General features: G+C 61.2%; 54 protein-coding genes and 1 pseudogene (1 of these 55 cut by a window edge). 38 read left to right on the plus strand and 17 right to left on the minus strand.

What is annotated here, in order from left to right:
* Positions 1-8: 8 nt before the first annotated feature.
* A protein-coding gene (locus BB029_RS28395; protein WP_141696496.1) for an IS3 family transposase occupies positions 9-1,171 on the minus strand; the annotation gives its coding sequence in 2 pieces (ribosomal slippage) (positions 9-919 and positions 919-1,171; 1,164 coding nt in all).
* Between the two features lie 485 nt (positions 1,172-1,656).
* Positions 1,657-3,084, minus strand: a complete 1,428-nt coding sequence (locus tag BB029_RS28410) for a hypothetical protein (protein WP_065941785.1) — start codon at positions 3,082-3,084, stop codon at positions 1,657-1,659.
* A gap of 1,025 nt (positions 3,085-4,109) precedes the next feature.
* Here BB029_RS28410 and BB029_RS33965 point away from each other — a divergent pair.
* The 7 genes from BB029_RS33965 (at position 4,110) to BB029_RS28445 (ending at position 9,204) form a co-directional block, all read left to right on the plus strand.
* Positions 4,110-4,673 (plus strand): hypothetical protein, encoded by a 564-nt coding sequence (locus BB029_RS33965; protein WP_227451610.1) that lies wholly within the window; start codon positions 4,110-4,112, stop codon positions 4,671-4,673.
* 341 nt (positions 4,674-5,014) lie between these two features.
* On the plus strand, positions 5,015-5,911 hold the full coding sequence (locus tag BB029_RS28420; protein WP_065941787.1) for a hypothetical protein: 897 nt from the start codon (positions 5,015-5,017) through the stop codon (positions 5,909-5,911).
* Positions 5,912-5,941: 30 nt separating this feature from the next.
* Positions 5,942-6,226, plus strand: a complete 285-nt coding sequence (locus BB029_RS28425) for a hypothetical protein (protein ID WP_065941788.1) — start codon at positions 5,942-5,944, stop codon at positions 6,224-6,226.
* A 101-nt stretch (positions 6,227-6,327) separates the two neighbouring features.
* Positions 6,328-6,960, plus strand: a complete 633-nt coding sequence (locus BB029_RS28430; RefSeq protein ID WP_065941789.1) for a hypothetical protein — start codon at positions 6,328-6,330, stop codon at positions 6,958-6,960.
* Positions 6,961-7,462: 502 nt separating this feature from the next.
* Complete coding sequence (locus BB029_RS28435) at positions 7,463-8,212, plus strand: hypothetical protein (protein WP_065941790.1); 750 nt, start codon at positions 7,463-7,465, stop codon at positions 8,210-8,212.
* 79 nt (positions 8,213-8,291) lie between these two features.
* A complete protein-coding gene (locus BB029_RS28440) occupies positions 8,292-8,768 on the plus strand; it encodes a GAF domain-containing protein (RefSeq protein ID WP_065941791.1) in 477 nt (158 codons plus the stop codon).
* 166 nt (positions 8,769-8,934) lie between these two features.
* Complete coding sequence (locus tag BB029_RS28445; RefSeq protein ID WP_065941792.1) at positions 8,935-9,204, plus strand: hypothetical protein; 270 nt, start codon at positions 8,935-8,937, stop codon at positions 9,202-9,204.
* 253 nt (positions 9,205-9,457) lie between these two features.
* On the opposite strand, the gene BB029_RS33510 is transcribed toward BB029_RS28445, so the two are convergent.
* From BB029_RS33510 to BB029_RS33435, 3 genes are all read right to left on the minus strand, one after another.
* Complete coding sequence (locus tag BB029_RS33510; protein WP_065941793.1) at positions 9,458-9,964, minus strand: hypothetical protein; 507 nt, start codon at positions 9,962-9,964, stop codon at positions 9,458-9,460.
* Positions 9,965-10,028: 64 nt separating this feature from the next.
* The gene (locus BB029_RS28455) at positions 10,029-10,655 is read right to left on the minus strand and encodes a helix-turn-helix domain-containing protein (protein ID WP_065941794.1); all 627 of its coding nucleotides are present in this window, start codon (positions 10,653-10,655) and stop codon (positions 10,029-10,031) included.
* Positions 10,656-10,659: 4 nt separating this feature from the next.
* Entirely contained in the window at positions 10,660-10,818 is a 159-nt protein-coding gene (locus BB029_RS33435) for a hypothetical protein (RefSeq protein WP_168166847.1), read from the minus strand.
* A 239-nt stretch (positions 10,819-11,057) separates the two neighbouring features.
* Between BB029_RS33435 and BB029_RS28465 the strand changes: the two genes are divergently transcribed.
* From BB029_RS28465 to BB029_RS28475, 3 genes are all read left to right on the plus strand, one after another.
* On the plus strand, positions 11,058-13,175 hold the full coding sequence (locus tag BB029_RS28465) for a TonB-dependent receptor domain-containing protein (protein WP_065941796.1): 2,118 nt from the start codon (positions 11,058-11,060) through the stop codon (positions 13,173-13,175).
* A 121-nt stretch (positions 13,176-13,296) separates the two neighbouring features.
* A complete protein-coding gene (locus tag BB029_RS28470; RefSeq protein WP_065941797.1) occupies positions 13,297-13,839 on the plus strand; it encodes a sigma-70 family RNA polymerase sigma factor in 543 nt (180 codons plus the stop codon).
* Entirely contained in the window at positions 13,836-14,768 is a 933-nt protein-coding gene (locus tag BB029_RS28475) for a FecR family protein (protein WP_065941798.1), read from the plus strand. Before BB029_RS28470 ends, BB029_RS28475 begins: the two co-directional genes overlap by 4 nt.
* On the opposite strand, the gene BB029_RS28480 is transcribed toward BB029_RS28475, so the two are convergent.
* Entirely contained in the window at positions 14,765-16,582 is a 1,818-nt protein-coding gene (locus BB029_RS28480) for a sigma-54-dependent Fis family transcriptional regulator (protein ID WP_065941799.1), read from the minus strand. The genes BB029_RS28475 and BB029_RS28480 overlap by 4 nt on opposite strands.
* Positions 16,583-16,846: 264 nt before the next feature.
* Here BB029_RS28480 and BB029_RS28485 point away from each other — a divergent pair, with 264 nt between their 5' ends.
* From BB029_RS28485 to BB029_RS28565, 17 genes are all read left to right on the plus strand, one after another.
* A complete protein-coding gene (locus BB029_RS28485) occupies positions 16,847-17,941 on the plus strand; it encodes an ABC transporter ATP-binding protein (RefSeq protein ID WP_027607299.1) in 1,095 nt (364 codons plus the stop codon).
* Positions 17,941-19,038 (plus strand): ABC transporter ATP-binding protein, encoded by a 1,098-nt coding sequence (locus tag BB029_RS28490; RefSeq protein ID WP_065941800.1) that lies wholly within the window; start codon positions 17,941-17,943, stop codon positions 19,036-19,038. The genes BB029_RS28485 and BB029_RS28490 overlap by 1 nt, the downstream gene beginning before the upstream one ends.
* Positions 19,035-19,901, plus strand: coding sequence for a carbohydrate ABC transporter permease (locus BB029_RS28495; protein WP_025858174.1), 867 nt, complete (start codon positions 19,035-19,037; stop codon positions 19,899-19,901). The genes BB029_RS28490 and BB029_RS28495 overlap by 4 nt, the downstream gene beginning before the upstream one ends.
* Positions 19,902-19,911: 10 nt before the next feature.
* A complete protein-coding gene (locus BB029_RS28500) occupies positions 19,912-20,712 on the plus strand; it encodes a carbohydrate ABC transporter permease (protein ID WP_003174634.1) in 801 nt (266 codons plus the stop codon).
* 10 nt (positions 20,713-20,722) lie between these two features.
* Positions 20,723-20,995, plus strand: coding sequence for a DUF2160 domain-containing protein (locus BB029_RS28505; RefSeq protein ID WP_027607297.1), 273 nt, complete (start codon positions 20,723-20,725; stop codon positions 20,993-20,995).
* Positions 20,996-21,157: 162 nt separating this feature from the next.
* Positions 21,158-22,900 carry an ABC transporter substrate-binding protein gene (locus BB029_RS28510; protein ID WP_027607296.1) on the plus strand — a complete coding sequence of 581 codons (1,743 nt, stop codon included), beginning with the start codon at positions 21,158-21,160 and terminating at the stop codon, positions 22,898-22,900.
* A 1,504-nt stretch (positions 22,901-24,404) separates the two neighbouring features.
* Positions 24,405-25,316, plus strand: coding sequence for a methyl-accepting chemotaxis protein (locus BB029_RS28515; protein ID WP_370671246.1), 912 nt, complete (start codon positions 24,405-24,407; stop codon positions 25,314-25,316).
* A gap of 9 nt (positions 25,317-25,325) precedes the next feature.
* Positions 25,326-25,694 (plus strand): response regulator, encoded by a 369-nt coding sequence (locus BB029_RS28520; protein WP_065873103.1) that lies wholly within the window; start codon positions 25,326-25,328, stop codon positions 25,692-25,694.
* 22 nt (positions 25,695-25,716) lie between these two features.
* Positions 25,717-26,004, plus strand: coding sequence for a lipid asymmetry maintenance protein MlaB (locus tag BB029_RS28525; protein ID WP_065941802.1), 288 nt, complete (start codon positions 25,717-25,719; stop codon positions 26,002-26,004).
* A 41-nt stretch (positions 26,005-26,045) separates the two neighbouring features.
* Positions 26,046-28,082 (plus strand): chemotaxis protein CheA, encoded by a 2,037-nt coding sequence (locus BB029_RS28530; protein ID WP_065941803.1) that lies wholly within the window; start codon positions 26,046-26,048, stop codon positions 28,080-28,082.
* Positions 28,083-28,111: 29 nt separating this feature from the next.
* Positions 28,112-29,770, plus strand: coding sequence for a methyl-accepting chemotaxis protein (locus BB029_RS28535; protein ID WP_065941804.1), 1,659 nt, complete (start codon positions 28,112-28,114; stop codon positions 29,768-29,770).
* A gap of 36 nt (positions 29,771-29,806) precedes the next feature.
* Positions 29,807-30,346 (plus strand): chemotaxis protein CheW, encoded by a 540-nt coding sequence (locus tag BB029_RS28540; RefSeq protein WP_065941805.1) that lies wholly within the window; start codon positions 29,807-29,809, stop codon positions 30,344-30,346.
* A gap of 9 nt (positions 30,347-30,355) precedes the next feature.
* Positions 30,356-31,165, plus strand: a complete 810-nt coding sequence (locus BB029_RS28545) for a protein-glutamate O-methyltransferase CheR (protein WP_065924564.1) — start codon at positions 30,356-30,358, stop codon at positions 31,163-31,165.
* Positions 31,162-31,692, plus strand: a complete 531-nt coding sequence (gene cheD, locus BB029_RS28550; protein WP_065941806.1) for a chemoreceptor glutamine deamidase CheD — start codon at positions 31,162-31,164, stop codon at positions 31,690-31,692. The genes BB029_RS28545 and cheD overlap by 4 nt, the downstream gene beginning before the upstream one ends.
* On the plus strand, positions 31,655-32,737 hold the full coding sequence (locus BB029_RS28555; protein ID WP_065941807.1) for a chemotaxis response regulator protein-glutamate methylesterase: 1,083 nt from the start codon (positions 31,655-31,657) through the stop codon (positions 32,735-32,737). Before cheD ends, BB029_RS28555 begins: the two co-directional genes overlap by 38 nt.
* A gap of 200 nt (positions 32,738-32,937) precedes the next feature.
* Complete coding sequence (locus BB029_RS28560; protein WP_065941808.1) at positions 32,938-34,311, plus strand: iron-containing redox enzyme family protein; 1,374 nt, start codon at positions 32,938-32,940, stop codon at positions 34,309-34,311.
* Between the two features lie 11 nt (positions 34,312-34,322).
* Positions 34,323-35,267: a class I SAM-dependent methyltransferase gene (locus BB029_RS28565; RefSeq protein WP_065941809.1), complete on the plus strand. Its 945-nt coding sequence runs from the start codon at positions 34,323-34,325 to the stop codon at positions 35,265-35,267.
* A 9-nt stretch (positions 35,268-35,276) separates the two neighbouring features.
* Here BB029_RS28565 and BB029_RS28570 read toward each other — a convergent pair whose 3' ends face one another.
* Positions 35,277-35,708, minus strand: a complete 432-nt coding sequence (locus BB029_RS28570; RefSeq protein WP_065941810.1) for a hypothetical protein — start codon at positions 35,706-35,708, stop codon at positions 35,277-35,279.
* A gap of 165 nt (positions 35,709-35,873) precedes the next feature.
* On the opposite strand from BB029_RS28570, the gene BB029_RS28575 reads away from it, so the two are divergent.
* On the plus strand, positions 35,874-36,887 hold the full coding sequence (locus tag BB029_RS28575; protein WP_065941811.1) for an ABC transporter substrate-binding protein: 1,014 nt from the start codon (positions 35,874-35,876) through the stop codon (positions 36,885-36,887).
* A gap of 39 nt (positions 36,888-36,926) precedes the next feature.
* Here BB029_RS28575 and BB029_RS28580 read toward each other — a convergent pair whose 3' ends face one another.
* Positions 36,927-37,823: a LysR substrate-binding domain-containing protein gene (locus BB029_RS28580; protein ID WP_065941812.1), complete on the minus strand. Its 897-nt coding sequence runs from the start codon at positions 37,821-37,823 to the stop codon at positions 36,927-36,929.
* A 172-nt stretch (positions 37,824-37,995) separates the two neighbouring features.
* Here BB029_RS28580 and BB029_RS28585 point away from each other — a divergent pair, with 172 nt between their 5' ends.
* The 7 genes from BB029_RS28585 (at position 37,996) to BB029_RS28615 (ending at position 44,495) form a co-directional block, all read left to right on the plus strand.
* Positions 37,996-38,943, plus strand: a complete 948-nt coding sequence (locus BB029_RS28585) for a branched-chain amino acid ABC transporter permease (protein WP_065941813.1) — start codon at positions 37,996-37,998, stop codon at positions 38,941-38,943.
* On the plus strand, positions 38,940-40,025 hold the full coding sequence (locus BB029_RS28590) for an ABC transporter ATP-binding protein (protein ID WP_065941814.1): 1,086 nt from the start codon (positions 38,940-38,942) through the stop codon (positions 40,023-40,025). Before BB029_RS28585 ends, BB029_RS28590 begins: the two co-directional genes overlap by 4 nt.
* Entirely contained in the window at positions 40,022-40,795 is a 774-nt protein-coding gene (locus BB029_RS28595) for an ABC transporter ATP-binding protein (protein ID WP_065941815.1), read from the plus strand. The genes BB029_RS28590 and BB029_RS28595 overlap by 4 nt, the downstream gene beginning before the upstream one ends.
* Positions 40,788-41,504, plus strand: coding sequence for an ABC transporter ATP-binding protein (locus BB029_RS28600; protein WP_065941816.1), 717 nt, complete (start codon positions 40,788-40,790; stop codon positions 41,502-41,504). The genes BB029_RS28595 and BB029_RS28600 overlap by 8 nt, the downstream gene beginning before the upstream one ends.
* 80 nt (positions 41,505-41,584) lie before the next feature.
* Entirely contained in the window at positions 41,585-42,724 is a 1,140-nt protein-coding gene (locus BB029_RS28605) for a branched-chain amino acid ABC transporter substrate-binding protein (RefSeq protein ID WP_065941817.1), read from the plus strand.
* Between the two features lie 60 nt (positions 42,725-42,784).
* A complete protein-coding gene (locus BB029_RS28610; protein WP_065941818.1) occupies positions 42,785-43,267 on the plus strand; it encodes an L-2-amino-thiazoline-4-carboxylic acid hydrolase in 483 nt (160 codons plus the stop codon).
* A complete protein-coding gene (locus tag BB029_RS28615; RefSeq protein ID WP_065941819.1) occupies positions 43,260-44,495 on the plus strand; it encodes a Zn-dependent hydrolase in 1,236 nt (411 codons plus the stop codon). The genes BB029_RS28610 and BB029_RS28615 overlap by 8 nt, the downstream gene beginning before the upstream one ends.
* A gap of 103 nt (positions 44,496-44,598) precedes the next feature.
* On the opposite strand, the gene BB029_RS28620 is transcribed toward BB029_RS28615, so the two are convergent.
* Positions 44,599-45,387, minus strand: coding sequence for a helix-turn-helix domain-containing protein (locus tag BB029_RS28620; RefSeq protein WP_065941820.1), 789 nt, complete (start codon positions 45,385-45,387; stop codon positions 44,599-44,601).
* A gap of 85 nt (positions 45,388-45,472) precedes the next feature.
* Between BB029_RS28620 and BB029_RS28625 the strand changes: the two genes are divergently transcribed.
* The 3 genes and pseudogenes from BB029_RS28625 to aqpZ all read left to right on the plus strand — a co-directional run bounded on the left by BB029_RS28625 (position 45,473) and on the right by aqpZ (position 48,567).
* On the plus strand, positions 45,473-46,471 hold the full coding sequence (locus BB029_RS28625; protein ID WP_065941821.1) for a bile acid:sodium symporter family protein: 999 nt from the start codon (positions 45,473-45,475) through the stop codon (positions 46,469-46,471).
* Between the two features lie 88 nt (positions 46,472-46,559).
* Positions 46,560-47,744 carry a sugar transporter gene (locus tag BB029_RS28630; RefSeq protein ID WP_065941822.1) on the plus strand — a complete coding sequence of 395 codons (1,185 nt, stop codon included), beginning with the start codon at positions 46,560-46,562 and terminating at the stop codon, positions 47,742-47,744.
* 128 nt (positions 47,745-47,872) lie between these two features.
* Positions 47,873-48,567 (plus strand): annotated as a pseudogene (aqpZ, locus tag BB029_RS28635) (aquaporin Z).
* Between the two features lie 8 nt (positions 48,568-48,575).
* Here the strand turns inward: aqpZ and BB029_RS28640 are convergent.
* The 8 genes from BB029_RS28640 to BB029_RS28675 form a co-directional block, all read right to left on the minus strand.
* A complete protein-coding gene (locus tag BB029_RS28640) occupies positions 48,576-49,775 on the minus strand; it encodes an NAD(P)/FAD-dependent oxidoreductase (RefSeq protein ID WP_065941823.1) in 1,200 nt (399 codons plus the stop codon).
* Between the two features lie 126 nt (positions 49,776-49,901).
* Positions 49,902-50,897 (minus strand): GlxA family transcriptional regulator, encoded by a 996-nt coding sequence (locus BB029_RS28645; protein ID WP_065941824.1) that lies wholly within the window; start codon positions 50,895-50,897, stop codon positions 49,902-49,904.
* Positions 50,894-51,817 (minus strand): transaldolase, encoded by a 924-nt coding sequence (gene tal, locus BB029_RS28650; RefSeq protein WP_065941825.1) that lies wholly within the window; start codon positions 51,815-51,817, stop codon positions 50,894-50,896. The genes BB029_RS28645 and tal overlap by 4 nt, the downstream gene beginning before the upstream one ends.
* A 22-nt stretch (positions 51,818-51,839) precedes the next feature.
* Positions 51,840-52,793: a sugar-binding transcriptional regulator gene (locus BB029_RS28655; protein WP_027607267.1), complete on the minus strand. Its 954-nt coding sequence runs from the start codon at positions 52,791-52,793 to the stop codon at positions 51,840-51,842.
* A gap of 45 nt (positions 52,794-52,838) precedes the next feature.
* Entirely contained in the window at positions 52,839-53,639 is an 801-nt protein-coding gene (locus BB029_RS28660) for an SDR family oxidoreductase (RefSeq protein ID WP_027607266.1), read from the minus strand.
* Between the two features lie 11 nt (positions 53,640-53,650).
* A complete protein-coding gene (locus BB029_RS28665) occupies positions 53,651-54,415 on the minus strand; it encodes an SDR family oxidoreductase (protein WP_065941826.1) in 765 nt (254 codons plus the stop codon).
* 620 nt (positions 54,416-55,035) lie between these two features.
* On the minus strand, positions 55,036-56,547 hold the full coding sequence (locus BB029_RS28670; RefSeq protein WP_065941827.1) for a sugar ABC transporter ATP-binding protein: 1,512 nt from the start codon (positions 56,545-56,547) through the stop codon (positions 55,036-55,038).
* A 15-nt stretch (positions 56,548-56,562) separates the two neighbouring features.
* Positions 56,563-56,602, minus strand: the 3' end of a protein-coding gene (locus tag BB029_RS28675; RefSeq protein WP_065941828.1) for a sugar ABC transporter substrate-binding protein. It continues 893 nt past the right edge of the window; the window shows 40 of its 933 coding nt (coding positions 894-933); its start codon lies beyond the right edge, outside the window — the gene reads right to left on this strand; its stop codon occupies positions 56,563-56,565.

Here is a 56,602-nt window from a genome sequence, read left to right on the forward strand (position 1 = left end):
TGTAGTGGTCAACTAATCCCGGACACGACGTTAAGTTTTTTCTCGGCCTGAGCCGGTGGCAGCCCACCATTAAATTGGTGCGGTCGAATCCAGTTGTACCGGTGCATCAAAAAATGGCTGATATCCCGCTGAGCTTGTTGGGCCGTCGTGTAGCCCATGGTCGGTATCCACTCGGTTTTCAGGCTCCTGAACACCCGCTCCATCGGCGCGTTATCCCAACAATTTCCTCGCCGGCTCATGCTCTGACGCATGCGATATCGCCAAAGGCGCTGACGAAAACTCCGGCTTCCATATTGCGAGCCCTGGTCGGAGTGGAACAGCAGACCTTGAGGCTTCCCTCGCTGCTCGTAAGCCATGTCCAAGGCCTTGATGACCAAGTCCGCATCCGGCTTTCCCGACAACGCCCAGCCCACAACACGGCGGGCAAAAAGATCTAGGACAACCGCCAGATACTGCCATTTCCCTTGAGCCCAGATGTAAGTGATATCGCCACACCAGACGTGGTCAGGAGTGGGCACATCAAACTCCCGGTTCAAAATATTAGGAATGTCGGGCCGCTCGACCGTCGCCTTTTTGTAAGCGTGCGATCCCGGTTGTTTGCTGACCAACTCCAGCTCGCGCATCAGGCTGCGCACTTTGAATCGCCCGATCTGCTCGCCGTCGTCCTGCATCATGGCCATGATGCTACGGCTACCGGGAGCACTGCGGCCTTGGGTGAACAACTCGTTCACCCGACTGCGCAATCGAAGGCGTTCTACTTCCGGTGTGCGGCGCCTGAGGCGCCGAGCGTAGTAGCACGAGCGGGTCACTTCAAACACCTTGCACAGCCAATCAACCGGCTCGTGGATGCTCAACTGGTCAATCAGCGCGAACGCTCGAGATCTTCCGACATCAAGAGCGCGGTAGCCTTTTTTAAGATCGATTTTTCCCGCTCAAGGCGAGCAATTCGGGCTTCCAGCTCTTGGATTTTCTGCTGCTCCGGGGTCAGCGCTTTGCTCTGCGGGGTGACGCCCGTGCGTTCTTGTTGCACCTGGTCGACCCATCGGCGCAAAGCCGACTCCCCGACACCAAGCGAGCGGCTGGCCTCAATGAAGCTGTAATCCTGCTTGAGAACGAGGTCGGCGGCCTCGCGTTTGAATTCAGGGGAAAAGGTACGGCGTTGTTTGGTCATCTGACACCTCGTTCTGGCGAGCATTCTCGCCTAAATGGGTGTCCGGTTTCATTAGACCACTACATTAAGATCTGCAATGCTGACGAGGGAGACCAAGTCAATAGGGGGGGATTGGTCTGAAAACTGGTCGGGCACTAAATCGCTGCAGTAAACGTTTTTGAATGCGGCAGCAAGTGTGGTTCTTATTTTCCTCTTAACTACAGCCATCGAATTCTGGAGTTCCGACTCCATCGCAGAAACGTCGTACATGGTGCTTGTAGATCCTTGTGCTGGTGAGGGCAGGCTTTGGCCTCTCTGTAGTGGTCGATAGTGTTGGGGCAAAAATGGGGCAAACCGTACGCCAATCTATGCCATCCAATGCCAGTTATGCATTTATGCAATCGTATGCTGGTGGGCGTTAGGGCCAGCCACCACGGGCTTCCCCCCCAATATCCCCTACATACCCCTACACAATTGGGGTGTGCAGTAGTCGAATCAACACGGGCTCAGGTCCAGGTCAGATATCCAGCTGTCAGCTGCTTAAACCTGCTGTCAAGTGGTGCTTTGCCGTTAGCTGGGAGGTTGGTCAGGAGAAAATCGATGCACTCCTGAAGGCGCTGATTGACCACGCCTGCTTTGACTTTTTCCAGAGCTTTGCATGCTTGTTTGCGGCATAGATCTTCACTGAGTTGTACCTGAATATCGAAGGTCGTAAATGCTGCAAGTGCAGTAGGCGCCCATTGGTCACCTAGCAACCCTAGAAGTTGATCGTAATAGGTTGAACCTCTGGGGGAAACCCCGCTGCAATATGCTCGGCCATTACCGATTCGGCACATGAGGAAAACCTTAATAAGCTTGGGGGCGAAATTTGCTAGGATGTCTTGCTGATTGTGTATGTATGACATTATGTCGTCAGCTACTGGAGCTTCGTGGTGGTAGTTGTCCCAAGCATGATGTTTTTCTAATAACGTGTCTATCAGTCCATCAACGATAATTGCTCGCTCGGCATCTGAGCGGAATGCATTACCATTAACGGCTTGGAAGAACTGAACGCCAAGCTCGTATTTATCCTTATGAAGGTTAGTGTTGTAACCTTCGAGTGTTAACCCGAGACGGTATTTAAAATCGTCATTACTTGCTTGCCAGACGGGAACTGAAAGTAAGGAAATGTTCTTTCTTACTTGCGGGTCTGTATCTGCAGCTACATAGATCCCGAACATCGTTCTGAGAATGCTCCCGCAGTGATGGGAGGCGAGTTCATTTATTTTGCTAGTAATGCTGGCAAGGTTAGCGGAGTCAAGGGGCTGCGTATATGTGCGGAGATTTTGAATAAATGCCTGAACCTGCAGTGCGGATTCAGTAGGTCGATCATTCAGCACATCCTTGATGCAGTTTGTGAGCCACGCTAACAGTTCGTAAGCGTTGATTGTGTAGTTCGTGGGGTGCGATATCCCAATGTCGTTACGCATGTCGAGCATGTGCTTTAGTTTTTTTGTTGTTGTCTCGCTGATCAGCTCAAGCTTTCGGCAAGTGTCCAGAAGAGTTGAGTCTTTTATTGAACGAAGGTCATCTTCATTTTGATAGAACTCCCTGTTTTTTCCTCCAATTGCAGCGTCGTAGAAAATATCGAGACCGTAAGCTATTACCTTTTTGTGTAAGTCTAGAACGACTTCATTCCAGATCGCATTGAGGGAGTAGTCAAAAAGCCCAAACCCTGCGCCTACAACAAATTTGGATAGGTACCTTGCGCCTTGTTTGACATCATGAGGGAGTGACTCAATCAAAGCCGGCAAAGCTTGCCCGATAATTGCTCTTTCTTCTTGAGAAGCAATGATGTTTTCGTGCGGTAAGCCAATGCTTTGCAGCACGTCAACTACCATTTGCGCTTGTGGGTCGACTAGCTGCATTTGTGGTTTAGGGATTAGGCTGCTCATAGTGAATCCGTTCCTCTCAACTACACGGTTTCTGAATCTGCGTCTTGATGACAGGGCTAGGGCCTGTGGGGGCAAATGAGCCAACCTGGATGCTATCCTTGTCAAGGTCTAGATGCATTGTGCCAGCATGGTCGTATCCGCGCTATGGGGCAGCGTGGAAGCATGGCGTCGCCATTTGTGGGGTGCGCTGGCCTGCTCGTCAGGCTAGGGCTTCTCATCAGTACGATTAGGACGTATGAGCTATGACCCCTCGAGCGCCGAGCAACAACGCGAAAATTGCTGCCGCCATGAGGTGGTCGGCCGAAAATGCAAGTCGGTTTGTGGTTGAATTCGTTGCCAAGTCTGATCATTCTGGGTACTAGCTTCACATCCACAAGGATATGCCTTGATGTACCCATTGAAGCAACGCTACCTGGGTACCAAGTGGGTAGTCGAAACCGGTCCAATCAACTTTGATACGCAGTGACGCTGATATCCCGGGGGCTCGACGATTTCCTCGTCAAAGCCTGCGCAGTTTCTGGTCGAGCGGCGAGCGTCGGGTGGGGCAGGATCAGTTCCCAAATTAAAATCGCGGCCCTTTTAGAATAAGGCTTGTAGCTTGGCGGCTAACAGGGAGTTATGGAACGCTGTTAGGCCTCAACACATCGGCCCGCTTGATTTTGCATAGAGGTCTTGAAAACCGGCGAACGTTAATAGCGTTCCCAGGGTTCGAATCCCTGGTTTCCCGCCAAGATTCAAACGAAAGCCCCGCGATTGCGGGGCTTTTGTGTTTCTGGGGTTTGGCGATCTTCTGCTTACTGTGTCCTGTAGCAGACTCGTGCAGCTAATACTGATGATGCCGATGCAGCCCGGGACTGGAATCACGGAACTGAAACCACTTCAACGGGCACATTGAATTTGTGGTTTTTCCAGTCAGCTTTTGCTCGTCATCTTTTTGTTTTTTTACTACTATCGTTCATCTGCGCACTCAAGGAAGAGAGGCTGAGCGCCTTGAGGCTGGTAGAAAAATTACACTCGATCATTGAATGAGTTATTACTTTTACCCAGAACCTAACGACTCAGCCATCCGTAATTACCTCTTGGTGGAACCGATGGATAAAATGTGTGGCATCGTTGTAGTGGTAGGGCTTGCCCTCTCTGGATGCGCTACGAAAACTCCAGAAAAACCTGATGTGACTCCACCTCCTGCCGTCGTCCAGGAAGCACCGCCTGAAGTCGCACCTTCGACACCAGAAAAATGGACTGTGCGATATGAGGCTGCACCTGCGAACGCCAGTGCTGACGCCCCGAAAGCAGCTTCTCCGGAGGCGGCTCAGTCAGAATCAGAAACAAACTTGAACCAAAATCGCGCTGAGCAATGCCGTAAAGAACTGGATGTTTTAAAGGTCTACAACAAAGCGTCTTACGATAAATACGAGGCGCAATACCAGGCCATTGCTGCCAAGACTGCCAAATACATGGAAATTAAAGACTCATTGGGTCCCGATTTAAACTACATGGTTATGCCGGCTTATCAATTTCAAATTCGTGAGTTCTGCTTCCGAGTTAAGACCCGTCTGTCGGAGCTTGTGCTTCGCCAAGCCCGATAATATTCCGCGTCCGGGGACGTCTTTTGCCCGCTAGGGAAACGCTGAAAAAGACTTCCATCTCTGGTGAAACAAGAGCTGCATTGTCCGAAAGATGACGAGGGTCCCAGGCGTGGTTTCCCGCCAGGACTTAAACGAAAGCCCCGCCTTAGCGGGGCTTTCGTGTTTCCGGCCCCAATGTCGCGAACGTTGTGAACCCGTTGGCATTAACCCATATGCACAGTGAACGATGTTAATGGGCCATGTTCCAACCTGCCGTGCCAAGCCTGCCCAGTGGGGGCACGGCTCAATCGGCTCCGCGTAAACCGCGGCGCGCGCTACCCCATTACAAGGACGCAAGATTTATGCAGTCATCCCCCTCCCAAGCGCCTTCCGCCACCGGCGAACTGATCGCCAGTTTCCGTCACGGCAAGGGTTTTCTGATTTTCAGTTTGATATTTGGCGTTGTGTTGTTAGGTCTCGCCGGGTTTGTGTTGTATCTGGGCACGATCCTGCCACCGGGCAATGAGGGGCCGGTCAGCCTCCAGACGTCCCGTGGCATGGCCTTCAACTTCAGCAGCCCCCATACCTTGATTTACGCCACCAGCGCTTTGCTGGCGGTTCTCGGGCTGGGTGTATTTGCCGCTTACGCCTGGCACAGGAAACTGCGTGCGCCTCGTTACGACGTGTATGAGCATGGCATCGAGCGCATCATCAACGATCAGCGCGAATACACCGCCTTTGCCGAGATTGATGACCTGTATCTGTTTGGCTCCGGGCAAACCGTGCTGACCGGCATGATCACCAACGTGGCCTACCGTCGTAATGCCACGGAGCCGTTTCATCGAGTGATCGAGAGCCTCAAGGGCTTTCACGATTTCCAGCAGTTGGTCCGTGAGCTGCACGTACGTGCACGTCTGCCGGGGGTGATGGCGACGCTGGAGTCGGGTGGGGCAGTCAGGTTCAATTGCATCAGCTCCGGGCAGGTCTGGGGCAAGCGCGTCAGCGGCAACTTCCTCAAAATCACCACGACGCCGATTGTGGTGAGCCACGATCTCCTCGAATACCAAGGGCGCAAGGTGCCGATGTCGTCGCTGCGTACCGTCGACCTCAACGCCTGGACCGAAAAGGTGGTGATCAAGGACGAGAGCGGCAAACCCGTGTTGTCGACCATCGCCACCGGCATTCTGAGCCACGACCTGTTCCTCAACACACTCGATGCCGTGTTTGCGGCTGAAGAGCAAGCACGCGAGCCGGCTTGAGCCAATCGTGTCATTCATGAGGATTAAACGATGATCTATCGCGGCGCAGGCTGGCTGACGCTGTTCACGCCGGTGGCCATGGTGTTGTTGCTGATGGGGGTGTGGCCCGACCCCAGCGTCAAACCCGGCAATACCTCACTGATGCAACTGTTGATGGGGGTGGGGATTGGCTCGGCCATCAACACCGTGCTTGGCTTTGCCCTGAATCGGCAGGTGCATGAAGATGGCGTGCGCCATCACTTCTTTTTCATGCCCATGCAGTGGCCGGCGCTGGCGATCATGATTGTCTGCGCGGTGATTGCCCTGCTCAAGTAAGGCTGCCCGTAGGCGGGCGTCCAACTAACGGTTTGAGGGGTACGCGAAGACTCCTGGTTTTTCGCCCATTATTGAACGCTGCAATCCCTGGAGCCGGCTGGATGAACCGTCAAGATCCACCTCACCGCGTCGCCACCCTTCCCGGAGCGCCAAGCACTGGAAGCCCTGTCGCGCACCCACCCACCTGGTATTACGGCCCGGATCTACCGAGCGTTGGCGGCAGTGGTCGGGGGATCCTGGGGTTCTACATTGCGCTACTGATGCTGTTGCCGGGCTACGGGCTGGTGATGTTGCTCCTGGCCGGGCTCGGAGCGCTGCAGGGCGCGCCGCCCAGTGCTGAATCGAGTTTTACGACGTCGACGCTCATCCTGTTCATGCTCGGTACCGCAGTGCTCATCGGTGCGATGTTTGCCTGGATGGCCTCTACGCCTCATGTGGAGGCCTTTACGTTCGATGAAAACCAGCAACTGCTCAGCCTCACGGTTATCCGTCGTGGCCGCGGGCCCTACGAAGTGCGGGTGCCATTCAGCAACATCATTTACGTCTGCCCCTACGTCCTCGCCCGGTTTGATCGCTATGGGCATTTCCATCTCGTGGGTCAGGGGCCCAAGGACAAGGTTTTCGAATATCGGTTGGGTGAGGGTATCTCTCTGGACGAAATGGCGTTCCACGCTGAATGGTTGCGGGGAATGATAGGGGCGCGGATGCATGAGCTGGTGAATCTGGATAAATGAAACATTCGCGTTAATACCAGACGCGTAGTGTCGGGCCGTCCGCGCTTGAAACCCGCGCGAACGCTACTGCGGCAGCAATGGCATTTAAGTTGATGGGCCCAAATACAGGGCGAAAACTGCCCCAGCCACACGCGCAGCTGATCTTAAAGGCAGTGACCCATGGCTCAGCAGAAAAGCTGAGCCACCGATAGCAGGCAAATCACCTGGACAAAAATCTGAGCTCGAATGGGATGTTTCATCTGTGCGACCCTCCTGTACAGCTGCGGGGGAGAAGTGCCGTACGCGATGTAGATCCTCCCTGGATCGCCAACAACACTCGCAACTGTTCCATTGAGTATAGGCCCTGAAACGAATCTTTCACGATTGGGCCGATTCAGTCCCCCGGCAGGCTCTGCTTACAACTATCTGCCCAGCCCATCGCACTTTTTTTCATTTCTCCAATCTATCTTTGTCCCAGCCCTGCCGATTTCCCGCGCGGGCAAAAGAACCAGATCGGGTGCCGATGGCTCGCACGTTACTTTTATTCAAGACTCGACGAGTGCGTCGGCCACTGTGGCTGGCCGTGGTGTTAATGCTCTGCGCCAGTGGCTGTACCCAGCAGCAGGGGCGGGACATCGCCAAGCAGTTCAGTAACGGCAAACCCGATGAATTCTTCCAGACCAGTGTCGATCGCATGGCAACCCTGGGCATGCGCGACAACTTGCAAAGCCTGTATTTGCTCATGAACAAGCTCTATCTGCGCAACCCCAACCAGTGGCGCCAGTCGGGTTATCCGGATGCGGTGAGCGCTGCGCGGGAGATCCGCCTGGCCATTGAGCAGCGCCGCTCATTGCCCGCACTCGGGGAGCGTCGCGACCTGGCGGCGCTGAGTTACTCCTTGAGCCCCGAGTTTCAGGGTGATCGGGTCGGGGCGTTTATCTATGCCATCGGCAGCATGATCGTGACCGCCCACGGTGGGCGTACCGAGTTCTACATTACCGACTCGATCAACCCGCAGTTCGTCAGCAACGCCGCGCGCAATATCGAGAAGGCCACCTGGTTGCTCAGCAAGCGCCAGGATGCAAATGGCGTCCTGCTCCTGTTTTCCAACGAGATCTCGGAGGAGGGCAGCAACCTGAGTTTCGCCGTCGAGTTCGGCAAGATTGTTGCGCGCCTTGACCTGTTGACCCAGATGCTCGACGAGCGCTACCGCCGTATTGGGCTTAACTATGCACAAAGCCTGTTGCTGATGAATTTCCTGCCCGTGCAGTAATGCATTTCGTCGGCAGTGAGTTAAGCCGTACCACCGATGGCCGATGCAGTGATGACGCCTGTGACTTGAGGAGAGTGTTATCAAACATCTAACGGTTGAAGAGTTGGACGCCATTACGGAGATTGAAACCACGTCCAACATTTTGCGACTCACCACGCGTTTGACTGGAATGCGGTTTTCCGCCATTTCCAAGATGACCGAGAGTCATTGGGTGGCCTGTGCCGTGCACGATGAGTTGCATTTCGGGCTGGAGGTGGGCGACGAGTTGCGGGTCGAAGCCACCCTGTGCAACCAGGCACGCGCCAATCGCAAGTCGATCATCATCGAGCACGCCAGCAAGGATCCGGTGTTCTGGGAACATCCGTTGCCCAAGGCCCATGGGTTTGAGAGTTATATCTCGTTGCCCATTGTGTTTTCGGATGGCACCGTCTTCGGCACTTTGTGCGCCCTGGATGTGTTGCCCAAGCAGCTTGAGAACCCACAGATGTTCGAAATCCTGAGTATATTTACGCGGCTTATCGGCACCACCTTGGAGTTGCAACGCAGCCGGGCATGAGCCGAGCTTATTTTGCCGGCGGCAAGCCTTTTAAGCGTTGAATGTGGCCTTGGGGAGTGCTGTTTCTCTTTCTGCTGTAGGAATTTGCCTATCTTGCATCCCGATGCTTGAAACACCTGTCTGTGCACAATAGCCTCGGATTTTTCTGAAAAAACGAGGCCCTACCTTGGGTAAGCGAAAAACGGCTTGGCCGACGGACCGCGAAATACGCCTGCGCTTTATCCTCTTCGCTGTGATCGACGCTGCCAGCGTTCAGGGCGTTCCCTCCGAGTTGTTGCTCCCCGCGCATAAACTGCTGCGGGACTCGCCGACAGAAGCGCAGTTGCTCGCCGCCCTGGATGAAATTCTTGCCGCTGATGAAATGCATGGGTTCAGGTTGCCACCGGGGTCGGAGGCCGATGAATTGATGCAGTCGCTGGAGAAGCCCGACGGCTAGGGTCATCCGTTAGATCGTTTATTTCCTTAAGGTTGGACGAGATTCCTCAATCGAATATCCATGACGCCCATTCACGCCAGGTAACGGACGCAAGTAACGCAATAGCGTCCGATTCATTGTCATCGCACCCGATGCAGCTGTCTTGTTCGACAAAGCGTCCCCGGGAACATCCATTCCTGCTGCTCTGCCGGCGTCTTGTGCAGCCCTCCGGCCTCTCTAGAATCGGCACCAGAACCTAGCCATTTCCTGTCGATTACGGAGTTTCGAACATGATGAATGCAATGCAGATGCCGATGAACACCTCCATGCCAATGATGCCGATGATGGGCATGCCGATGATGATGGCCACCATGAAATGCGAAATGGCCGCTGACGCCATGATGTGCACCATGAAGCCGGCAGCCGGCATGGACATGGCCCAGTTCAAGACCAATGCCGAAATGATGGCGATGATGATGAACTGCGGCATGCCGATGATGATGCAGTGCGCCAACCTGTCGATGATGTGCATGTCGGCCGACGCCATGGCCATGATGACCGGCATGAACATGATGCCGATGATGGGCATGCCCATGCCGATGATGAAGTGCGTCATGGAATGCACCATGATGGCTGACGGCATGATGTGCAAAATGATGCCGATGCCGGGCATGAGCATGGACATGATGAACAACTGCTGCATGCTCATGAACAAAATGATGAACGACTGCGCCATGCCCATGATGATGAGCTGCAACGGCATGCCGATGATGTGCTGCACCTGCTGACAGGTCCCGCGCGATGAAAAAACGCCCCGATAAGTCGGGGCGTTTTTTTTGCCGGGATTAATCCAGCCGCTCGGGGTAGGTGATCACCAGGAACGCCACGGCTTCGCTGTCCGCCGGGTTGCGGTAGCGGTGGGGCTGGTCGGCGTAGAACAGAATTGAATCGCCGGTGGACAGCAGGTAGCGCTCGTCATTGACGCTGACTTCCAGTACGCCTTGGGCCACCACCAGGTTTTCCTGGATGCCCGGGCCGTGGCCTTTGGACACTTCCTCCCCAAGCGCACGCAGGCGAATCTCGTAGAACTCGGACTGGCGTGCCGTATCGTAGGGAAACAATGCGCGGCTGATAAACGCGCCATCGGCACTCACCAGGCGCTTGCTCTGCTGCGCCGGCAACACTTCCACCCCTTCGAACGCGCGATCTTCCAGGAACGCCGCCACCGACACCTTCAGGCCCTTGGCAATTTTGCACAACACCTTGATCGACGGCACGCTGCGCCCGGATTCGATCTGCGCCAGCATTGCCCGGCTCACGCCGCAGGCGCGTGCAAGTGCGTCCAGTGACAAGTGCCGTTTGCTGCGCAGGCGTTGCAGGTTATGCGCCACGCACAAGCTGATCACATCGTCATCGGTGCTGGGCTTGGGCAGCGGTTCGGGCGGTTCGGGAATCACATGCAGGAAATTCATTGGCCTACGCCCGGCGTGTATCGCTGGGCGTTACGGCGTGGGTGGTAAACACCGCCAACCCTGCGCGCGCCGCGTACATCGCCCACATCAACTCGGCCGCAGCACGTGCCTGGCGGCGTTTGCGGTGGAGGGTAAAGTCGATGACGGTGGCGGATGCAGGCATGGGAGGCGATCTCGTAGGTGACTCGATGGCTCCACAGTAATGCGTGTCGGTTATTTCCTTAAATACTGAGTTTGCATGTATTAATTCGATTTTGGACTTAAAAATAAACCCGGTCCGACGCTGTTGTGGGAAGCGTCTGGTCCGTTATTAAGGCGTGACTTGGCGAGCATCGTTGTCTTCCCATCACTGTTCGCGTGACGGCCCAGCCTTTCACGCCCCCGAATTCCAAGGATCCGCCCATGCTGCTGCGCCCACCTCCGTTCCTGTTCGCCGCCCTGACCTTTAGCTCGCTGGTGCACGCCGAAGACCTGCAATTGGCGCCGGTCGAAGTCACCACGCCCGAGGCCGGTGCCGGCGAAGTGGCCCAGGCGCAGCTCAAGAGCGTGCCCGGCGCCACCAATTACATCGACATGAGCAGCGTGCAGCAGGGGCGGGTGAGCACCAACGAAGACGTGTTCAAGTACCAGCCGGGTGTGTATGCCAAGGCGGCGAATAACGATGGGGTGAAGCTGTCCATTCGCGGTTCGGGCCTGAACCGCAGCCCAGGCGCCCACGCCTCCGGGCTCTATGAGATGTTCGATGGCTTGCCGCTGACCGGCCCCGGCGGCACCCCATATGAACTCAAGGACCCATTGTGGCAAAGCCGCGTCGAGGTATTGCGCGGCGCCAACGGTTTTGATCAAGGCGCGTTGGCCCTGGGCGGCGCGGTCAACTACGTGACCCATACCGGCTACGATGCGCCCAAGCTGCAAGTGCGTTACGAAGCCGGCAGCCGTGGCTATGCCCAGCGCGAGATCAGTTCGGGCCAGGTGCTGGGGGATGCCGACTACTACATCAGCCTCACCGACTCGGAATCCGACGGCTACCAGCGCCAGAGCGCCGCCACCGGCAAGGGCGTGGCCGCCAACTTCGGCTACCGCTTCAACCCGGACCTGGAAACCCGTTTCTATTTCCGCTACCGCGAAACCACCAACGACACCCCCGGCAAACTCACCCGCGCCCAGATCAGCCACGACCCGCGCGCCGCCAACAGTCTCAACGCTGCCCGTGACTCCAAGCGCCTGCAACCGGGTTCCACCTGGATCGCCAACAAGACCACCTTGCAGTTGGACGACAGTTCGCGCCTGGAAGTCGGGCTGGCGTACCACGATTACCCGATGGACCTGCGCGAAGGCACCAACCGCCTCAAGGTGGTCTACACCGATATCAGCAGCACCCTGAATTACATCCGCCAGGACACGCTGTTCGGCCACGACAGCAAAACCACCCTCGGCTTGCGCACCACCCAGGCGATGCCCAACAACGGCGCATCGGAATACGTGCGCACGCCAGCCGGCAACACCGCAACTTACGCCCCCGGCACCAAGACCCGCGACTACAGCTACCTGGGCTCCGACACCGTGCTGCATATCGGCAACGACCTGGAACTGGCCCAGGACCTGTGGCTGACCACCGGCCTGGCCGCGATCTACACCCGCCGTGAGACCCAGGTCACCTATCCCGAAGGCCAGGCGCCGCTCAGCCAGCATGACTGGGACTACGCACCGCGCCTCGGCCTGCGCTATGACTTTAGTCCGCAGCTGCAGGTGTACGGCAACCTGAGCCGCTCGGTCGAGCCTCCGCATGCGTGGTCGATGATCTGGGGTTCCAACAAGTACTTTCCGGCGGGCAGCGGCCCGGCCACTGGATTACAACGCGAAGGCGTAAGCCTGAAAAACCAGACCGCCACCACCCTGGAAATCGGTGGCCGTGGCGAAGCATGGCTCGGCCAGTGGGACCTGGCGCTCTATCGCTCCGAAGTGCGTCACGAACTGCTCACCGTGGAAACCCAGGCCCAGACCTCGACCAGCAATGCCATCGTCGCCGAGTCCAACGCCAGCCCCACCGTGCACCAGGGGGTGGAACTGGGCCTGCTCAGCCCGCTATGGGACGGTGGCCGCAGCGGTAAGCTCGACGTGCGCCAGGCCTATACCTTCAGCGACTTCCACTACCGCGACGACGACCGTTTCGGTGGCAACCGCTTGCCGGGCATCCCCCAGCACTACTATCAGGCGCAACTGCGCTACAGCCACCCGACGGGCTTCTACACCAGCCTCAATACCGAGCATTCCTCGCGGGTGGCGGTGGATTACGCCAATACCTATTACGCCGCGTCCTACACCCTTCTGGGCGCGACCTTCGGCTACGACGCCCCCAAGCAGGACTGGCAAGCCTGGGTCGACCTGCGCAACCTCACCAACCGTCGCTACGCCAACACCGTCACGCCGGGCTACGACGACAAGGGCCTGGATGTCGCACGCTCAACCCCGGCCGACGGCCGCGGAATCTACACCGGTGTCTCATGGAGCTGGCGCTAAGCCGCAGCTATCCAGCCCCCTGTGGCGAGCGGGCTGCGACGGGGAGGGCCTTGCTCCTACACCGTTTTACTGGCATTGTTTGCGCAATTGGTAACTCTTCCCATTTGAGACTATTTTGCGCATGCATGACATTCCGGCCGCGTTGGGCGATTTAGTGCGTCAGCAGACCCTTACGGCGATGTACAGCGAGCACCACGGCTGGTTGCAGGGCTGGCTGCGCAGAAAACTGGGGTGTTCCCAGCACGCCGCCGACCTGGCCCACGATGCCTTCATCCGTGTGCTGATGCTGGCCGAGCCGCAAAATATCAAGGAACCGCGGGCCTTCCTGGCCACCACGGCAGGGCGTTTACTGATCGATGGCGCCCGGCGGCGTCGGATTGAAAAAGCCTACATGGAAGCCCTGGTCATCCAGAGCGAGGACGCCGGCATGCCCGATCCGGCCGCGATCCATGTCGCCCTGCAAGCCCTGGAACGCATCGCCGAAATGCTTGCCGGCTTACCCGCCAAGGCCCGCGAAGCCTTCCTGCTGAGTCGCCTCGACGGGCTGACCTACAGTGAAATCGCCACACGCCTGGGCGTGTCCGCCAGCACCGTCAAAAACTACATCTCCAGCGCCCTGGTGCACTGCTACCACAGCCTGCATGCGGCAGACCCGCTGGCATGAACTCCGAACAGATCATCCGGCAAGCCGCGAATTGGCTGACACGCCTGCATGACGAAGAGGTCAGTGAGGCCGAGCGCCAAGCCTTCAACGCCTGGTGCCAGGCAGACCCGCGTCACGCGGTCGCCATCGAACGCATGCGCTCGCTGTGGGGCAGCCTCGACACCTTGCCTGCACAACCTGCACGCCTGGCCCTGAACCGTGCGTTTGCGCCGCGACGCGCGCGCGGTGCACAGGTGATGGGTGTGCTCGGCATCGTGCTGTGCGGCTGGCTAAGCTTGGAGCATCTGCCCGTATGGATGGCCGACCAGCGCACCGGCGTGGGTGAGCGCCGCCAGATCGCCCTCGAAGACGGCAGTCAGTTGCAACTCAACAGCAACTCGGCGGTGGACGTGAAATTCGACGGTCACCAACGGGTGATCGAACTGCTGCAAGGCGAACTCTGGGTCGACGTGGCCAAGGACGCGCAACGACCCTTCGTGGTGCGCACCGACCAAGGCACGGCGACGGCATTGGGCACGCGTTACCTGGTCAAGCGTGCGCCAGACGGCACCACGGTGGTGACGGTGATCGAGTCCACCGTGGCAGTCAAAGGTGACAGCAGCGAAGGCGTCAAGGTCGCCGCCGGCCAGCGCTCGATCCTCGACCATGGCCGCGCCCAGCCGCCCCAGGCCAGCGGCAACACCGACCCGGACGCCTGGACCCGTGGCCTGCTCAAGGTCAACGACCAACCCCTGAGCGAGGTGCTACAAACCCTGGCCAGCTATCGCCACGGCCTCGTGCGCTTCGACGCCCAGGCCCTGCAGAACCTGCGGGTGACCGGGGTGTTCAAGCTGGATGACACGGCGGCGGCACTCTCGACGTTGGCGGATAACCTACCGATCCAGGTGGAGTACTTCACCGACCTGCTGGTGGTGGTCAAGCCGCGCTAGCGTTCGTTCTGGCGCAGGCGCTTGTACAAGGTGTTGCGGCTTACCCCCAGCTCCCGCGCCAGGTGGGAAATATTCCCACCGGCCGCCTTCAGACGCTGGGTCAGGTCGATGCTGTCATCCAGGTATTCGCTGGCGGGCAGCGGCGCTGTCACTTTCAAATCCACAAAAAAATCGTCCGGCAGATGCTCCGGACGGATCGGCTGTTCCTCCGCCATCGCCAGCGCCACCTGCAACACGCTGCTCACCTGGCGCAGGTTGCCGGGCCACGGGTGCTGTTCGAACAGCGCCAGCACCTCGGCGCTGAGCCCGGCCCACTGGCTTGGCTCCCGGTGTTGCTGCCACAGTTGCTGGAACAGCGCCCGTTTGTCGCTGCGTTCGCGTAGCGGTGGTAATTCAAGGGTCAGGCCGCCGATGCGGTAGTACAAATCCTCGCGAAAGCGCCCGGCCTGGACCTGCTCGCGCAAGGCCCGGTTAGTGGCCGAGATGATGCGCAAATCCACCGGGAACAACTCGCTGCTGCCCACCGGTTGCACGCAACGCTCCTGCAATACCCGCAACAGGCGCGCTTGCGTCGGCAGCGGCATATCGCCGATTTCATCGAGGAACAGCGTGCCTTTGTCGGCCTTGCGGATCAGGCCGATGCTGCCTTTCTGGTTGGCGCCGGTGAACGCGCCTTTTTCGTAGCCGAACAGTTCCGATTCCACCAGCTCGGCGGGAATCGCCGCACAGTTCACCGCGATAAACGCCTGCTGGCTGCGGGAACTGGCCTGGTGCAGGGCCTTGACGAAGACTTCCTTGCCCACCCCGGTTTCCCCGTGGATCAGCAGCGGGATGTCCTTCTCCAGCAGGCGTTCGGCCTGGCGCACGGCTTTTTCCACGCGCACATCACCAAAGTGCAAGGTCTTCAGGCCAATCGCGGCGGGCTTTGGCGCAACGGGCTCGCTGAACACGCGGGCCTGCACCGGCATCTGCTTCGGTCGCTTCAGCAGGCACTGGAAGCGATTGCGTCCCGCCGCCTGCAACGAAAAGGGCAGGCCCTCCGGCTGATTGAGCAACTCCAGCAGCGATACCTTGAACAAACTGTCGATCATCACCCGCGACAAACTGATGCCCAGCAGGTTGTCTGCCCGGCGGTTGGCCGAAAGCACCTGGCCGCTCTCATCAAAGATCAGCAGGCCCGCCCATTGGCTGTCGAGGTTGCTCAGGCCGGTGTTGAAGGTCAGTTGGAAGTGTTCGCCGCGAAACAGGTTGAGGATCAGCCGGTTTTCCACGGTCTGGCTCATCATCTTGACCATGCCCAGGGTGTGGGAGGGCGGCAGGTAGCTGTCACTGGACACATCCAGCACCGCGATGATTTCGCGCTGGGCATCGAAGATCGGCGCTGCCGAGCCGGTCATGAAGCGGTTGGCCTTGAGGAAGTGTTCGTCATGTTCGATATGCACCGCCTGGGCACAGGCCAGTGCGGTGCCGATGGCATTGGTGCCGCTGGAGCGTTCCATCCAGCTGGCGCCGGCGCTGAATCCCCGGGCCAGCTTGGGCTCGATAAAGCGCTGGGTGCCCCAACTGGTCAGCACCTGGCCCTGGTTGTCGGCCAGCATGATCAGGCAGTTGGAATTGCTCAGGATGTTTTCGTAGTAGGGCAGGACTTCCTGATGCGTGGTCTGTACCAGGGAATGCTGGCTTTCCAGCAATTGGCTGATGCCCTCGGCGGGCAGTTGATCGAAGCTGGGCGTGCTCTGGTGGTCCAGGCCGAAGGCGCGGCAACGGCGCCAGGATTCCTGGATAAGGGTGTCGTGAGCCAGGGGTTCGGCCATGGGGCGACCTTCTTTTTATTGTTTTGGGGTCTTGCACAATCCAACGGATGCAACCACGTCAATCGGGTTCAAAGAGTGTTGTTCAGAACTGTTCATTGTCAACCCCCGGATTGTTCAGTTGTTCAGCCAGACCTGTTCATTTCTGTTCGCTCCTGAACATCCCTTTTCACCCATTTCCTTGCGGATCAAGCACCTGCCGTTTTTGGCATGAAACTCGCTCTGACGACTGGCCAGATTCATTCCAATAATAAAAAAGGTCGTGTCATGTCATTGACCCTGGAACATGTCTCCCGCGTCGTCGAAGGCCAAACCTGGATCGACGACGCCAACCTGCGCTTCGAAGCCGGTTCCTTCAACGTCTTGCTTGGCCGCACCCTGTCCGGCAAGACCAGCCTGATGCGCCTGATGGCGGGCCTGGACAAGCCCGACAGCGGGCGCATCCTGATGAACGGCGTGGATGTCACCCACAAACCAGTGCGCCTGCGCAACGTGTCGATGGTGTATCAGCAGTTCATCAACTACCCGACCATGACCGTGTTCGAAAACATCGCCTCGCCGTTGCGCCAGGCCGGTGTGTCCAACGAGCTGATCCAGAGCAAGGTGCTGGAAACCGCGCGGATGCTGCGCATCGAGAAATTCCTGCAACGCCACCCGCTGGAGTTGTCCGGTGGCCAGCAGCAACGCACGGCCATGGCCCGCGCGTTGGTGAAAGATGCCGAACTGATCCTGTTCGACGAGCCACTGGTGAACCTGGACTACAAACTGCGCGAAGAGCTGCGTCAGGAAATGCGCGAGCTGTTCAAGGCGCGGCATACCATTGCCATCTACGCCACCACCGAGCCCAACGAGGCCCTGGCCCTGGGTGGCACCACCACCATTCTTCACGAAGGCCGGGTGATCCAGAGCGGCAAGGCCGCCGAGGTGTATCACCAGCCGCAGACCGTGTTGGCCGCCGAGCTGTTTTCCGAGCCGCCGATCAACCTGATGCCGGGGCGTATCAGCGGTAATGAGGTGAGCTTCGCCAATTTTGTGCACTTCCCGTTGAACGTCGACCTGCGCCCCATCGGCGAAGGCGAATTCCGCTTTGGTGTGCGCCCCAGCCATATCAGCCTGGTGCCGAGCAACGACGACGACCTCGAGCTGGCGGTGACCGTGGAAGTCGCCGAAATCAGCGGTTCGGAAACCTTCCTGCATGTGCGCAGCGAGCATTTCCTGCTGGTGCTGCACCTGCCGGGGGTGCATGAGTACGACGTCGACGCGCCGATCCGTGTGTACATCCCCACCCATAAACTGTTTGTGTTCGATGGCCAGGGCCGTTTGGTCCAGGCCCCCGGGCGCCGCGTCGCGAGGGTTGCCTGATGGCCGAGATCCATTTGCAGAACCTGGCGCACAGCTACAGTCCCACACCGAGCGGCCCCGAGGACTACGCCATCCGGGCAATGAACCACGTGTGGGAGCAGGGCGGTGCCTACGCCTTGCTAGGGCCGTCGGGCTGCGGCAAGTCGACGTTGCTCAATATCATCTCCGGCCTGCTCAGCCCGTCCGAAGGGCAGGTGTTGTTCGATACCCGAGTGGTCAACGACCTCACCCCGGAAAAACGCAACATCGCCCAGGTGTTCCAGTTCCCGGTGGTGTACGACACCATGACCGTGTTCGATAACCTGGCCTTTCCCCTGCGAAACCAGGGCATGGCCGAGGCGAAAATTCACAGCAAGGTGCAGGAAATTGCCGAAGTCCTCGACCTGCAAAACCTGCTGAGCAAAAAAGCCCGCAACCTCTCCGCCGATGAAAAACAGAAAGTCTCCATGGGCCGTGGCCTGGTGCGGGATGACGTGTCGGCCATCCTCTTTGACGAACCGCTGACGGTGATCGACCCGCACCTGAAGTGGAAGCTGCGGCGCAAGCTCAAGCAGATCCATGAGCAGTTCAATATCACCATGGTCTACGTCACCCATGACCAGCTTGAGGCCTCGACCTTCGCCGACAAGATCGCGGTGATGTACGGCGGGCAGATCGTGCAATTCGGCACGCCCCGTGAGTTGTTCGAGCGGCCCAGCCACACCTTTGTCGGCTATTTCATCGGTAGCCCTGGGATGAATCTGATCGAGGTGCAGGCCGAGGCCGGCGGTGTGCGCTTTGCCGGCACGCTTCTGCCGTTGTCCGAGGCCTTGCAGCAACGTATCGCCGGCAGCGACTACAAGACGCTGCAGGTGGGGATCCGCCCGGAATTCATTCACGTGTGGGACGAATACAACCCTGACGCCCTGCAAGCCGATGTCACTCACCTCGAAGACCTCGGCACCTACAAGATCATGACCCTCAACCTCGACGGCGCCACCCTCAAGGTGCGCCTGGCCGAAGACAAACCGGTGCCCGAGGGCAGGGCGTCCATCAGCTTTCCCGCGCAGTGGCTGATGGTGTATGCCGACGATTACCTGCTGGAGGTGCAGCCATGAACAAGGTGCAGAACAACAAGGCCTGGTGGCTGGTGTTACCGGTGTTCCTGCTGGTGGCATTCAGTGCGGTGATCCCGATGATGACGGTGGTCAACTATTCGGTGCAGGACATCTTCGACCAGTCCAGCCGCTACTTTGTCGGCGCCGACTGGTACAAGCAGGTGCTGCTCGACCCGCGCCTGCATGACTCGCTGCTGCGCCAGTTCATCTATTCGGCCTGCGTGCTGCTGATCGAAATCCCCCTGGGCATCGCTATCGCCCTGACCATGCCGACCAAGGGCCGCTGGTCGTCGCTGGTGCTGATCATCCTCGCCATTCCGCTGCTGATTCCGTGGAACGTGGTGGGCACCATCTGGCAAATCTTCGGCCGCGCCGATATCGGCCTGCTGGGCTACAGCCTCAACGCCCTGGGCATCAGCTACAACTACGCGGCCAACACCATGGACGCCTGGGTCACGGTGCTGGTGATGGACGTGTGGCACTGGACCTCACTGGTGGCGCTGCTGTGTTATTCCGGGCTGCGAGCGATCCCGGATGTGTACTACCAGGCCGCACGTATCGATCGGGCTTCGGCGTGGGCGGTGTTCCGGCATATCCAGCTGCCGAAGATGAAAAGCGTGCTGCTGATCGCGGTGATGCTGCGCTTCATGGACAGTTTCATGATCTACACCGAGCCCTTCGTCCTCACGGGGGGCGGGCCGGGGAATGCCACGACGTTCCTCAGTCAGACGCTGACCCAGATGGCCGTAGGCCAATTCGACCTGGGCCCGGCGGCGGCGTTTTCCCTGGTGTACTTCCTGATCATCCTGTTGGTGTCCTGGCTGTTCTACACCGCCATGACCCACTCCGACGCCAACCGCTGAGGCCGCCAACATGAGCAAGCGCAAGGTTATTCCGCTGCTGATCTACATCCTGTTCCTGCTGGTGCCGATCTACTGGCTGCTGAACATGTCCTTCAAGAGCAACACCGAAATCCTCGGCGGGCTGACCCTGTTTCCGCAAGATTTCACCCTGGCCAACTACAAGGTGATCTTCACCGACCCGAGCTGGTACACCGGTTACCTCAACTCGCTGTACTACGTGAGCCTGAACACGGTGATTTCCCTGAGCGTGGCGTTGCCGGCAGCCTATGCCTTCTCGCGCTACCGCTTCCTGGGCGACAAGCACCTGTTCTTCTGGCTGCTGACCAACCGCATGGCGCCACCCGCGGTGTTCCTGCTGCCGTTTTTCCAGCTGTATTCGTCCATCGGCCTGTTCGACACGCACATCGCCGTGGCCCTGGCCCACTGCCTGTTCAACGTACCGCTGGCGGTGTGGATCCTGGAGGGCTTCATGTCCGGGGTGCCCAAGGAAATCGACGAAACCGCCTACATCGACGGCTATAGTTTTCCCAAGTTCTTCGTGAAGATTTTTATCCCGCTGATCGGCTCCGGCATCGGTGTGACCGCGTTTTTCTGCTTCATGTTTTCCTGGGTCGAGCTGCTGCTGGCGCGCACCCTGACCTCGGTCAACGCCAAGCCCATCGCCGCGGTGATGACCCGCACGGTGTCGGCCTCGGGTATCGATTGGGGCGTGCTGGCAGCGGCGGGGGTGTTGACCATCCTGCCCGGCATGCTGGTGATCTGGTTTGTTCGCAATCATGTGGCCAAGGGCTTTGCCCTGGGCCGGGTCTGAGGAGTCGATGATGGAATGGATGGCCTGGACCACCCCCACTGCACTGTTCTTTGGCGGCATTGCCCTGATTCTGGCGGGCATGACCACCTGGGAGCTGCGCTCGCCGAGCATTCCGCGGCGCGGCGTCCTGCCGATCAGCACCACCCGTGGTGATCGCTTGTTTATCGGTCTTCTCGGCAGCGCCTACCTGCATTTGCTGGTGATCGGCGTTACCGACTGGAGCATCTGGGTAGCGTCCGCGCTCTCCCTGGTATGGCTGTTGAGTGTGATGCGTTGGGGCTAGTGCCCCGACACCTTGTAGGAGCGAGCTTGCTCGCGAAAATCGCCAACGATAACGCGGGCATTCTGGATGTCCGCGGTGTCCTCGGGTTTTTCGCGAGCAAGCTCGCTCCTACAGGGGGTTGTGGCGTTTGTAGTCCTTTTTGAAATTAACCAGGAGGTCTCTATGTTGAATAAGAACAATAAGCTGCGACATAGCATTTCATTGGCCGCCGTACTGGCCCTCAGCGGTTTGAGCGCTTCGGCCTGGGCTGATGCGTATGAAGATGCGGCGAAGAAATGGATCGGCAGCGAGTTCAAGCCGTCGACCCTTACGGCCGACCAGCAGCTTGAGGAGTTGAAGTGGTTTATCAAGGCCGCCGAACCGTTCCGTGGGATGAAGATCAACGTGGTGTCGGAAACCCTCACCACCCACGAGTACGAATCCAAGGTGCTGGCCAAGGCCTTCAGCGAAATCACCGGCATCAAGCTGACCCACGACCTGCTGCAGGAAGGCGACGTGGTGGAGAAACTGCAAACCCAGATGCAGTCCGACAAGAATATCTATGACGGCTGGGTCAACGATTCCGACTTGATCGGTACGCACTTTCGCTATGGCAAGACCGAATCCATCACCGACCTGATGGCCAACGAAGGCAAGGCCTTTACCTCGCCCACCCTGGATATCAAGGACTTTATCGGCATCTCCTTCACCACCGCGCCGGACGGCAAGATCTACCAGCTGCCCGACCAGCAATTCGCCAACCTCTACTGGTTCCGCGCCGACTGGTTCGAGCGTCCGGAACTGAAAGCCAAGTTCAAGGAAAAATACGGCTATGACCTCGGCGTGCCGGTGAACTGGTCGGCCTATGAAGACATCGCCAAATTCTTCAGCGAAGACGTCAAGGAAATCGACGGCAAGCGCATCTATGGGCACATGGACTACGGCAAGAAAGACCCGTCCCTGGGCTGGCGCTTCACCGATGCCTGGTTCTCCATGGCCGGCGGCGGCGACAAGGGCTTGCCCAACGGTTTGCCGGTGGACGAGTGGGGCATCCGCGTGGAGGACTGCCACCCGGTAGGCTCCAGCGTCACCCGTGGCGGCGACACCAACGGCCCGGCGGCGGTGTTCGCCACGCAGAAATACGTGGACTGGATGAAAGCCTATGCGCCACCGGAAGCGGCGGGCATGACCTTCTCCGAATCCGGCCCGGTGCCGTCCCAGGGCAACATCGCCCAGCAGATCTTCTGGTACACCGCGTTTACCGCCGACATGACCAAGCCGGGCCTGCCGGTGGTGAACGCCGACGGCACGCCGAAATGGCGCATGGCGCCGTCGCCGGTCGGACCGTATTGGGAAAAAGGCATGAAGAAGGGGTACCAGGACGTGGGTTCCTGGACCTTCCTCAAGTCCACCCCGGAGAAACAGAAACTCGCGGCCTGGCTCTACGCGCAGTTCGTGACCTCGAAAACCGTGTCCCTGAAGAAAACCATCGTCGGCCTGACGCCGATTCGTGAGTCCGACATCAACTCCCAGGCCATGACCGACATGGCGCCGAAACTCGGTGGCCTGGTGGAGTTCTACCGCAGCCCGGCGCGGGTCGAGTGGACCCCGACCGGCACCAACGTGCCGGACTACCCACGCCTGGCGCAACTGTGGTGGAGCAACATCGCCGCCGCCGCCAGCGGCGAGAAAACCCCGCAACAGGCCCTCGACAACCTGGCCAAGGAGCAGGACGCGATCATGACGCGCCTGGAGCGCTCCAAGGTGCAGCCGGTGTGCGGCCCGAAAATGAACCCCGAGCGTGATGCGCAATACTGGTTCGACCAACCGGGTGCGCCGAAACCGAAACTGGCCAACGAGAAACCGAAAGGCGAGACCGTGGCCTACGGCGACCTGCTCAAGCAGTGGGAGGCAGCGCGTAAGTAAACGTGCCCGGGCGTGAACCACAAGACGGCACCCAGGTGCCGTTTTGTTTTGGTGCAAACATGAAGGCGCAGCTCTGTGACGCGCGGTGGTCAGGCAATCTTGAGTATGGGCAGCTTACTTTCGTGGCGGCCTTCGGGCCGACCATGTCGTTGGGTTTGACCGAGTACATATCCGTTGCTGCGGTAACGGCCGCTATGGGTTCCGCCCTTACGGCGGGTCACTTTTGGAAAGACCCAAAAGTAACCAAAAGGTCTTCGCCCCAACACTCGGCACCTCGCCTAGGCTCGGTGTGCCCGAACGAAGGCTTTGGAGCGTGGGCCGCCGCGATGGGCCATCCATGGCCCAGCGCGGCTAACCCGGCGTCCTGCCGGGTTACCCACGCTCCAAAACCTGCGTTCGGCCAGCGTGTTTAACGGGGCGATTTGAGATCAAAAGCCAAAGCGCGGCGGCCTTAGAGCCGACCGGAGTTGGGTCTGGTGTACTCGGTAAAAAATGTGGGAGGGGGCTTGCCCCCGATAGCGGTGAGTCAGTCAACCCAAGTATCACTGACCCACCCTCATCGGGGGCAAGCCCCCTCCCACATTTGGATCTCCATATATCAGATGGACCTCGGTTTGCTTCTGCTCTGCTTTTGCTCTGGCTTTTGATCTTGATCCTAGGCGCCCCGTTAACCACGCTGGCCGAACGCAGGCTTGAATCCGTGGGTAACCCGGCAGGACGCCGGGTTAGCCGTCCTGGGCCATGGATGGCCCATGACGGCGGCCCACGGATTCATGCCTTCGTTCGGGAATACCGAGCCTAGGCGAGGTACCGAGTGGTGGGGCAAGAGCCCTTTGGTTACTTTGGGGCTTTTCCAAAGTGACCCGCCGTAAGGGCGGAACCGTAGGCAGCCGTGACCGCAGCAACGGATATGTACTCGGTCAAACCCAACGACATGGTCGGCCCGAAGGCCGCCACGGAACCAACCGCCCTCACCACAAAGAGATTTTTCAGCCTGAAAGACAGACTCGCTCGCCAGCGCTTGCGACAAACCCCTGTTCGGTAAACCACCGCTGATCCTTCAGGAACAAGGACCCAGAATTGCCCGGCCTGTCACCCTGCGGTCATAAACCAGACGGAAGGCACTCAAGTCACCTCAAGTTGCGAGTTACAGCGCAGATAACAACTATGTCACTTACATCCGCAACAACGTTCAAGGATCGAACTCATGCCCCAGCGCCAATCCAGCCGCCTGACTCTTCCCGTTTATCCACGTTTTCGCTGGTTCGCTTTGATCCCGGTCGTGCCGGCCGTGTTGTGGATACTTGTGCAATCAACCTCGCCGGCCAATCTGCTGGCCTGCACGGTACTGGTGCTGATCGGCCTCGGTGCCTGTGCGTGGAGCGCGGGTTCGCAGCGCAACGCAATGCAGCAAGCGCTTGCACAGGCGGATCAGTCAGATGCGCACGCGGCGCATGACGGCATGGCCTCCCGTGCCCAGCTCGACGAGGTATTGCTGGGCGCCATGCCCATCTGGGCCAAGCAGGTGGAAAGCTCGCGCCATCAGACCGAAGAAGCGATCGTGAGTCTGGCCAACCGTTTCACCGGGATCGCCGCACGCTTGCAGGAAACGGTACAAGCTTCGCAGCACGCGGCCGGCGAACTGGACGGGCAGGCCGCTGACGGCGCGCTTGAGGTGCTGGCACGCAGTGACAGCGAGCTGAGCCAGGTGATCAATTCGCTCAAGGCCACCCAAACCAGCCGTGACCAGACCCTGGCCCAGGTCCGCAGCTTGACCGCCTACACCGGCGAACTGCGGACCATGGCCGCCGATGTGGCGGCGATTGCCGCGCAAACCAACCTGCTGGCCCTCAACGCAGCCATCGAGGCGGCGCGTGCCGGTGAGGCCGGGCGCGGTTTTGCGGTGGTGGCCGACGCGGTGCGCAGCCTGTCGAGCAAATCCAGTGAAACCGGCCAGCAGATGTCGGCCAAGGTCGACATCATCAACAACGCCATTACGCAATTGGTCCAGGCCGCGTCCAGCAGTGCCGACCAGGACAGCCATTCGGTGGCCGAGTCCGAAAACAGTATTCAAGTGGTGCTCGAACGCTTCCAGAACATCACCGGCCGTCTGGCCGAATCCGCCGACCTGCTCAAGCAGGAAAGCTACGGCATCCGGGATGAGATGACCGAAGTACTGGTCAACCTGCAATTCCAGGACCGGGTCAGCCAGATCCTCAGCCACGTACGCGACAACATGCACGCCCTGCATGAGCACCTCCTGCAGGCCAGCCAGGCCCCGGACCAGCCGGTGGCCGTCGACGCCCGCCAATGGCTGGCGCGCATGGAAGCTACCTATGCCACCGACGAGCAACGGCGCCTCCATCATGGAGAGGCGGCCGTGCAGCAGAATTCTCAAGACATCACCTTCTTTTAGGAGCACATCATGGCGAAGAATGTATTAGTGGTCGACGACTCCAGCAGCGTGCGGCAAGTGGTCGGCATAGCCTTGAAAAGCGCCGGTTACGACGTCATCGAGGCCAGCGACGGCAAAGATGCCCTGGGCAAGCTGACCGGGCAGAAAGTGCACCTGATCATCAGCGACGTGAACATGCCCAACATGGACGGCATCACCTTCGTCAAGGAGGTCAAGAAGCTGGCCAACTACAAGTTCACCCCGATCATCATGCTGACCACCGAGTCCCAGGAGTCGAAAAAGGCCGAGGGCCAGGCCGCCGGCGCCAAGGCCTGGGTGGTCAAGCCGTTCCAGCCTGCGCAGATGTTGGCAGCCGTGTCTAAACTGATTCTGCCTTGACCCCGGCGCCAGGGAGGCTCCCATGCCGATTACCACTGAAACACTCGACGACACGGCCCACGTACGCATTGACGGCGAGCTTACGATCTACACCGTAGCGGAATTGGCGGCTGCGCTGCTGCCGCAGATGGGCGCGGCGCCACGCCTGGAGCTGGACCTGTCTGAGGTCACGGAAATGGATGGCGCCGGCTTGCAGTTGCTCGCGGTCATCCGGCGTGAAGCCGGCATCGCCGGTACCGCCTTGAGCGTGACCGGCCAGAGCCAGGTAGTCATGCAGGCGCTTCAACTGTGTCGCAGCGCGACTTCTTAGTCAGCGCTTCCCAGGTTTTTTGATCGACAAGGAAAGTCACGGTGAGCATCAATCTCGATCAGGCACAACAGACATTCATCGTTGAGGCACGCGAGCTGTTGCAGGCCATGGAGCAATCCCTGCTGCAATTGGAAAGCGAGCCCGGCGACCAGGATGCCATCGGCGCGATTTTCCGCGCCGCGCACACCATCAAGGGTTCGGCGGGCCTTTTCGGCCTGGCGTCGATCGTGGGGTTCACGCATATCGTCGAAGACGTGCTTGACCGCCTGCGCGAAGGCAGTGTGGCGGTGGACGCCGCCTTGATCGCGCTGCTGCTCAAGTGCGGCGACCACATACTCGAACTGGTCGAAGTGGTCGCTGACCGCGGTGAAACGCCGACCCCTGCCGCTCTGGAGCGCGGTGAGGCATTGCGCGAGGCGCTGAGTGCCTACCAGCCGATGCGAACCGCCGTTGCCAGCGTCGAAACCGCTGAGGTGACCGACGACGTGGCGGTCGAAGTGCTTTGGCATATTTCCCTGCGCTTCGGCACGGATGTGTTCCGTAATGGCATGGACCCGCTGTCATTTCTGCGCTACCTCGAGACCTTGGGGCAGTTGATACAGGTCGCCACCCTGACCGATAGCATCCCGCCCATGGACAGCTGGGACCCGGAAAGCTGCTACCTGGGTTTCGAGATCGACCTGCGCTCGACCGCCAGCCACGCCAGCCTCAACGAGGTGTTCGATTTCGTGCGTGACGACTGTGACGTGCACATCAGTGCCGTCGATGAAGCGCCCGACAGCACCCAGGCCCCGGCGGGCGAGCCGTGCACGCAGGCCGAGCCAAGTCTTGTGACGGCTGCACCGCAGCGCCTGGCGAGCGGCGAAGCGAAAAGCCGCGACGGCAATTACGTGCGCGTCAACGCCGACAAACTCGACGAATTGATCAATCTGGTCGGCGAGCTGGTCATCGCCAGCGCCGGCGCGAACCTGCTGGCCCGGTCCTGTAACAACGACCCGTTGCACGAGGCCTCCTCGACAGTCTCGGGGCTGGTGGAAGAGATCCTCGATGGCGCCCTGCATTTGCGCATGATCCCCATCGGCGACACGTTCAACCGCTTTCGCCGCGTGGTGCGCGATATCAGCCAGGAGCTGGGCAAGGACATCGAACTGAGCATCAGCGGCGCGGAAACCGAACTGGACAAGACCGTGGTCGAGAAGATCGGCGACCCGCTGATGCACCTGTTGCGCAACGCCATGGACCACGGCATCGAAAGCGCCGATGCGCGGCGGGCGGCCGGCAAGTCGGCCAAGGGCCATCTGAGCCTCAATGCCTACCACGACTCGGGGAGCATCGTCATCGAGATCGCCGACGACGGCGCCGGCCTCAACCGCGAACGCATCCTGCAAAAGGCCCAGGAGCGCGGGCTGGTGGCCAGCGGTGCGGTGCTCACCGACCAGGAGATCTACAACCTGATCTTCGAGGCCGGGTTCTCCACAGCCGAGGCGGTGACCAACCTGTCCGGGCGCGGTGTCGGCATGGACGTGGTCAAGCGCAATATCACCTTGTTGCGCGGCACCGTCGACCTCGACAGCCGCCCCGGCCAGGGCACCGTGGTGCGCATTCGCTTGCCGCTGACCCTGGCGATCATCAATGGGTTCCTGGTCGGCATCGACCAATCCACCTACGTGATTCCCCTGGACATGGTCCAGGAGTGTATCGAACTGGATGAACAGCAGCGCCAGTCCAGTCGCGACACGGGTTATCTGGACCTGCGTGGCGAGGTGTTGCCGTTGGTGCACCTGCGCGACCACTTCAGTCACGAAGGCCCCGCGTCCCGACGCCAGAATGTGGTGGTGGTGCGTTACGCCGAGCATAAGGCCGGGCTGGTGGTGGATGACCTGCTCGGCGAGTTCCAGACCGTGATCAAACCCCTGGGCAAGCTGTTCGGTGCACTGCGTGGCATCAGCGGCTCGACCATATTGGGCAGCGGCGCGGTGGCCCTGATCCTGGACGTACCGGTACTGCTCAACCAAATCGTACAACTGGAGGCCCGCACGGCCCAGGCATCTCAGTCGCCACCGGCCGTCGCTCGCTGACGCATTTGCAATTCCATGGAGGTTCCCCGATGAAATGGTTCTACGATCTTAAAATTTCCACCAAGTTGATCTGTTCATTCCTGGTGGTCCTGGCACTCACTGGAGCCATGGGCGGCTTCGCCATCCTCCAGCTTGGTGCGGTCAACCAGGCCGCCCAGGACATCAAGGGCAACTGGATGCCCTCCATGCGTGCAGCGGCAGGCATGCGCTTTTTTGCTGCCAACTATCGCTTGAAAGAGAACCGCCACATCGGCACCGAGATTGCCGAGGAAAAGGCCCAGGCCGAACGCGAGGCCGCTGATGCGCGTCAACAGTTCGAAACCCGCATGGTCAACTACGAGCAGTTGCTGTCGAACGATGAAGATCGGCAACTCCTGGCCAGTGTGAAAAGCGCTTGGGACGCCTACCTGGCATCCAGCAAGCTGTTGCTTGAGTTTTCCCGCCAGAACCAGGAAGCCCAGGCGCGCGGTTTGCTCAGGGGAGAGTCCAAGGGGCATTTCGATGAGGTGACGGCCCGCCTGCAGAAAATGGTCGAACTCAATGATGCCGGCGCAACGGCCGCAGGTGACAAGGGTTCCGCACTGTACGAAAGCGCGCGGGTGTCGATCATCGCGGTACTGGTCGCCGCCCTGTTGATCGGCCTGGGCCTGGCGATGTTCATCGCGCGGATCATTTCCCGCCCGTTGCGCCAGGCCGCGAGCGCCGCCGAGCAATTGGCCGAAGGCAACCTCAACGCGCACATCGAGCCGGGCGGGAAAGATGAAACCGGCATGGTGCTCAACGCCATGCGCAACATGGTCGGCAAGCTCGCCCATATCATCGGCGAAGTGCGTAATGCCGCCGATAACCTGGCCAGCGCCTCCGAGGAGGTCAGCGCCACCGCGCAATCGATGAGCCAGGCCACCAGTGAACAGGCCGCCAGCGTCGAGGAAACCAGTGCGTCGGTCGAGCAGATGAGCGCCAGCATCAACCAGAACACCGAAAACGCCAAGGTCACCGATGGCATGGCCAGCAAGGCCGCCAAGGAAGCCACCGAGGGCGGCGAATCGGTACAGCAGACCGTGGTGGCGATGAAGAAAATCGCCCAGCGCATCAGCATCATCGATGACATCGCCTACCAGACCAATCTGCTCGCGCTCAACGCCGCCATCGAGGCCGCTCGGGCCGGCGAGCACGGCAAGGGATTCGCCGTGGTGGCCGCCGAAGTGCGCAAGTTGGCCGAACGCAGCCAGGTTGCCGCCCAGGAAATCGGTGAACTGTCCTCCAGCAGCGTGGACATGGCCGAGAAGGCCGGCAAGTTGCTCGACGAAATGGTGCCCTCCATCAACAAGACGTCCGACCTTGTGCAGGAAATCAGCGCCGCGTCCGAGGAACAGGCGGCCGGTGTCGCGCAGATCAATACCGCGATGACCCAGCTCAACCAGGTGACCCAGCAAAATGCCTCGAGCAGCGAGGAACTGGCGGCCACGGCGGAAGAAATGAGCAGCCAGGCCGAGCAACTGCAACAGGCCATGAGCTTTTTCGTGCTGGATTCAGCGCCCAAGGTTGCGGTTCAAAGCAACAGCGTGGACAGCCCGGGCAGCAAGCCCAACCGTCAGGCGCCACAGCCGAAACCACCGGCGCAGCGCAAGGCGTTCGCCTACACCATGGCCAGTGCCCCGGACGAAGCGGATTTCACCCGCTTCTGATCCCACGATCAATACGGGCCTACTAGGGAGAGTGACATGGGTGCAGCAATGACGACTCGGCAGACCGCAGCAGCGGTCGATGAGGATGCGCAGTATCTGACCTTCATGCTCGGCGGCGAAATGTTCGCCATCGGCATCCTGGGGATCAAGGAAATTATCGAATACGGCAGCCTGACCGTGGTGCCGATGATGCCCGCTTTCGTACGCGGGGTGATCAACCTGCGCGGCGCGGTGGTGCCGGTGGTCGACCTGTCGGCGCGCTTTGGCCGGGCCAACTCGGCGATCACCCGGCGCTCCTGCGTGATCATCATCGAGGCGAGTACCGAAGATGGCCAGGCCCAGGACATCGGGCTGCTGGTCGATACGGTGTCTGCGGTGCGGGAGATCCCGGCGACGCAGATCGAGCCGCCACCCAACTTCGGCGCACGAATTCGCGCCGACTTCATCAGCGGCATGGCCAAGGTCGACGGCAAGTTCGTGATCGTGCTGGAGGTGGGCAAGGTGCTGTCCATCGATGAGATGTCCAGCCTCGCCGAGGCCGGCCAGGCGCCGGCCCTCGACTTCGACCCGCGTTGAGACCCGACCATGGCAGACACCGTGTCCATCGATGACCATGAATTCGGTCAGTTCCAGACCTGGCTGTACCGCGCGGCCGGCATCAACCTGTCGCCGACCAAGAAAGCCCTGGTGGCCGGGCGCCTGTTCAAGCGCCTCAAGCACTATGAGCTGCACAGCTATGGTGAGTATTTCAAGCTGATCATGAATGACCAGCGCAAGGGCGAACTGCAGGTTGCGCTGGATTTGCTGACCACCAACGAAACCTATTTTTTTCGCGAGCCCAAGCACTTCGACTTCCTGCGTCAGCACGTGCTGCCCCGGGCCGCGCCGGGCAAGGTGTTTCGCGTGTGGAGCGCGGCCAGCTCCTCCGGTGAAGAACCCTACAGCCTGGCGATGACCCTGGCCGAAAGCCTCGGCAGCACGCCCTGGGAAGTGGTCGGCTCGGACATCAGCTCCCAGGTGCTGGCCAAGGCGCGCACCGGCCATTACTCCCTGGAACGCACCGAGACATTGCCCCAACCGCTGCTGGCCAAGTATTGCCTCAAGGGCATTGGTCGCCAGGAGGGCACCTTGCTGATCGACAAGGCCTTGCGTAGCCGCGTCAATTTTGTCCAGGTCAACCTTAACGAAGCGCTGCCGGCCCTGGGTGAGTTCGAGGTGATCTTCCTGCGCAACGTGATGATTTATTTCGACCAGCAGACCAAGAGCCAGGTGGTCGCGCGCCTGTTGCCGCTGCTCAAGCCGGGCGGTTACCTGATCATCAGTCACTCGGAAAGCCTCCACGGTGTCAATGACACCTTGAAGCTGGTGGCGCCGTCGATTTACCGCAAGCCATGAAAAAGCCCGTCGGTACGGCCGAAGTGGTATTGGCGCCTGGCCAGGTCAGCTTTGCGACGCGGCCGACGCGCCTGCGCACCTTGCTCGGCTCTTGCGTGGCGATCACTTTTTGGCACCCGCAACGGCTGATCGGCGGCATGTGTCACTTCATGCTGCCGGGGCGCGTGCGCGACCATCAGCCCCTGGACGGCCGATATGCCGACGAAGCCCTGGAACTGTTGCTGCGCCACGCCGAGATCAATGGCACCCATGCACAGGATTACGAGGTCAAGTTGTTCGGCGGCGGCAAGATGTTTCCCCAGCTGCGCCGCCTGCCGACGCAGGACGTGGCCAGCCTGAATATTCGCGCGGCGCTGGCCCTGGCCGAGCGCTATCACCTGCACCTGACGGCCCAGGACATGGGCAGTACCGGTTACCGCACGATCATGTTCGACCTGTGGAACGGCAACGTCTGGGTCCGGCACCAACCAATGGGAACAATTCAACAAGATGCCTACCAAAAAAATCAGTGTGCTGCTCGTCGATGATTCGGCCGTGGTGCGCCAGGTACTGCTGGCGATTCTCAGCGATACGCCGGATATCCACGTCATGGGCGCCGCCTCCGACCCGATTTTCGCCATGGATAAACTCGCCCGGGAATGGCCGGATGTGATCGTGCTGGACGTGGAAATGCCGCGCATGGACGGCATCACCTTTCTCAAGAAAATCATGAGCGAACGGCCGACGCCGGTGGTGATCTGTTCCTCGCTGACCCAGAAAGGCGCGGAAACCTCCCTGCAGGCGCTGTCGGCGGGCGCGGTGGAAATCATCACCAAGCCCACCACCGGGTTGAAGAGTTTCCTGATCGAGTCGGCGGCCGAGCTGGTGGCCGCGATCCGCGCCGCAGCGAACTCCAACGTCAGGAACCTGGGCAAGCGCAGCGCCAGCCCGGCGCCGGTACTGGCTCCGGCCAGCAAGCTCACTGCGGATGCGATCCTGCCTGCCGCCAATGGCCATGCCATGGCACAGACCACCGAGCGTATCGTTGCCATCGGCACGTCCACCGGCGGTACCCAAGCGTTGGAGGCGGTTCTGACGGCACTGCCGAGGGTGTGCCCAGGCATGGTGATCGTGCAGCACATGCCAGAAAAATTCACCGCCTCGTTTGCCGAGCGCCTCAACAGCGTATGCGAGATCGAGGTGCGCGAAGCGCGCAACAACGACCGCATTCTACCGGGCCTGGCCCTGATCGCGCCGGGTGGCAAGCACCTGATGGTGACCCGCAGCGGCGCCTATTATCACGCTCAGGTCATTGATGGGCCTTTGGTCAACCGGCACCGGCCATCCGTGGATGTGCTGTTTCGCTCGGTGGCCAAGTTCGCCGGCAGGAACGCCACCGGCATCATCATGACCGGCATGGGTGACGACGGCGCGCGCGGGCTCAAGGAGATGCTCGAGGCCGGAGCCGCCACGGTGGCCCAGGACGAGGCCAGCTGCGTGGTGTTTGGCATGCCCAAGGAGGCCATCAAGCTGAATGCCGCCCAACGCATCATGGCGCTGGAGGATATCCATCAGGCGATCTTGTATAAGTGACGTCGCGCGCCGGCTTTTGCGCTGCGCCAGAATCCGCGGCGTGGGCTACTGACGACCACTGATCCGCACCCGCACAACCCCGATTGAATTTTCCCCATGCCCGCAGGCTCTGCACTTTAGACGCGTGTGCTGTTGAGCGCGCTTGCGGGGCCTCCTTGTCGGGAGGCCTGGTTGGATCGGACTTTGCGGAAACTGCCATCATGACGCTTCTCACAGCGCTGTCGGGCCGGCCGGCCTCCATCACCCAACCGGGTCAGTACCAGTGGTTGTACCAACACCTGTATGGCGAAACCCCTGGCGCTGAAGAGGTTGCGCGGGAGTTTCTACGCACGCACTTGGCGCAGGTGCGCGACGCGCCCAGTGAGTTGCCGCAGATGCCCGAACGACTGCCGGCGTGGATCGAACAGCGCTGCGCTGACGTGGCCCAGGCCTATGCCGATTACCTTGAGCAACGCCAGCAAGGCCGGCCACGTCGTTATTTTCAGAACAAGGCCCATGCGTTGTATTTCCTGCAGCGTGTGGCGCCGACCAAACAGGTCGACGGTGCCTGGCTCAACGGGTTGCTGCGCTACTGGCAGGACCCGCGCTTCGACGGCCTGCTCACCACTTACCTGGAAGAGTTGGGTGACGGCGAAGCGGCGCAGAACCATGTGGTGATCTACCGCAAATTACTCAGCGAGCATGATGCCGACAGCGACGCCGGCCTGGACGACGATCATTACTTGCAAGGCGCCCTGCAACTGGCGCTGGGCCTGTGCGCCGACGACTTCCTGCCGGAGATCATCGGTTTCAACCTCGGCTATGAGCAGTTGCCGTTGCACCTGCTGATCACCGCGTATGAGTTGAGCGAACTGGGCATCGACCCGTATTACTTCACCCTCCACGTCACTATCGACAATGCCAGCAGCGGCCACGCCTGCAAGGCGGCGCAGTCGGTGTTGAACCTGTTGCCATTGGGCGAGGGCAGGGAGGACTTCTATCGCCGCGTGGCCGAGGGGTATCGCCTGAATGACCTCGGCCCGGGGACCAGCGCCGTTATCCACGACTTCAACCTGAATGACGAAGTGGTCGCCATGCTTGAACGCAAGCGCACGTTCGGCCAGCACATGCATTCGGATTACTGCCGCTTCGAAGGCAAGACCGTCAACCAATGGCTGGCGCGGCCGGGGCAGATCGGCGCCTTTCTCCAGGCCCTGGAAGACAAGGGCTGGATCAAGCGCAACCAGAATCCGGCCGAGAGTCGCTTCTGGCAATTGATCGAAGGTGCGGGCGCGGCGATGTTCGGCGTATTCAGCGGCTATGAGAAACAGCTGCTGCACGACTGGATCGCGGGTGACTGGATCAGCGCTCAACGTGTGGCCCTGGTACGGCCTGGACGTGGCAGCCGTTCCGCGCGCGCGCAGGATCGCCCGTCCGACCCGGACACCCAGGCGCTGGTGGATTCGCTGTGGAACCTGCCCGATGAACAGCAGCTCAATGCGCTGATCCCGTGGCTGTCGGCACGACGTCACTGCACACCTGCCGGGTTGTATGCCACTCGCCGCTTCATCCAATTGCGGGCGCGCCTGCGCTGAGGAAATCACCCATGTCTGCACAACAACTCGCCGACCGCGCCCTGCTGAACCTGGGCCGGGGGTTGAAGGAAAATGGCTACCGCTTCATCACGCCAACGCCCTTGACCCATGAACGGTTTTTCCAGCGCCAGGGAGCGCCGCTGGCGAAGGACCTGCGGGATGTCTTCGGCTGGTCGCTGCCGTTTGACCACGAGCTGTTGCCCGAGGCGTTTCGTGAGGAGCTGCAGCAGGCCGATGTGGTCGAAAAACACGAGGCGCTGTGGCGCAGTGCGGTGCGTTGGTCGAGCCTGGACGACCTGCTGTTTGCCCATTCGGCGTACCCCACCACGCAAGCGGACGCGGTGTTTTTCGGGCCTGACAGCTATCGGTTTGCCCAACTGATCGAAGCCCATATGCAACAGCGCTTCGAGCCGATCAAGCGCGCCGTGGACATCGGCTGCGGCGCCGGCGTAGGCGCATTGGTGGTCGCCCGGGCGCGGCCTGACGCCGAGGTACTGGCGGTGGACATCAACCCGCGCGCCCTGCGCCTCACGGCGGTGAATGCCGAGCTGGCCGGGTTGGCGAATGTCACGGCGTACCACGGCGATGTGCTGGGCAGCGTCGAAGGAACATTCGACCTGATCGTCGCCAACCCGCCCTACATGAATGACGACCGCCAGCGGGCCTACCGGCATGGCGGCGGGGCACTGGGCGAGCAACTGTCGGTGCGCATCGCCGGCGAGGCCGTTGGGCGCCTGGCCCTGGGCGGCAGTCTGGTGCTCTACACCGGCGTGGCGATTGTCGCCGGGGAGGATCCGTTCCTGGCCGCCGTCAAGCCGTTGCTGGGCAGCGATGCCTTTGGGTGGACCTACCGCGAACTCGACCCCGATGTGTTCGGCGAAGAGCTGGAAAAGCCCGGCTATGAGCGTGTGGAGCGGATCGCCGTGGTGGCGCTCACCGTCACCCGTTTGCGCTGACGATTATGTTCAGGCCGCAGCTTGTGGCTGCAGGTGCAACTCGCCGTCCACCTCCTTGACCAACCCACTGGCGAGGAACAGCGGCACCAGGCGCTTGTGCAACTGCGGTTCGACAAATTCCTTCACTGTATCCAACGCCAGCGCGCCACTCGAAGGCAACTCAGCCTTGGTGAAAGACAACCAGGCTTTTTTCAGTGCCATCAATACATCACTGCCCGCCGTGGAGGCAAAGCGGCGCTGGGTCGGTTTGCCGTCGAAGCTGAAGGTGTGCTGGAACGCGTAGCCGGTTTCGTCACCGCCGCTGGCGGTGCAACGAATGCAGGTGCACGGACCGTCGCCGAAAGCGCTGCGCAGGTAGCTGTTGAAGTCCACCACGGGTTTGAGTGACAGGCGCTTATCCACCTCGAACAGGTCCCCGGTCATTTTTTCGTCAGTGTTCAACGTGCAGTTCCTCGCAGTGTGCGGCAGTTTTTTCAAAGCGCGGCACGATACCAGCCGCGCGCCGTTTTAGGGGTATTTGCATAACAATAGACCCAGATATTCTTTTGCTGTCTAAAAAACCGCGGCTACGCTCCATCACCTTCTCGAAAACGCGGCAGATTCCCCATGACGTTCAAGCGTTCCTCCCTGACCCTCCTGGCCGCGTCCCTCGCCGCCGCCAGCGCGTTGCTCAGCCCCGGTGCCCAGGCCGAAGGCAAGATCAGCATCGCCCAGCAATTCGGCATCGGCTACCTGATCCTCGATGTGGTGCGCGACCAGCACCTGATCGAAAAACACGGCAAGGCCCAGGGCCTGGACATCCAGGTGGAATGGAACAGCATTTCCGGCGCCACCGCCATGAACGAATCGCTGCTGGCCGGCGCCCTGGATGTGGTGTCCGCCGGTGTACCGCCGATGCTCACCCTGTGGGACCGTACCAAGGGCAAACAGAACGTCAAGGCCATCGCCTCCTTGGGCTCGATGCCCAACTACCTGCTGAGCAACAACCCCAACGTGAAGACCCTCAAGGACTTCAGCGAGAAGGACCGCATCGCCGTGCCTGCCGCCGGGGTAGGTTTCCAGTCGCGCACCTTGCAGATCGAAACCGCCAGGCAGTTCGGCGATGCCCACTACAAGAAGTTCGATGACATCTCCATCAGCCTGGCCCACCCCGACGCCACCGCCGCGTTGATTGCCGGTGGTTCGGAGATCAACGCGCACTTCTCCAGTCCGCCGTTCCAGTACCAGGAACTGTTGAGCCCCAACGTGCACAAGGTGCTCAGTTCCTACGACATCCTCGGCGGTCCGGCGACGTTCAACGTGCTCTACACCACGCAGAAATTCCACGACGAAAACCCCAAGACCTACCAGGCGTTCTACGCCGCGCTGGCCGAAGCCGAGCAGATCATCAAGGCCGACAAGCCCGCAGCGGCCAAGGCGTATATCCGTGTAGAACAGTCAAAGCTGCCGTTGGACCTGGTGGAAAAAATCGTCCAGGACCCGGAAATCGACTTCACCATCGTGCCGCAGCGTACCTTCATCTACGCCGAGAAACTGCAGGAATTGGGCGTACTGAAAAACAAGGCGGCGAGCTGGAAGGACTACTTCTTTGAAGAGGCCCATGGCGGTAACGGCAGCTGACCTGTAAACCGCCCCTCCACATTTGGATCTCCACAATGCCTATACCGCATTCAAGCTGCGCTTGATCCAGTCATACAAGTCATTCCCCTCGCTCGACAACTCACTGTTGGCTCGCCGGCACAGGTAGTACTGGCGGCCATCATTGACCTCCAGATCAAACAGCTTCACCAGCTCGCCACTGGCCACATGGGGCGCTACCAGCGGCGCGCGCAGCAACGCGCAGCCCAGGCCGGTGAGGGTGGCGGTGAGTGCCAGTTGGCCGTCTTCCAGCAGCAAGCCATTCAGCGCCGTGGTATCGACCTCGGCGGCCTCGAACCATTGGCCCCAGGTGCCGCGTTCTTCATCATGCAGCAACGGCAGTTCGCTCAAGGCCTGGGGCGTGTAGATGGGGCCGTGTTGGGCGAGAAAGCTGCGGCTGCAATAGGGGGTCACCGCGCCGGAGATCAGCGGTTCGCTGTGATAGCCCGGCCAGTGCCCGGTGCCGAAGCGAATCGACAGGTCGGCGGCATCGCTGGGGTAGCTGCGGTGGTTGGCGTAGGTCACGTTGATGTCCAGCGCCGGGTGGTCTTTGAGGAAGTTCTCCAGGCGCGGGATAAACAGGTTGATGCCAAACAGCGGGATCAGGCTGATGGTCACCTGGCGGGTGGCGCTTTTCTCGCGCACATGTTCGGTGGCGCTGCGCAGCACGGCAAAGGCCGAGCGGATGGCACGGTAATACTCGCGCCCTTCATCGGTGAGCACCAGGTTGCGGCCCTGGCGCAGGGTCAGTGGCTGCTGCAGGAAGTCTTCCAGCAGGTGCAGTTGATGGCTGATGGCAGAGGCGGAAACGTCCAGCTCGCGCGCGGCGGCATTCACCCCGCCATGGCGCGCAAACGCTTCGAACGTCCGCACGGCACGCAGGGGAGGGTCATTGGCTAACTGTTCTGATTTATTCATGTATTGAATTAAATACCAAGTTTCAGTCCAAATAAAGAGCCATAAATGCCGTATTTACGGCATAAATAGCCTGTTATTGCTTTGGCATAACCCTATAACTTTCTGATATTTGATAAAAACAGAATAGATGCTTAGTGTGCCGCCCTTGTACGCACTGAGGTCGACGGTCTTCATGGATGGTTTTATCCAACAACTGCTCAACGGCTTGATGACGGGCAGTCTCTACGCGCTGGTGGCCCTGGGGTACACCATGGTCTACGGCATCCTGCGCATCATCAACTTCGCCCACGGCGATGTGCTGATGATCGGTGCGCTCGTGGGCTTGTCGATGATTCGCCTGTTGCAGGCGACCTGGCCGGCGTTGCCACCGCTGCTGGTGTTGCTGACGGCCACCTTGGTCGCCATGGCATTTTGTGCGGTGCTGGCGGTGGTGATCGAGCGCGTCGCTTATCGCCGGCTGCGTCACGCGCCGCGCCTGGCGCCGTTGATCAGCGGCATCGGGGTGTCGCTGCTTTTGCAAACCATTGCGATGCTGGTCTGGACCCGTAACCCGCAAATGTTCCCGCAACTGCTGCCGCTGGAACCCATCGAAGTACTGCCCGGGGTCTCCGCGCACCCGGCTGTCACCAACGCCACGGCCCTCACCACCATCGCCATTGCGCTATCAGTGATGGTCGCGCTGCTGGTGCTGGTCGAGCGCACGCGCTTTGGCCGGGCCATGCGTGCCGTGGCGGAAAACCCCCAGGTCGCGAGCCTGATGGGCATCAACCCGAATCGGGTCATCGTGCTCACCTTCGCCATCGGCGGCGCCCTGGCGGCATTGGCCGGGGTAATGATGGCCAGCAACTACGGCAGCGCGCATTTCTACATGGGCTTTCTGCCGGGGATCAAAGCCTTCACCGCCGCGGTGCTGGGCGGTATCGGCAACCTCAAGGGCGCCATGCTCGGCGGCCTGTTGCTGGGGCTGATCGAAGCCCTGGGCACCGGCTACCTGGGCGCCGCCACCAACGGGGTGTTCGGCAGCAATTATCAGGATGTGTTTGCCTTTATCGTGCTGATCGCGGTGCTGGTGTTCCGTCCTTCGGGGCTGTTGGGCGAACGTCTGGCGATCCGCGCATGATCAACCCACTCACTGCCAATCAACGCGCCAGCCTTGGCCTGCTGCTGTTTGCCGTGGCCCTGGTGCTGGCACCGTGGATCGTCGGCCACGCCGGTGGCAACACCTGGGTGCGGACCCTGGATTTTGCCCTGCTGTACATCATGCTCGCCCTTGGCCTGAACATTGTGGTCGGTTATGCGGGGCTGCTGGACATGGGTTTCATCGCGTTCTACGCGGTGGGCGCCTACCTGGCCGCGTTGCTGTCGTCGCCCCATTTGCTGCAACAGTTTCCAGCCTTGGCGGCGTTGCTGCCGGCGGGCATGCACACCTCGATCTGGTTGATCCTGCCCCTGGGCGCCTTGCTCGCGGCGGGGTGCGGCGTGGTGTTGGGTGCGCCGACCTTGCGCCTGCGCGGCGACTACCTGGCCATCGTCACCCTGGGCTTTGGCGAGATCATCCGTATCCTGCTGCGCAACCTCGACCGCCCGGTGAATATCACCAATGGCCCCAAAGGCATCGCCCAGGTCGATCCGGTGAACCTGCTCGGCGTGAACCTGGGCCGTACCCAGGAACTGTTCGGCCTGCGCCTGCCGTCGGTGTACCTCTATTACTACCTGTTCGCCGCGCTGGTGGTGCTGATTCTGTTTGCCTGCATTCGCCTGGAGCGCTCGCGCATCGGCCGTGCCTGGGTGGCGATCCGCGAGGACGAAGAAGCGGCCGAGGCCATGGGCGTGAACACCGTGCGCCTCAAGTTGCTGGCGTTTGCAATAGGCGCCGCGTTCGGCGGGGTGAGCGGCGCGCTGTTCGCCTCGTTCCAGGGCTTTGTCTCGCCGGAATCGTTCACCCTCAACGAGTCCATTGCAGTGCTGGCGATGGTGGTGCTCGGCGGCATGGGCCATATCCCGGGGGTGATCCTCGGTTGCGTACTGCTGGCGGCGTTGCCTGAAGCGTTGCGCGCGAGCATGGGCCCGTTGCAGCAGGCGTTGTTCGGCCAAGTGCTGGTGGACCCGGAAATCATCCGCCAACTGTTCTACGGCCTCGCGTTGATCCTGGCGATGCTCTATCGACCCGCCGGGCTGTGGCCCAAAGGAGTGGCACGATGAACGCACCTCTGTTGCAGATTGACCGGGTCAACAAACACTTCGGGGGCGTGGCGGCGTTGACCGATGTGAGCCTGAGTATCCAGGCCGGCGAAATCTACGGGCTGATCGGCCCCAACGGCGCGGGCAAGACCACCTTCTTCAATGTCATGACCGGCCTCTATACCCCGGATTCCGGGCGCTTCCAGCTCGATGGCCGGGAGTACCGGCCGACCAGCGTGCATCAGGTGGCCGAAGCCGGCATTGCCCGCACGTTTCAGAATATCCGCTTGTTCAATGCCATGAGCGCCCTGGAAAACGTCATGGTCGGGCGCCATGTGCGCACCCGCAATGGCCTGTGGGCTGCCTTGAGCAGGCATCGCCGTGCTCGCGACGAGGAAGCCCAAACCCGTGCCCACGCCCATCGCCTGCTGGCGTATGTAGGGCTGGCGGGGTTCGCCCATTATCGCGCCGACAGCTTGAGCTACGGCCATCAGCGTCGCTTGGAAATCGCCCGCGCATTGGCCACCGAACCGCGCCTGCTGGCCCTGGATGAGCCGGCGGCGGGTATGAATGCTAGTGAAAAAGTGCAGTTGCGCGGCCTGCTGGAAAAGATCCGCGACGACGGCCATACCCTGCTGTTGATCGAGCACGACGTGAAGCTGGTGATGGGCGTATGCGACCGCATCAGCGTGCTCGATTACGGCCAAGTCATCGCCGTAGGGCCGCCCGTCGAAATGCGCCAGCACCCGGCAGTGGTCCAGGCCTACCTGGGAGCCAGTGCCCATGTCTGAAGCCTTGTTGAACGTCGACGGTTTGCAGGTGCGCTACGGCGCCATCGAGGCGGTCAAATCCCTGGATTTGCACATTGCCGAGGGTGAGCGCGTCACGCTGATCGGTGCCAACGGTGCGGGCAAGACCTCCAGCCTCAAGGCGCTGATGGGTCTGCTGCCGGCCAGTCAGGGTGCAATCCGCTTTGCCGGGCGCTCGATCCTCGGCCAGGCGCCGGACCAGTTGCTGCGCCAGGGCATCGCCATGGTCCCGGAAGGGCGCGGAATTTTTGCGCGCATGAGCGTGCTGGAGAACCTTCAGTCCGGTGCGTTTTTGCGCCGTGACAACGAGCAGGTGCAGCGCGAAATGCGCCAGCTGTTCGAACACTTTCCGCGCCTGGAAGAGCGCCTGCAGCAGTCCGCCGGCCTGCTCTCGGGCGGTGAGCAACAGATGCTCGCCCTGGCCCGTGCGCTGCTGTCACGCCCGCGTTTGCTGATCCTCGATGAGCCGTCCATGGGCCTGGCGCCGATCATGGTGGAAAAAATCTTCCAGGTGATCGACGACGTGTGTCGCCAGGGCATGACCCTGCTGTTGGTGGAACAGAACGCACGGCTGGCCCTGCAAGTGACCGACCGCGCCTATGTGATGGACACCGGCCGCATCAGCCTCAGCGGGCCCTCCGCAGATTTGCTTGAACACCCCGAGGTGCGCAGCGCCTACCTCGGTGAATAACGGCTCGATGAAAAAACACCCATGACGCTACCGGACGCCCGGCGTGTTCCGACCCGCCCGAAAAGAAACAGGAACGACTGATGAAGACTTTCAACAAAACCGCACTGATTGGCCTGGCCCTGAGCAGCCTGGCGAGCGCCATGGCCCAGGCCGACCAGACCGTGCTGATCGGCCTGGCCGGTCCCTTGACCGGGCCCTCGGCCCGGATTGGTAAAGACCTGGAAAACGGTGCGCAACTGGCCATCGACCAGGCTAACGCCAAGCACCCGACAATCAATGGTGAGGTGGTGACCTTCAAGCTGGTGTCCGAAGACGACCAGTCCGACCCGCGCACCGCCGTGACCGTTGCCCAACGCCTGGTGGATGAGGGCGTGGTCGGCGTGGTCGGCCACTGGAACACCGGCACCAGCATCCCGGCGGCGCGGGTCTACCACGATGCCGGCATCGCCCAGGTTGCGCCGGTCGCTACCGGGCATGCCTACACCCAGCAGGGCTTCGACACCAGCTTTCGCATCATGGGCCACGACGACGATGGCGGCCAGGTGGCCGGCCGCTATGCGTTGAACACCTTGAAAGCCCAGCGTATTGCCGTGATCGACGACCGCACCGCATTCGGCCAGGGGCTGGCGGACCAGTTCGTCAAATCCATCGAGGCCGGTGGTGCCAAGGTGGTTGCCCGCGAATACGTGGACGACAAGACCATCGACTTCAGTGCCGTGTTGACCAATATTCGTAGCCAGAACCCTGACCTGATCTTCTTCGGCGGCGTCGACGCCCAGGCTGCACCGCTGGCCCGGCGTATCAAGCAGTTGGGGATCAAGGCACCGCTGATGGGCGCCGGTGGGTTTGTCAGCCAGACTTTCCTGCAGCTGGCGCAGAACGAAGGCGAGGGCGTGATTGCCTTGGAGCCGGGCCTGGCGATTGCGCAGATGCCGGGTGGCAAGGCGTTCGAACAGGCCTATAAAGAACGCTACAAAACCGCGATCGAACTGCATGCACCGTTTGCCTATGACGGCGTTGGTGTGTTGGTGGCGGCCATCGAGAAAGCCGGATCCACCGACCCACAGAAGTACCTGCCGGTGCTGCGCGCCATCAGCTATCCGGGCGTGACTGGCACGATTGCGTTCGATGCCGAGGGCAACTTGAAGCAACCGTCGTTCACCGTTTACCAGGTCAAGGCCAATCAATGGCAGCCGGTGAGTGTGGCGGGCGGCCAATAAACCCACCCCCTCTGCAGGTGCGAGCTGGCTCGCTCCTGCAAGGGTCAATGGAGAGATGCGATGAGCAAACTGGAAGGTGAACTGGGCATCCTTGCCCGGCGCCGGATCGAGGCGGAAATCATCAAGCCCATCTACGAGATCCTCAAGCGCGAGCAGGGCAAGGACTTTGCCGCCGCCGTGATCGGCGAAGCCGTGGGCAATGCGGCGATCCAGGCCGGCAAGCATTTTGCCGCACTGGAAGAGCAGGGCGCCGACCTCAAGAGCTTTGTGGAGTTGCAAGTGCTGTGGGAGAAGGATGACGCGCTCAAGGTCGAGATCATCGCCAGCGATGCCGAGCACTATGACTACGACGTCAAGCGCTGCCGCTACGCCGAGATGTACCACGAGATGGGCCTGGGCGAGATCGGCCACTTGCTGTCGTGCAACCGCGACGAGCTGTTTATCGTCGGCTACAACCCGAACATCGAACTGATCCGCACCCAGACCATCATGGGCGGCGCGCATCACTGCGACTTCCGTTATCGGGCCAAACCCCATGAGTAACCTGGCACGGGTCAACGGCGAACGCCTGTGGGCTTCGTTGATGGAGATGGCGCAGATCGGTGCCACCGAAAAGGGCGGTGTGTCGCGCCTGGCATTGACCGACGAGGACCGGCGTGGCCGCGATCTGTTCGTGCACTGGTGCACTGCGGCCGGTTGCACGGTACGGGTGGACGCCATGGGCAATATATTTGCGCGTCGCGCCGGGCGCCATGACCACCTGGCGCCGGTGATGACCGGCTCCCACGGCGATTCCCAACCCTTCGGCGGCAAGTACGACGGCATCTATGGCGTACTCGCCGGAGTGGAAGTGCTGCGCACCCTGAACGACCTGGGGATTGAAACCGACCGGCCCATCGAAGTGGTCAACTGGACGAACGAAGAGGGCTCGCGCTTTGCCCCGGCGATGATTTCCTCCGGCGTCTACGCTGGCGTGTTCGACCTGGAATACGGGTTGTCCCGTGTGGACAAGGCCGGCGTGACCATCGGCCAGGCCTTGCAGCAGATCGGCTATGCCGGCCCCCACCCGGTGGGTGGCCAGGCGGTGCATGCCGCCTTTGAACTGCATATCGAACAAGGCCCGATCCTCGAAGCCCAGGGCATCACCATTGGCGTGGTCACCGGTGCCCAGGGCCAGCGTTGGTACGAAGTCGAATTGAGCGGGCGCAGCGCCCATGCCGGCACCACCCCGATGGACCATCGCCTGGATGCGCTGCTCGGTTTTGCCCGTGTGGTCGAGGCCGTGAATGGGCTGGGCCTGGAGCAGGGCGCGGAAGGACGGGCCACGGTGGGCATGGCGAATATCTTCCCCAACTCGCGCAACGTGGTGCCGGGACGGGTGTTTTTCAGCGTGGAATTCCGGCACCCGGACGAGGCCGTGCTGGCACGCCAGGACCAGCAATTGCGCGACGCCGTGGCGCACATCGCCGAAGGCATCGGCTTGCAGCACAGCGTTAAGCAGATCTTCCAGTACGCACCGATTGCCTTCGACAGCGATTGTGTAGAGGTGGTACGCGCGTCCGCCGAGGCGTTGGGCTACAGCCATCGGCCGATGATCTCCGGCGCCGGGCACGACGCCTGCTACCTGAACCGGGTGGCGCCGACCGCGATGATCTTCGTACCGTGCGTGGACGGGCTGAGCCATAACGAAGCGGAGGAGATCTCCCCCGAGTGGTCGACGGCAGGGGCGGATGTGTTGCTCCAGGCCATCCTGGCCAAGGCTGGGATCTGAAGGTACATACAAGTCTGATGTGGGGGGAGCAAACTCCCTCTAGACGCGCTACGTCGAAGAGGTAGGGGGGCCTCCCCACAGTGATTCTTCATCGTCGGTGAGGTCAGCGGAAGAACTCACCGGGCGTGGCATCGAACTGCTGCCGAAACGCGTTGATAAACGCCGACGTGGACTCATAGCCACAGTTCAACGCCACATCGGTGACCCGTTCGCCTTGCTCCAGGGCGGGCAGGGCGCTCAATAACCTTAAACGCTGGCGCCAGGCTCGAAATGTCAGGCCGGTATCACGCAAGAACAACCGGCTCAGGGTCTTCTCGCTGACCTCCAGCTTTCGGCTCCAGTGCCCGAGGGTGGTCTGCTGCTCAGGGTGCATATTCAGGCTGCGATAGATGAGCCGCAGGCGCGGGTCCAGCGGCAAGGGCAGCATCAGGTCCACCTGGGGCGCTGCGGCCAACTGGTCCAGTATGACCTGGGCCAGGCGCCCATCCGGCCCGTCCTCGGCATATTCCACCGGCAGCTCGCTGAAGCTGCGGATCAACTCGCGCAGCAGGCTGCTCACCTCCAGCACCTGGCAGCGTTCGGCGGCCCAAGTGGTGACGCTGCAATCGAGGTACAGGCTGCGCATCTCGGTGTGGGGCGAGCTGTACACTCGATGCGGCATGCCCGCGGGGATCCACACCGCCCGCTGGGGCGGCGCGACGAAGCGGCCGGCGCTGGTCTGGATCTCCAGCACCCCGGAAATGGCGTAGGACAATTGCACCCACGGGTGGCTGTGCCGGCGGGTCAGGGCGCGGTTGGGCAGCGATTCGGTGCGCCCATACACCGGCCTTGGCAGGCTGGAAAGCCCAGGCACACTGCGGCGTACGGTATTGGCATGTCCTTTAGGCGGCATTTACTGGCTCATTGGCGTTAGTCGGTAACAAGGCGTTACGTTAGAGTCGCCATGACGCTCTTGGCAACCCCCGGAAGATTCGCTTATGACTCGCCCCCGTTTTCTGCCCGACAACTTCACCCTGACCTTGATCGCCACGGTGATCCTCGCCTCCCTGCTGCCCGCCAGCGGCCAGACCGCCATGGCCTTCGGCTGGGTCACCAACCTGGCCATCGCGCTGCTGTTCTTCTTGCACGGCGCCAAGCTGTCGCGTCAGGCCATCGTCGCCGGCGCGGGCCACTGGCGTCTGCATCTGCTGGTGTTCAGCCTGACCTTTGTGCTGTTCCCGCTGCTGGGCCTGGCGCTCAAACCGGTGTTGTCGCCGCTGATCGGCAAAGACCTGTACATGGGCATGCTTTATCTCTGCGCCTTGCCGGCCACGGTGCAGTCGGCGATTGCCTTTACTTCGCTGGCGCGGGGCAATATCCCGGCGGCGATCTGCAGCGCGGCGGCCTCCAGCCTGTTCGGCATCTTCCTCACGCCGTTGCTGGTGACGCTGTTGCTCAATGTGCACGGCGAGGGCAGCTCCACCGTCGATGCGATCCTGAAAATCAGCGTGCAACTGCTGCTGCCGTTTATCGCCGGGCAGATCGCCCGCCGCTGGATCGGCGCATGGGTGGGGCGCAATAAAGCCTGGCTGAAGTTCGTCGACCAGGGTTCGATCCTGCTGGTGGTGTACGGCGCGTTCAGCGAAGCGGTCAACGAAGGCATCTGGCACCAGATCCCGCTGTGGGAACTGGGCGGCCTGGTGGTGGCCTGCTGCGTGTTGCTGGCCTTGGTGCTGGTGGCGTCCACCCTGTTGGGCAAGGCTTTTGGCTTTAATCAGGAAGATCGCATCACCATCCTGTTCTGCGGCTCGAAGAAAAGCCTGGCCACGGGTGTGCCGATGGCCCAGGTGCTGTTCGCCGGGGCGAGCATGGGCGTGCTGATTTTGCCGTTGATGCTGTTTCACCAGATCCAGTTGATGGTCTGTGCGGCGTTGGCGCAGCGTTATGCCAAGCGGCCGGAGTCCATTCCGGAACTGATGGCACAGGTGGATCCTTGAAGGTCCGTGTTACTATTTTTCCGCGCTGCTCAAGGGCCGGCATTGGGCCGCCTTGACCCGCGCGGAAACCGAGTACGACGACCTGTAAATGAGCATTTCAGCCGCAACCCCCCAAGCCAACTGGCAACCGGTCATCGCCCTCGCGTTGGCCGCCTTTGTGTTCAACACCACCGAATTCGTCCCCGTCGGCCTGCTCAGCGCCATTGGCGCCAGCTTCGACATGCCGGTTTCCAGCGTCGGCCTGATGCTCACCATCTATGCCTGGATCGTGTCCCTGACCTCGCTGCCGGTGATGCTGCTGACGCGTAACGTCGAGCGACGCAAGCTGCTGATCGTGCTGTTCTGCCTGTTTATCGCCAGCCATATCCTTTCCAGCGTGGCCACCAGTTTCGGCCTGTTGATGGTCAGTCGCGTCGGCATTGCCTTGTCCCATGCGCTGTTCTGGTCGATCACCGCGTCCCTGGCGGTACGCCTGGCGCCGCAAGGCAAGCAGGTGCAAGCCCTCGGCCTGCTCGCCACCGGCACGTCCCTGGCAATGGTGCTGGGCATTCCCCTGGGGCGTCTGCTCGGCGAAGCCATGGGCTGGCGCACCACGTTCCTGGTGATCGGCGCGTTCGCCGCCGCCCTGGTGTTCTGGCTGGCGCGCACCTTGCCCTTGCTGCCGAGCCAGAACTCCGGTTCCCTGCGCAGCCTGCCACTGCTGTTCAAGCGTCCGGCGCTGGTGGCGTTGTATGTGCTCACGGCGATGACCGTGACCGCGCAATTCACCGCCTACAGCTATATCGAACCCTTCGTTGAAGGCGTGGCCGGCATGAGCGGCAGCGCGGTGACCCTGATCCTGCTGGTGTTCGGCGGCGCGGGCATCATCGGCTCGCTGCTGTTCAGCCTGGTGCACCGCCTCAACCCCCACCTGTTCGTGGTCGGTGCGGTGTTTATCCTGGCCGCGTGCCTGGCGCTGATGCTGCCCTTGAGCGGCGCCGAGTCGTACCTGGTGATCCTCAGTGTGTTCTGGGGCATGGCGATCATGGGCTTCGGCCTGGCCATGCAGTCCAAGGTGCTGGTGCTGGCCCCGGACGCCACCGACGTGGCCATGGCGATGTTCTCCGGTATCTACAACATCGGCATTGGCGGTGGCGCCCTGATGGGCAGTTGGGTCGGCAGCCACTTCGGCTTCGCCTGGGTCGGCGTGGCGGGCGGGTTGCTGGCGGCGCTGGCGTTGATCGGGTATTGCCTGGCGATTCGCAAGTTTGGGACCGGAGTGGTGCAGGACTGACGTGCGAAGCGCCGCAGATTAAATAGAACCAGACAAGTCTTACAGGGCCCCTCAATGCCCATTGCTACCGTCGCCCAGGACCGCCCACAGCCTGTGGTGACGGCGCTTGAACAGCAATGGAGTCGACTGTGCAAAAACGTTTGACCGCAGAGTTTCTGGGTACCTTCTGGCTGACCTTCGGGGGATGTGGCAGTGCCATTCTGGCGGCCGCATTTCCTGGTTTGGGCATTGGTTTCGCAGGGGTTTCCCTGGCATTCGGGCTCACCGTACTGACCATGGCCTATGCCGTGGGGGGATCTCCGGAGGGCATTTCAATCCGGCCGTCACCATCGGCCTGTGGGTAGGGCGCCGTATGTGCGGTGGGGATGTGTTGCCCTACATCGCGGCGCAGGTCATTGGCGCGCTGGCTGCGGCTGCGGCGCTGTACGTGATTGCCAACGGCCAGCCCGGTTTCGACATGGGGGGCTTTGCCGCCAACGGCTACGGCGAACTGAGTCCGGGCCTGTTCGATATGAAGGCGGCGTTGCTGGCTGAAGTCATCGCCACGTTCTTCTTTGTGCTGATCATCATGCGCGTCACCGCACCAGGCGCGGCCGCCGGCTTTGCGCCGATTGCCATCGGCCTGGCACTGACCCTGATTCACCTGATCCTGATCCCGGTGACCAACACCTCGGTCAACCCTGCGCGCAGTACCGGGCCGGCGTTGTTTGCCGGCGGTGAGTACATTGCGCAGTTGTGGTTGTTCTGGCTGGCGCCGATAGTGGGCGGGGTGCTGGGGGCCTGGGCGGCGCGTGGCCTGACGGTGAATGCGCCACAGGGCTGACGTCGGGATCAGGCCACCGGAATCAGCGGGTCAGCCGCCGCCAGGGCGGTGGCCCGTTCGGCGGCTGGCGGGTAGATCCACACCGTGTTGATCTGCTGCTTGAGCTCCTTGGCTTCCTGGCCCACCAGCTTGAGTTGACGATCCCAGCCCTCGGTGTACACCGCGCCCCAGGCCCCGAGGTCGAGGCAGGTGACGTATTTGGGCTGGCTGTAGGTCATCGGGGCCACGCCGATCAGGTCGGCGGCGACGTTATTGCCGGCGTAGCGGCCCAGGGCGATGGCGTGCTGGCAGGACATGCCGGCGAAGTGACCGAGGTCGTCGGTGGCGGCGTAGGCCACATCACCGGCGGCAAACACATCGGCCTGGCCCTTCACCTTGAGGTTGCCGTCCACATGCAGGCGGCCCTGGGGGTCATGGGTACCGCTGAACTGTTCGGTCAGCGGGTTGGCGCGAAAGCCGATGGTCCAGATCACGGTGCTGGACTCGATGCGCTGCCCATCGGCCAGGGTCACGCCGCCGGCATCCACCGCGGCCACGGAGGTGTTCAATCGCCATTCGAGGCCCAGGTGTTGGCTGGCTTCGACGATGGACGGGCGAATGCCATCGCCCATGGATGCCCCGATCTGCGGACCGCGGTCCACCACGATCACACGGATAGTGGCGTCGTCACCCAGTGCTGCGCGCAGGCGTGCCGGCATTTCGGTGGCGGTCTCGATCCCGGTAAACCCGCCGCCGGCCACCACCACGGTGTTGCGTGCCGGGCTGTCGGGCAGGTTTTTCAAACCCTTGATATGGGCTTCGAGGCGCGTGGCGTCTTCGATCTGGTCCACATCGAACACGTGCTGGAGACCTTCCATCTGCGGGCGATTGAGACGACTGCCGGCGGCCAGCACCAGGCGGTCGTACTTGAGGGTGGTGGGGATGCCTGCCGCGTTGCGGTAGGTCACCTGCTTGCCGTGTTCATCGATGCGGTCGGCGGCGCCCTCGATGAAGTCCACGCCGACTGCCGCAAACAAGGGGCCCAGCGGTGCCTGCATGGCATGCACGTCGGCCTCGTAGAAACGTGGACGAATGCGTAGCGCCGGCTGTGGGGCCAGGACGCTGATCTGCACGTCATGGCGATCATGTTTATCCAGCAGGCGCGCGGCGCTCAAGGCGCTCCAGACACCGCCGAACCCGGCGCCGATGATAAGGATGTGCTGCTTCATGGGGATGCTCCAGGGACCAGGTCGATACGATTGCTCAAGGCGCAATGCGTTACCGGCCTACTCTAAGAGCGCCGCGGTTTGGCGGGTAGGACAGAAAACCCTGAATAACTGCCAAGCGGCCTGCCGTCAGCGGGAAAAGCGTGCGCGGTAGTCGCGAGGGGAAATCGCAAGGTGGCGATGGAAGGTGTAGCGCATGCGTTCTTCATCGCCAAAGCCACACAGGTGCGCCACCTGGTCGATGTTGCGCTGGGAGTCTTCCAGCAGGCGCCGTGCCGCCTCCACGCGAAACAACTCGATGGCCTTGGCCGGGGTGCGCCCGGTTTTTTGCTTGTAGACCCGGGCGAAGTTGCGCGGGCTCATGCGGCTTTGTTCCGCCAGGCGCTCCACCGTAAGCTCGCGGTCACTGAGGTTGTCGGCGATCCACAGGTGCAACGCATCGAAACCGGCAGTGTCGTCGGTCTGGGCTTGCAGCAGTTGGCTGAACTGGGCCTGGCCGCCGGGCCTTTTGAGAAACACCACCAGTTCCCGCGCCACTTGCAGGGCGACGTGACGCCCGCAATCGGCCTCTACCAACGCCAGCGCAAGGTCGATGCCGGCACTCACGCCTGCCGACGTCCACACATTGCCTTGCTGGACAAAGATCGCGTCCATGTCCACATCGATGCTGGGAAACCTGCGCTTGAGCATGTCGCACATCGCCCAGTGCGTGGCAGCACGTCGGCCCTGGAGCAAGCCGGCCTGGGCCAGCAGGAAGGTACCGCTGCACACCGAGGCCGTGCGCCGGGCCCGAGTGGAGGCGTGACGCAGCCAGTCCACCAGGTCGGTGTTGGCGGCCAGCGCCTGTTGAATGGCGGGGGCGCCGGGTACGATCAAGGTGTCCAGGGCGGCGGGGTCAAATTGCGCCAATGGCAGGGTGTCGACGCTCAATCCTTCGGCCGTTGGCATCAAGCCGCCCGCCAGGCTGGCGGTGTGCACCACATAGCCCGGCAGGCCACGCTCGACCATGGCCTTGGTGGCAGCCCAGAACACGGTCTGGGCACCGGTCAGGTCGAGCAGGCCCATTTGCGGGTAGGCCAGGAACACCAAGGTGCGCGACTGGCCGAGCGGCTGGACGGGGTTCATAGCGCCGACAACACCGCCTCGAGTTTTTCCTGGTCCCGTGCAAACTGTCGAATCCCTTCCGCGAGTTTCTCAGTGGCCATCGCATCTTCGTTCGACGCCCAGCGGAACTGCGCTTCGTTCATTGGCTGGCGCGCTTCGCCTTCGGTCACCGGCACCAATTTGCGCGCCAGCGTGCCCTGGTCTTCGTCGAGCTTCTGCAGCAGCTCCGGGCTGATGGTCAGACGATCGCACCCGGCCAGCTGTTCGATCTGGCTGAGGGTGCGGAAGCTTGCGCCCATCACCACGGTGTTGATCTGGTTGGCCTTGTAGTAGTTGTAGATGCGCGTCACCGATTGCACGCCCGGGTCATCAGCGCCGGTGTAGTCCAGGCCGGTGTTCTTGCGGTACCAGTCGTAGATGCGGCCCACGAACGGTGAGATCAGGAACACCCCGGCATCGGCGCAGGCCTGGGCCTGGGCGAACGAGAACAGCAGGGTGAGGTTGGTCTGGATGCCGGCTTTTTCCAGGCGTTCGGCCGTGCGGATGCCTTCCCAGGTGGAGGCGAGCTTGATCAGCACGCGGTCGCGGCTGATACCGGCCTTGTCGTACAGGGCGATCAACTGGTTGGCCTTGGCCCACAGCGCGTCTTCATCGAAGGACAGGCGCGCGTCGACTTCGGTGGAAATACGTCCGGGAATGACCTTCAAAATGCCGGCACCCACTGACACCGCGAAGTGGTCGCAGGCCAGGCCGACGTCGCCCTTGGCCAGGTTGACGGCATTGCGCAGCAGCTCGGCGTATTCCGGGATCGCGGCGGCCTTGAGCAGCAGCGATGGGTTGGTGGTGGCGTCCACCGGACGCAGGCGGCTGATGGCTTCCAGGTCGCCGGTGTCGCAGACCACGGTGGTGAATTGCTTGAGTTGTTCGAGCTTGGACGTCATGAGCGGCAATCTCCAAAAAAGGTTATTGGTTGAGGGCCTGTGCGGTGTCCAGGTCGGTGATCAGGATGTCCAGGTAGCCGCCCTTGAGCGCGCCACGAATGGCCTGGACCTTGTTCAGCCCGCCGGCCAGGCCGAGCACGCGGTGGATACTGCGCAACTTGGGCAGCGCCACCGAGACCACGAATTCTTCATCTTCCTCCAGCACCGGCTTGCCTTGGGCATCGAAGTAACGCAGGCAGATATCGCCGACGGCACCGCGCTCGGCCAGCAGGCGCAGCATGTCCTCGGTGTAGTAGTTGCCACTGTTGCGCAGCAACTGCGAGGGTTCCAGGTCGCCGATGCCGACGATCGCCAGGGTGATGCTGTCAAAGCGTTGCAGCACTTCCTTGACCTCTTCCATCTGCACGATGCGCTGCTTGCTCTCCACCGATTGCTCGATGCTTTGCGACGGTAGCAGGAACGCCGGGCAGTTGAGCAGGGTGGCCAGGCGCTGAGTGAGCAGGGTGGCTTCAAACGCGCCCTTGTTGCCGACACCGCCCAACAGTTGTACCACTTCCTGGGCGCCTTGTTTGCCCGGCTGGGCATGCAAGTGGCCGACCATGGCGCGAATGGTGCTGCTCCACGACGAAATGCCGATATGGTCCTGGGGCGACAGGCTGGTCTCCAGGTAGTGGGCAGCCGCCGAGCCGATGGCTTGCTTGATGCTTTCATCGTTGCCGGGCTCGGTGGCTTCCACCACGATCACCTGGCGCACGTCGTAGCGGCGTTGCAATTGGTTTTCCAGCTCCAGGTGCAGGCCTTGCAGGCGCATCACGCTGATCTTCACCACGCCTTCCTGCAGCGCCCGGCGCAGGGCGCGGCTGATAAAGGATTGGGACAGGTCCAGCTGTGCGGAAATCTCGGACTGCTTGAGCCCGTCTTCGTAATAGAGGCTCGCGATCTTGGTGATCAGGCGCTGTTCTTCGATCTGGCTCATGAAGGCCTCAGTGATGACATCAATGCGGGTGAGGATACCAAACCCTTACGACATGATCAGGCCGCCGTCGATATTGATCGCCTGGCCGGTCAGGTAGGCCGCGTCATCCGAGGCCAGGAACGCCACCAGGCCGGCGACATCCGAGGGCTTGCCGGCCCGGCGCAGGGGGATGTTCCTGACCCATTCGGCCATCAGTTCACCCTTGCCGTAGCGTTTTTCGTCGGTGCTGAGGATCTCGCCCCACACGCGGTCGTTGTAGTCCCACATCTCGCTTTCGATGATGCCGGGGCAGAACGCGTTCACGGTGATGTTATGCCGCGCCAGTTCCAGCGCCAGGCTCTGGGTAATGCCGATCACGCCCATTTTGCTCGCAGCATAGTGCGGCGTGTAGATAAACCCCTGGCGGCCCTGGCCGGACGAGGTGTTGATCAGGCGCCCGCTGCCTTGCTTGACCATGTACTTGGCCGCTTCCCGGCAACCCAGCCACACGCCGGTGGTGTTGACCTGCAGCACCTTGTCGAAGTCGGCGCGGGGCATCTTGTCGTAGTGGTCGATGGTGATGATGCCGGCGTTCTGCACTGACACGTCGATGCTGCCGAAGCGTGCGTGACCTTCGCGGTAGAGGGTTTCGATGTCTTCTTCGCGGGTCACGTCGATGCCCAGGGCCAGGGTGTCGACCTTGTATTCCCGGGCCAGTTGGTCGGCGGTGAATGTCACGCGCTCCAGGTCGTTGGAGGCCAGCACCAGGTTGGCACCTTCCTGGGCGAAGCGCTCGGCAATGCCGGCACCGATGCCACGGCAGGCGCCGGTGATCACGATGGTTTTACCGCTGAAACGTTGCGACATGACAAAACTCCTTACCAGCAGACAAAACCACCATCGACCAGCAGGTCGACACCGGTGCAGAAAGACGAGGCCTGGCTGACCAGGAAAATCGCCGGGCCGACCATTTCGTCCACGCTGGCCATGCGGCCCATGGGCGTGGTCTGTTCAAAGATCTTCACCTGGTCGGCGACTTCCGGGCGTGAGTTCATCGGCGTGGCGGTGTAGCCGGGGCTGATGCAGTTGACGCGCAGGCCTTTGTCGGCCCATTCCATCGCCAGGCTTTTGCTCAGGTGGATTACCCCGGCCTTGGAGGTGTTGTAGTGCGCCTGCAACAGCCCGCGGTTGACGATGCTGCCGGACATGGAGGCGATATTGACGATAGCGCCCTTGCCACGCGGCAACATCACTGCGGCCTGGGCCTGGCAACTGAGGAAGATGCCGGTGAGGTTGATGTCCAGGGTGGTTTGCCAGCGTTGCAGCTCCAGGTCTTCGGCGGCCTGGGCATTGGCGATGCCGGCGCAGTTGACGGCCACGCTGAGTGGGCCGAGCTCATCCTCGGTGCGCGCGACCGCTGCATCCAGGGCGGCCCGCTCGGTGACCGTGCCGCTGAGGGCCAGGGCGCGCCGGCCCAGGGCCTGGATGCGTTCTACCGTGCTGGCGATGCCGGGGCTGCCCGGAAGATCAAAGCAGGCTACATCGGCACCGGCTTCAGCGAGCCCGACGGCGATAGCCTGGCCAATGCCGCTGCCGGCGCCGGTGACAAAGGCCACTTGGCCTTGAAGACTAAAAAGCTGCATGACTAACTCCAATTTTTGAAATCACAGTAGACCCCTTGTGGGAGGGGGCTTGCTCCCGATAGCGCTGGTTCAGTTACAGATGCATCTACTGAAACTCCCTCATCGGGGGCAAGCCTCCTCCCACAGTTGGATCTGTGTAGGTCTTTGGTTATGCGGTAGCCATTTCCATCACCGAAACCGGGATGGCCTCGCCGCGCTCCAGAATCCCCGTCTAACAAGTTGCCTGGATAACTCCAATCTTGAAATCACAGTAGATCTCCTGTGGGAGGGGGCTTGCTCCCGATAGCAGTGGTTCAGTGACAGATGCATCTACTGGCACTCCCTCATCGGGGGCAAGCCCCCTCCCACAGTTGGATCTGTGTAGGTCTTTGGTTATGCGGTAGCCATTTCCATCACCGAAACCGGGATGGCCTCGCCGCGCTCCAGAATCCCCGTCTAACAAGTTGCCTGGATAACTCCAATCTTGAAATCACAGTAGATCTCCTGTGGGAGGGGCGGTGCGACGAGTCGACTTGCTCCCGATGGCGGTGATTCAGTGACAGATGCATCTACTGACACTCCCTCATCGGGGGCAAGCCCCTTCCCACATTTGATCTCCATTGTCTGTGAGGACCGGGTTTCTAGGCGGTAGCCATTTCCATCACCGCCACCGGCGTGGCCTCACCGCGCTGCAGAATCCCCATCTGCCGTCCCCGGCTCATCACCATCACCCGGTGGGACAAACCCAGCACTTCATCCAGGTCGGAACTGACCACAATCACCGCCATGCCCTTGGCCGCCAGGTCCGCGATCACTTCATAAATCGCCGCCCGCGCACCCACGTCGATGCCGCGTGTGGGCTCATCGAGGATGAACACCTTGGGGTTGCGCGCCAGCCACTTGGCAATGATCACCTTCTGCTGGTTACCGCCGGACAAGCTGGAAATCCGCGACTGCGGCGCACCTTTCACCCCCAGTCGCGCCACCGCCGTGCGCGCGAATTCGCGCAGTGGGGCAGGGAATACCCAACCGCGTTTATCCAGCAGGTCGGTGTTGCCATAAATCAGGTTGTCTTCGATGCGATGCTCCACCACCACGCCTTGCTGCTTGCGGTCTTCCGGCACCAGCACCACGCCGGCCTGGATCGCCTCGAAGGGCGAGCGTAACTGGCGGATTTCGCCATCCAGCACCATATGGCCCCGAATATCCTGGGCCGCGCCGGCAATGGTACGCACCAGCTCGGTTCGCCCGGCGCCGACCACCCCGGCAATGCCGAATACCTCGCCGGCACGCACGCTGAAGTCGATGCCGTGCAAGGCAAACTCACGGCAGGTCAAATCCTTGACCTGCAACATCACCTGCTCCTGGGGCGCCTGCAACGCAGGGAAGATCCGCTCCAGGCTGCGCCCGACCATCTGCTCCACCAACTCCCGCACCGGCACCTGGGCCGTGGCGTGCAAGGCGATCTGGCGACCGTCGCGCAGCACCAGCACGCGGTCGGCGATGCGTGCGATTTCTTCCAGGCGGTGGCTGATATAGATAAACGACACACCCTCGGCCTTCAGCCGTTCCACCTGCTTGAACAGCAGCTCGGTTTCTTCGCCACCCAATGCGGCGGTGGGTTCATCGAGGATCAACAGGCTGGCCTTCAGCGTCAGCGCCTTGGCGATTTCCACCAGTTGCTGGGCCGCCACGCTCAGGCCTTCGACCTTGCGCGAGGCCGGCACCTTGAGGCCCAGGCGTTCGAGTTGGATCTGCGCCTGGGCCTCCATGTACTCGCGGTCCACCCGCCCACGGCGCATGGGCAGGCGGCCGACGAAGATGTTCTCGGCGATCGACAGTTGCGGCAGCAGGCGGATTTCCTGGTGGATCAGGCCGATCCCGGCACTCAGCGCGGCCCCCGGTGAAGCGGGTGCGTAGGGCGCGCCGAGCCAGGTCATGCTGCCCCCGGCTTCCGGTTGCACCAGCCCGGCGATGATCGACGACAAGGTCGACTTGCCCGCGCCGTTTTCACCGAGCAGGGCCAGTACTTCACCGGGGCGAATGTCCACGTTGACCTGCGACAACACCTGCACCGGCCCGTAGGCCTTGCTGATATTGCGCAGGCACAGCACCGCGTCGGATCGAGCGGTGTCAACGGCTGCTGCTTGCATGACGACCTCCAAGGCTTACGGGTGCTGTTGCAGGAACGGCGCGACGTTTTCTTTG

This window comes from Pseudomonas sp. S3E12 (assembly GCF_001702295.1).
GTDB lineage: Bacteria > Pseudomonadota > Gammaproteobacteria > Pseudomonadales > Pseudomonadaceae > Aquipseudomonas > Aquipseudomonas marginalis.

Excerpts from the sequence above, each read along its gene's own strand:
- BB029_RS28410 (WP_065941785.1), bottom strand. The coding sequence starts at position 3,084 with ATGAGCAGCCTAATCCCTAAACCACAAATGCAGCTAGTCGACCCACAA.
- BB029_RS33965 (WP_227451610.1), top strand. The coding sequence starts at position 4,110 with ATGAGTTATTACTTTTACCCAGAACCTAACGACTCAGCCATCCGTAAT.
- BB029_RS28420 (WP_065941787.1), top strand. The coding sequence starts at position 5,015 with ATGCAGTCATCCCCCTCCCAAGCGCCTTCCGCCACCGGCGAACTGATC.
- BB029_RS28425 (WP_065941788.1), top strand. The coding sequence starts at position 5,942 with ATGATCTATCGCGGCGCAGGCTGGCTGACGCTGTTCACGCCGGTGGCC.
- BB029_RS28430 (WP_065941789.1), top strand. The coding sequence starts at position 6,328 with ATGAACCGTCAAGATCCACCTCACCGCGTCGCCACCCTTCCCGGAGCG.
- BB029_RS28435 (WP_065941790.1), top strand. The coding sequence starts at position 7,463 with ATGGCTCGCACGTTACTTTTATTCAAGACTCGACGAGTGCGTCGGCCA.
- BB029_RS28455 (WP_065941794.1), bottom strand. The coding sequence starts at position 10,655 with ATGAATTTCCTGCATGTGATTCCCGAACCGCCCGAACCGCTGCCCAAG.
- BB029_RS33435 (WP_168166847.1), bottom strand. The coding sequence starts at position 10,818 with ATGCCTGCATCCGCCACCGTCATCGACTTTACCCTCCACCGCAAACGC.
- BB029_RS28465 (WP_065941796.1), top strand. The coding sequence starts at position 11,058 with ATGCTGCTGCGCCCACCTCCGTTCCTGTTCGCCGCCCTGACCTTTAGC.
- BB029_RS28470 (WP_065941797.1), top strand. The coding sequence starts at position 13,297 with ATGCATGACATTCCGGCCGCGTTGGGCGATTTAGTGCGTCAGCAGACC.
- BB029_RS28475 (WP_065941798.1), top strand. The coding sequence starts at position 13,836 with ATGAACTCCGAACAGATCATCCGGCAAGCCGCGAATTGGCTGACACGC.
- BB029_RS28480 (WP_065941799.1), bottom strand. The coding sequence starts at position 16,582 with ATGGCCGAACCCCTGGCTCACGACACCCTTATCCAGGAATCCTGGCGC.
- BB029_RS28485 (WP_027607299.1), top strand. The coding sequence starts at position 16,847 with ATGTCATTGACCCTGGAACATGTCTCCCGCGTCGTCGAAGGCCAAACC.
- BB029_RS28490 (WP_065941800.1), top strand. The coding sequence starts at position 17,941 with ATGGCCGAGATCCATTTGCAGAACCTGGCGCACAGCTACAGTCCCACA.
- BB029_RS28495 (WP_025858174.1), top strand. The coding sequence starts at position 19,035 with ATGAACAAGGTGCAGAACAACAAGGCCTGGTGGCTGGTGTTACCGGTG.
- BB029_RS28500 (WP_003174634.1), top strand. The coding sequence starts at position 19,912 with ATGAGCAAGCGCAAGGTTATTCCGCTGCTGATCTACATCCTGTTCCTG.
- BB029_RS28505 (WP_027607297.1), top strand. The coding sequence starts at position 20,723 with ATGGAATGGATGGCCTGGACCACCCCCACTGCACTGTTCTTTGGCGGC.
- BB029_RS28510 (WP_027607296.1), top strand. The coding sequence starts at position 21,158 with ATGTTGAATAAGAACAATAAGCTGCGACATAGCATTTCATTGGCCGCC.
- BB029_RS28515 (WP_370671246.1), top strand. The coding sequence starts at position 24,405 with ATGCCCATCTGGGCCAAGCAGGTGGAAAGCTCGCGCCATCAGACCGAA.
- BB029_RS28520 (WP_065873103.1), top strand. The coding sequence starts at position 25,326 with ATGGCGAAGAATGTATTAGTGGTCGACGACTCCAGCAGCGTGCGGCAA.
- BB029_RS28525 (WP_065941802.1), top strand. The coding sequence starts at position 25,717 with ATGCCGATTACCACTGAAACACTCGACGACACGGCCCACGTACGCATT.
- BB029_RS28535 (WP_065941804.1), top strand. The coding sequence starts at position 28,112 with ATGAAATGGTTCTACGATCTTAAAATTTCCACCAAGTTGATCTGTTCA.
- BB029_RS28540 (WP_065941805.1), top strand. The coding sequence starts at position 29,807 with ATGGGTGCAGCAATGACGACTCGGCAGACCGCAGCAGCGGTCGATGAG.
- BB029_RS28545 (WP_065924564.1), top strand. The coding sequence starts at position 30,356 with ATGGCAGACACCGTGTCCATCGATGACCATGAATTCGGTCAGTTCCAG.
- cheD (WP_065941806.1), top strand. The coding sequence starts at position 31,162 with ATGAAAAAGCCCGTCGGTACGGCCGAAGTGGTATTGGCGCCTGGCCAG.
- BB029_RS28555 (WP_065941807.1), top strand. The coding sequence starts at position 31,655 with ATGCCTACCAAAAAAATCAGTGTGCTGCTCGTCGATGATTCGGCCGTG.
- BB029_RS28560 (WP_065941808.1), top strand. The coding sequence starts at position 32,938 with ATGACGCTTCTCACAGCGCTGTCGGGCCGGCCGGCCTCCATCACCCAA.
- BB029_RS28565 (WP_065941809.1), top strand. The coding sequence starts at position 34,323 with ATGTCTGCACAACAACTCGCCGACCGCGCCCTGCTGAACCTGGGCCGG.
- BB029_RS28575 (WP_065941811.1), top strand. The coding sequence starts at position 35,874 with ATGACGTTCAAGCGTTCCTCCCTGACCCTCCTGGCCGCGTCCCTCGCC.
- BB029_RS28580 (WP_065941812.1), bottom strand. The coding sequence starts at position 37,823 with ATGAATAAATCAGAACAGTTAGCCAATGACCCTCCCCTGCGTGCCGTG.
- BB029_RS28585 (WP_065941813.1), top strand. The coding sequence starts at position 37,996 with ATGGATGGTTTTATCCAACAACTGCTCAACGGCTTGATGACGGGCAGT.
- BB029_RS28590 (WP_065941814.1), top strand. The coding sequence starts at position 38,940 with ATGATCAACCCACTCACTGCCAATCAACGCGCCAGCCTTGGCCTGCTG.
- BB029_RS28595 (WP_065941815.1), top strand. The coding sequence starts at position 40,022 with ATGAACGCACCTCTGTTGCAGATTGACCGGGTCAACAAACACTTCGGG.
- BB029_RS28600 (WP_065941816.1), top strand. The coding sequence starts at position 40,788 with ATGTCTGAAGCCTTGTTGAACGTCGACGGTTTGCAGGTGCGCTACGGC.
- BB029_RS28605 (WP_065941817.1), top strand. The coding sequence starts at position 41,585 with ATGAAGACTTTCAACAAAACCGCACTGATTGGCCTGGCCCTGAGCAGC.
- BB029_RS28610 (WP_065941818.1), top strand. The coding sequence starts at position 42,785 with ATGAGCAAACTGGAAGGTGAACTGGGCATCCTTGCCCGGCGCCGGATC.
- BB029_RS28615 (WP_065941819.1), top strand. The coding sequence starts at position 43,260 with ATGAGTAACCTGGCACGGGTCAACGGCGAACGCCTGTGGGCTTCGTTG.
- BB029_RS28620 (WP_065941820.1), bottom strand. The coding sequence starts at position 45,387 with ATGCCGCCTAAAGGACATGCCAATACCGTACGCCGCAGTGTGCCTGGG.
- BB029_RS28625 (WP_065941821.1), top strand. The coding sequence starts at position 45,473 with ATGACTCGCCCCCGTTTTCTGCCCGACAACTTCACCCTGACCTTGATC.
- BB029_RS28630 (WP_065941822.1), top strand. The coding sequence starts at position 46,560 with ATGAGCATTTCAGCCGCAACCCCCCAAGCCAACTGGCAACCGGTCATC.
- BB029_RS28640 (WP_065941823.1), bottom strand. The coding sequence starts at position 49,775 with ATGAAGCAGCACATCCTTATCATCGGCGCCGGGTTCGGCGGTGTCTGG.
- BB029_RS28645 (WP_065941824.1), bottom strand. The coding sequence starts at position 50,897 with ATGAACCCCGTCCAGCCGCTCGGCCAGTCGCGCACCTTGGTGTTCCTG.
- tal (WP_065941825.1), bottom strand. The coding sequence starts at position 51,817 with ATGACGTCCAAGCTCGAACAACTCAAGCAATTCACCACCGTGGTCTGC.
- BB029_RS28655 (WP_027607267.1), bottom strand. The coding sequence starts at position 52,793 with ATGAGCCAGATCGAAGAACAGCGCCTGATCACCAAGATCGCGAGCCTC.
- BB029_RS28660 (WP_027607266.1), bottom strand. The coding sequence starts at position 53,639 with ATGTCGCAACGTTTCAGCGGTAAAACCATCGTGATCACCGGCGCCTGC.
- BB029_RS28665 (WP_065941826.1), bottom strand. The coding sequence starts at position 54,415 with ATGCAGCTTTTTAGTCTTCAAGGCCAAGTGGCCTTTGTCACCGGCGCC.
- BB029_RS28670 (WP_065941827.1), bottom strand. The coding sequence starts at position 56,547 with ATGCAAGCAGCAGCCGTTGACACCGCTCGATCCGACGCGGTGCTGTGC.